51 protein-coding genes, 1 tRNA gene and 3 riboswitches (1 of these 55 cut by a window edge) are annotated in these 57,671 nt (G+C 61.9%); of the genes, 32 read left to right on the top strand and 20 right to left on the bottom strand.

Annotated features, from left to right (window positions below):
* From PQR27_RS20165 to PQR27_RS20140, 6 genes are all read right to left on the bottom strand, one after another.
* Window positions 1-1,088, bottom strand: the 5' portion of a protein-coding gene (locus PQR27_RS20165; RefSeq protein WP_408525270.1) for an alginate lyase family protein. The gene continues 46 nt to the left of window position 1, outside the view; only the first 1,088 of its 1,134 coding nucleotides appear in the window; the start codon lies at window positions 1,086-1,088; its stop codon lies beyond the left edge, outside the window.
* A 124-nt stretch (window positions 1,089-1,212) separates the two neighbouring features.
* Complete coding sequence (gcvP, locus tag PQR27_RS20160) at window positions 1,213-4,149, bottom strand: aminomethyl-transferring glycine dehydrogenase (RefSeq protein WP_408525269.1); 2,937 nt, start codon at window positions 4,147-4,149, stop codon at window positions 1,213-1,215.
* Window positions 4,150-4,236: 87 nt separating this feature from the next.
* Window positions 4,237-4,617, bottom strand: a complete 381-nt coding sequence (gene gcvH, locus PQR27_RS20155) for a glycine cleavage system protein GcvH (protein ID WP_408525268.1) — start codon at window positions 4,615-4,617, stop codon at window positions 4,237-4,239.
* Between the two features lie 64 nt (window positions 4,618-4,681).
* Window positions 4,682-5,800 carry a glycine cleavage system aminomethyltransferase GcvT gene (gene gcvT, locus PQR27_RS20150; protein ID WP_408525267.1) on the bottom strand — a complete coding sequence of 373 codons (1,119 nt, stop codon included), beginning with the start codon at window positions 5,798-5,800 and terminating at the stop codon, window positions 4,682-4,684.
* Window positions 5,801-5,880: 80 nt separating this feature from the next.
* Window positions 5,881-6,024: riboswitch (glycine riboswitch) on the bottom strand.
* Window positions 6,025-6,058: 34 nt separating this feature from the next.
* Window positions 6,059-6,160, bottom strand: a riboswitch (glycine riboswitch).
* Between the two features lie 145 nt (window positions 6,161-6,305).
* Window positions 6,306-6,656, bottom strand: a complete 351-nt coding sequence (locus PQR27_RS20145) for a hypothetical protein (RefSeq protein ID WP_408525266.1) — start codon at window positions 6,654-6,656, stop codon at window positions 6,306-6,308.
* A 788-nt stretch (window positions 6,657-7,444) separates the two neighbouring features.
* Entirely contained in the window at window positions 7,445-8,494 is a 1,050-nt protein-coding gene (locus PQR27_RS20140; RefSeq protein WP_408525265.1) for an oxidoreductase, read from the bottom strand.
* A gap of 402 nt (window positions 8,495-8,896) precedes the next feature.
* Between PQR27_RS20140 and PQR27_RS20135 the strand changes: the two genes are divergently transcribed.
* Window positions 8,897-10,987, top strand: a complete 2,091-nt coding sequence (locus tag PQR27_RS20135) for a UvrD-helicase domain-containing protein (protein WP_408525264.1) — start codon at window positions 8,897-8,899, stop codon at window positions 10,985-10,987.
* Between the two features lie 78 nt (window positions 10,988-11,065).
* Here PQR27_RS20135 and PQR27_RS20130 read toward each other — a convergent pair whose 3' ends face one another.
* Window positions 11,066-11,974, bottom strand: a complete 909-nt coding sequence (locus tag PQR27_RS20130) for a c-type cytochrome (RefSeq protein ID WP_408525263.1) — start codon at window positions 11,972-11,974, stop codon at window positions 11,066-11,068.
* Between the two features lie 285 nt (window positions 11,975-12,259).
* Here PQR27_RS20130 and PQR27_RS20125 point away from each other — a divergent pair.
* From PQR27_RS20125 to PQR27_RS20115, 3 genes are all read left to right on the top strand, one after another.
* Window positions 12,260-12,335: transfer RNA gene (locus PQR27_RS20125), tRNA-Arg, on the top strand.
* Window positions 12,306-13,469 carry a HipA domain-containing protein gene (locus PQR27_RS20120; protein ID WP_408525262.1) on the top strand — a complete coding sequence of 388 codons (1,164 nt, stop codon included), beginning with the start codon at window positions 12,306-12,308 and terminating at the stop codon, window positions 13,467-13,469. The genes PQR27_RS20125 and PQR27_RS20120 overlap by 30 nt, the downstream gene beginning before the upstream one ends.
* A gap of 107 nt (window positions 13,470-13,576) precedes the next feature.
* Window positions 13,577-14,176 (top strand): HIRAN domain-containing protein, encoded by a 600-nt coding sequence (locus tag PQR27_RS20115; protein ID WP_408525261.1) that lies wholly within the window; start codon window positions 13,577-13,579, stop codon window positions 14,174-14,176.
* Window positions 14,177-14,461: 285 nt separating this feature from the next.
* On the opposite strand, the gene PQR27_RS20110 is transcribed toward PQR27_RS20115, so the two are convergent.
* The 3 genes from PQR27_RS20110 to PQR27_RS20100 all read right to left on the bottom strand — a co-directional run bounded on the left by PQR27_RS20110 (window position 14,462) and on the right by PQR27_RS20100 (window position 16,548).
* The gene (locus tag PQR27_RS20110) at window positions 14,462-14,716 is read right to left on the bottom strand and encodes a SymE family type I addiction module toxin (RefSeq protein ID WP_408525260.1); all 255 of its coding nucleotides are present in this window, start codon (window positions 14,714-14,716) and stop codon (window positions 14,462-14,464) included.
* A gap of 102 nt (window positions 14,717-14,818) precedes the next feature.
* Window positions 14,819-15,175 carry a helix-turn-helix domain-containing protein gene (locus tag PQR27_RS20105; RefSeq protein WP_408525259.1) on the bottom strand — a complete coding sequence of 119 codons (357 nt, stop codon included), beginning with the start codon at window positions 15,173-15,175 and terminating at the stop codon, window positions 14,819-14,821.
* A 353-nt stretch (window positions 15,176-15,528) separates the two neighbouring features.
* A complete protein-coding gene (locus tag PQR27_RS20100; RefSeq protein WP_408525258.1) occupies window positions 15,529-16,548 on the bottom strand; it encodes an NADP-dependent oxidoreductase in 1,020 nt (339 codons plus the stop codon).
* Between the two features lie 146 nt (window positions 16,549-16,694).
* A riboswitch (yybP-ykoY riboswitch) is annotated at window positions 16,695-16,862 on the top strand.
* Between the two features lie 104 nt (window positions 16,863-16,966).
* Here PQR27_RS20100 and PQR27_RS20095 point away from each other — a divergent pair.
* The 9 genes from PQR27_RS20095 to PQR27_RS20055 all read left to right on the top strand — a co-directional run bounded on the left by PQR27_RS20095 (window position 16,967) and on the right by PQR27_RS20055 (window position 28,763).
* On the top strand, window positions 16,967-17,977 hold the full coding sequence (locus PQR27_RS20095) for a sodium:calcium antiporter (protein ID WP_408525257.1): 1,011 nt from the start codon (window positions 16,967-16,969) through the stop codon (window positions 17,975-17,977).
* A 740-nt stretch (window positions 17,978-18,717) separates the two neighbouring features.
* Complete coding sequence (locus tag PQR27_RS20090) at window positions 18,718-19,512, top strand: hypothetical protein (protein ID WP_408525256.1); 795 nt, start codon at window positions 18,718-18,720, stop codon at window positions 19,510-19,512.
* 22 nt (window positions 19,513-19,534) lie between these two features.
* Complete coding sequence (locus tag PQR27_RS20085) at window positions 19,535-20,950, top strand: DUF1254 domain-containing protein (RefSeq protein ID WP_408525255.1); 1,416 nt, start codon at window positions 19,535-19,537, stop codon at window positions 20,948-20,950.
* Window positions 20,951-20,978: 28 nt separating this feature from the next.
* Window positions 20,979-22,454 carry a DUF1254 domain-containing protein gene (locus PQR27_RS20080; protein ID WP_408525254.1) on the top strand — a complete coding sequence of 492 codons (1,476 nt, stop codon included), beginning with the start codon at window positions 20,979-20,981 and terminating at the stop codon, window positions 22,452-22,454.
* A 94-nt stretch (window positions 22,455-22,548) separates the two neighbouring features.
* Window positions 22,549-23,523 carry a SphA family protein gene (locus tag PQR27_RS20075; RefSeq protein WP_408525253.1) on the top strand — a complete coding sequence of 325 codons (975 nt, stop codon included), beginning with the start codon at window positions 22,549-22,551 and terminating at the stop codon, window positions 23,521-23,523.
* A gap of 15 nt (window positions 23,524-23,538) precedes the next feature.
* Window positions 23,539-23,922 (top strand): hypothetical protein, encoded by a 384-nt coding sequence (locus PQR27_RS20070; protein WP_408525252.1) that lies wholly within the window; start codon window positions 23,539-23,541, stop codon window positions 23,920-23,922.
* A complete protein-coding gene (locus PQR27_RS20065; protein ID WP_408525251.1) occupies window positions 23,922-24,164 on the top strand; it encodes a hypothetical protein in 243 nt (80 codons plus the stop codon). Before PQR27_RS20070 ends, PQR27_RS20065 begins: the two co-directional genes overlap by 1 nt.
* Window positions 24,165-24,315: 151 nt before the next feature.
* The gene (locus PQR27_RS20060; RefSeq protein ID WP_408525250.1) at window positions 24,316-26,298 is read left to right on the top strand and encodes an alkyl/aryl-sulfatase; all 1,983 of its coding nucleotides are present in this window, start codon (window positions 24,316-24,318) and stop codon (window positions 26,296-26,298) included.
* A 98-nt stretch (window positions 26,299-26,396) separates the two neighbouring features.
* The gene (locus PQR27_RS20055) at window positions 26,397-28,763 is read left to right on the top strand and encodes a carbohydrate-binding family V/XII (RefSeq protein WP_408525249.1); all 2,367 of its coding nucleotides are present in this window, start codon (window positions 26,397-26,399) and stop codon (window positions 28,761-28,763) included.
* Window positions 28,764-28,824: 61 nt separating this feature from the next.
* Here the strand turns inward: PQR27_RS20055 and PQR27_RS20050 are convergent, their stop codons facing one another.
* From PQR27_RS20050 to PQR27_RS20035, 4 genes are all read right to left on the bottom strand, one after another.
* Window positions 28,825-29,244, bottom strand: coding sequence for a tetratricopeptide repeat protein (locus PQR27_RS20050; RefSeq protein ID WP_408525248.1), 420 nt, complete (start codon window positions 29,242-29,244; stop codon window positions 28,825-28,827).
* Window positions 29,245-29,498: 254 nt separating this feature from the next.
* Window positions 29,499-29,798, bottom strand: coding sequence for a flagellar protein FliT (fliT, locus tag PQR27_RS20045; RefSeq protein ID WP_408525247.1), 300 nt, complete (start codon window positions 29,796-29,798; stop codon window positions 29,499-29,501).
* 19 nt (window positions 29,799-29,817) lie between these two features.
* Entirely contained in the window at window positions 29,818-31,635 is a 1,818-nt protein-coding gene (gene fliD / locus PQR27_RS20040; RefSeq protein ID WP_408525246.1) for a flagellar filament capping protein FliD, read from the bottom strand.
* A gap of 147 nt (window positions 31,636-31,782) precedes the next feature.
* Window positions 31,783-33,228 (bottom strand): flagellin, encoded by a 1,446-nt coding sequence (locus tag PQR27_RS20035; RefSeq protein WP_408525245.1) that lies wholly within the window; start codon window positions 33,226-33,228, stop codon window positions 31,783-31,785.
* A gap of 268 nt (window positions 33,229-33,496) precedes the next feature.
* On the opposite strand from PQR27_RS20035, the gene PQR27_RS20030 reads away from it, so the two are divergent.
* Both PQR27_RS20030 and rpsU read left to right on the top strand, forming a co-directional pair.
* Entirely contained in the window at window positions 33,497-34,438 is a 942-nt protein-coding gene (locus PQR27_RS20030; RefSeq protein WP_408525244.1) for an aldo/keto reductase, read from the top strand.
* A gap of 360 nt (window positions 34,439-34,798) precedes the next feature.
* Window positions 34,799-35,011 carry a 30S ribosomal protein S21 gene (gene rpsU / locus PQR27_RS20025; protein ID WP_006050883.1) on the top strand — a complete coding sequence of 71 codons (213 nt, stop codon included), beginning with the start codon at window positions 34,799-34,801 and terminating at the stop codon, window positions 35,009-35,011.
* 132 nt (window positions 35,012-35,143) lie between these two features.
* Here the strand turns inward: rpsU and PQR27_RS20020 are convergent, their stop codons facing one another.
* Together PQR27_RS20020 and PQR27_RS20015 are read right to left on the bottom strand one after the other, a co-directional pair.
* A complete protein-coding gene (locus tag PQR27_RS20020) occupies window positions 35,144-35,569 on the bottom strand; it encodes a hypothetical protein (protein WP_408525243.1) in 426 nt (141 codons plus the stop codon).
* 148 nt (window positions 35,570-35,717) lie between these two features.
* A complete protein-coding gene (locus PQR27_RS20015; RefSeq protein ID WP_408525242.1) occupies window positions 35,718-36,314 on the bottom strand; it encodes a DNA-3-methyladenine glycosylase I in 597 nt (198 codons plus the stop codon).
* 140 nt (window positions 36,315-36,454) lie between these two features.
* Between PQR27_RS20015 and PQR27_RS20010 the strand changes: the two genes are divergently transcribed.
* Both PQR27_RS20010 and PQR27_RS20005 read left to right on the top strand, forming a co-directional pair.
* Complete coding sequence (locus PQR27_RS20010) at window positions 36,455-37,336, top strand: glucosamine kinase nucleotide-binding domain-containing protein (protein WP_408525241.1); 882 nt, start codon at window positions 36,455-36,457, stop codon at window positions 37,334-37,336.
* Window positions 37,337-37,422: 86 nt separating this feature from the next.
* Entirely contained in the window at window positions 37,423-38,244 is an 822-nt protein-coding gene (locus PQR27_RS20005; RefSeq protein WP_408525240.1) for a Cof-type HAD-IIB family hydrolase, read from the top strand.
* A 111-nt stretch (window positions 38,245-38,355) separates the two neighbouring features.
* Here the strand turns inward: PQR27_RS20005 and PQR27_RS20000 are convergent, their stop codons facing one another.
* The 3 genes from PQR27_RS20000 to aqpZ form a co-directional block, all read right to left on the bottom strand.
* Window positions 38,356-38,652, bottom strand: coding sequence for a PXPV repeat protein (locus tag PQR27_RS20000; protein WP_408525239.1), 297 nt, complete (start codon window positions 38,650-38,652; stop codon window positions 38,356-38,358).
* A 283-nt stretch (window positions 38,653-38,935) separates the two neighbouring features.
* On the bottom strand, window positions 38,936-39,631 hold the full coding sequence (locus PQR27_RS19995; protein ID WP_408525238.1) for a histidine phosphatase family protein: 696 nt from the start codon (window positions 39,629-39,631) through the stop codon (window positions 38,936-38,938).
* Window positions 39,632-39,763: 132 nt separating this feature from the next.
* Window positions 39,764-40,504 (bottom strand): aquaporin Z, encoded by a 741-nt coding sequence (gene aqpZ / locus PQR27_RS19990; protein ID WP_408525237.1) that lies wholly within the window; start codon window positions 40,502-40,504, stop codon window positions 39,764-39,766.
* 290 nt (window positions 40,505-40,794) lie between these two features.
* Here aqpZ and PQR27_RS19985 point away from each other — a divergent pair, with 290 nt between their 5' ends.
* The gene (locus PQR27_RS19985; RefSeq protein WP_408525236.1) at window positions 40,795-41,097 is read left to right on the top strand and encodes an H-NS histone family protein; all 303 of its coding nucleotides are present in this window, start codon (window positions 40,795-40,797) and stop codon (window positions 41,095-41,097) included.
* A gap of 280 nt (window positions 41,098-41,377) precedes the next feature.
* Here the strand turns inward: PQR27_RS19985 and PQR27_RS19980 are convergent, their stop codons facing one another.
* On the bottom strand, window positions 41,378-42,442 hold the full coding sequence (locus PQR27_RS19980; RefSeq protein WP_408525235.1) for a glycosyltransferase family 4 protein: 1,065 nt from the start codon (window positions 42,440-42,442) through the stop codon (window positions 41,378-41,380).
* A 703-nt stretch (window positions 42,443-43,145) separates the two neighbouring features.
* On the opposite strand from PQR27_RS19980, the gene flhD reads away from it, so the two are divergent.
* From flhD to PQR27_RS19910, 14 genes are all read left to right on the top strand, one after another.
* A complete protein-coding gene (flhD, locus tag PQR27_RS19975; protein ID WP_408525234.1) occupies window positions 43,146-43,466 on the top strand; it encodes a flagellar transcriptional regulator FlhD in 321 nt (106 codons plus the stop codon).
* Window positions 43,467-43,791: 325 nt separating this feature from the next.
* Complete coding sequence (motA, locus tag PQR27_RS19970) at window positions 43,792-44,652, top strand: flagellar motor stator protein MotA (RefSeq protein WP_408525233.1); 861 nt, start codon at window positions 43,792-43,794, stop codon at window positions 44,650-44,652.
* Window positions 44,653-44,673: 21 nt separating this feature from the next.
* A complete protein-coding gene (motB, locus tag PQR27_RS19965) occupies window positions 44,674-45,681 on the top strand; it encodes a flagellar motor protein MotB (RefSeq protein WP_408525232.1) in 1,008 nt (335 codons plus the stop codon).
* Between the two features lie 84 nt (window positions 45,682-45,765).
* Window positions 45,766-46,143 (top strand): response regulator, encoded by a 378-nt coding sequence (locus PQR27_RS19960; protein WP_408525231.1) that lies wholly within the window; start codon window positions 45,766-45,768, stop codon window positions 46,141-46,143.
* 87 nt (window positions 46,144-46,230) lie between these two features.
* Window positions 46,231-48,531, top strand: a complete 2,301-nt coding sequence (cheA, locus tag PQR27_RS19955; RefSeq protein ID WP_408525230.1) for a chemotaxis protein CheA — start codon at window positions 46,231-46,233, stop codon at window positions 48,529-48,531.
* Window positions 48,532-48,594: 63 nt separating this feature from the next.
* Window positions 48,595-49,131, top strand: coding sequence for a chemotaxis protein CheW (locus PQR27_RS19950; RefSeq protein ID WP_408525229.1), 537 nt, complete (start codon window positions 48,595-48,597; stop codon window positions 49,129-49,131).
* Window positions 49,132-49,171: 40 nt separating this feature from the next.
* Complete coding sequence (locus tag PQR27_RS19945) at window positions 49,172-51,025, top strand: methyl-accepting chemotaxis protein (protein ID WP_408525228.1); 1,854 nt, start codon at window positions 49,172-49,174, stop codon at window positions 51,023-51,025.
* Window positions 51,026-51,229: 204 nt separating this feature from the next.
* On the top strand, window positions 51,230-52,192 hold the full coding sequence (locus PQR27_RS19940; protein ID WP_408525523.1) for a CheR family methyltransferase: 963 nt from the start codon (window positions 51,230-51,232) through the stop codon (window positions 52,190-52,192).
* Window positions 52,189-52,959: a chemoreceptor glutamine deamidase CheD gene (gene cheD, locus PQR27_RS19935; protein WP_408525227.1), complete on the top strand. Its 771-nt coding sequence runs from the start codon at window positions 52,189-52,191 to the stop codon at window positions 52,957-52,959. Before PQR27_RS19940 ends, cheD begins: the two co-directional genes overlap by 4 nt.
* Before the next feature lie 5 nt (window positions 52,960-52,964).
* A complete protein-coding gene (cheB, locus tag PQR27_RS19930) occupies window positions 52,965-54,053 on the top strand; it encodes a protein-glutamate methylesterase/protein-glutamine glutaminase (RefSeq protein WP_408525226.1) in 1,089 nt (362 codons plus the stop codon).
* A 188-nt stretch (window positions 54,054-54,241) separates the two neighbouring features.
* Window positions 54,242-54,637: a chemotaxis response regulator CheY gene (cheY, locus tag PQR27_RS19925; protein WP_408525225.1), complete on the top strand. Its 396-nt coding sequence runs from the start codon at window positions 54,242-54,244 to the stop codon at window positions 54,635-54,637.
* Window position 54,638: 1 nt separating this feature from the next.
* Window positions 54,639-55,349 carry a protein phosphatase CheZ gene (gene cheZ, locus PQR27_RS19920; protein ID WP_408525224.1) on the top strand — a complete coding sequence of 237 codons (711 nt, stop codon included), beginning with the start codon at window positions 54,639-54,641 and terminating at the stop codon, window positions 55,347-55,349.
* Window positions 55,350-55,621: 272 nt separating this feature from the next.
* Window positions 55,622-56,170, top strand: a complete 549-nt coding sequence (locus tag PQR27_RS19915; protein ID WP_408525223.1) for a DUF2844 domain-containing protein — start codon at window positions 55,622-55,624, stop codon at window positions 56,168-56,170.
* 15 nt (window positions 56,171-56,185) lie between these two features.
* Complete coding sequence (locus PQR27_RS19910; protein WP_408525222.1) at window positions 56,186-57,478, top strand: DUF3443 domain-containing protein; 1,293 nt, start codon at window positions 56,186-56,188, stop codon at window positions 57,476-57,478.
* Window positions 57,479-57,671: the final 193 nt, after the last annotated feature.

Genomic DNA, 57,671 nt, shown 5'->3' with positions numbered 1-57,671 from the left:
GTCGGTGCGAGCTGCAGCGCGATCGGCGTATAGCGTCCGTCGAGACGCGCCGCCAGGTGAAACAGTTCGGTCGCGTTCTTCGGGTCCCATTGACCCGAGTAGCCCGGCAAGCCGGCTTCGCGACGTTTGGCATCGAACGCGACGTTCGAATGCGCGAATTCTTCATGTGTCTTACTGCCGTCCGCATATGGTGTCAACCAGTTCAGCGCGGCCGCCAGCGAGGCGCCGTTCGAACCCTTCTCCGGTAACCAGTTGCGGTTGTGGCGGCGGGCGGCGAGTGCGGCGGTCACGAGCGGTTGCAGGTCGTAGGTAACGTAGTGCAGTGCATCACGTTCGCCGAAATCCACCGTCGATCCGTCCGGCGCGATGTTGTCGCCGATATGCTCGTCAAACAGACGCTGTGCCGCATTGATCATCTTGCGGTTGTCGAGCGTGAACGCTGCCATCGCAATCAGTTTGATCCGGTGGCTTTGCCAATTGTTCCGATAGGTGTCTTTCAACGGCCGCGGCTGCGCGTCGATCTGTGCGATATAACCGTTCGCAAATTTCGTCAGAAACGCCATCGACGCATTGCGCGTTTTCACCGGCAGCGCGCTCGCGGTCATGTCGTAGGCGAGGATCAGGCCTTCGAAACGGGTTTCATCGATGGGATTGAAGCTCGGCTGATAAGTGGTGACCCATGCGAACAGCAAACGGTCGACCAGCTTCAGATAACGGTCGTCGCTGGTGGCGCGCCAGGCGAGCGCGGCGTCGCGCAACAGATCGAGATCCTTTTCCGCCTCGACGCTCTGATCGTAGATGCCCTCGTGCGGAAGCGTGCCTTCAGTGTGCAATTTCGCCAGCGCATGCGGCTGCTCGTTCAGATGCGCTTGCACGTTGCTGACCAGCGCCTTGACGCCGGGGTCGGCGCTCGTGCGTTCGCTGGTTTGCAGCGCGGGCGCCGCACAAAAATTCATTGCCGCCTGCGCCTGCCGCAGCGGCAGCAGCACGGCTGCGCCAGCCAGCAACAGTGAGCAGGCCTGCTGCCACGTCTTCTGGATTCGCCTCATTCCGGTCCGGCTTTGCATCAATCGCACCTGTCGCGCCATGCGAAACTCCTCGTTAGGCTGATTCGGTGTGTGATGTTAGCCGTTTGCGGGCACGAACGACAGAACCGCGCACCACCCCACCGCCTGCTTGCAACCGGTAGGTGGTGCGCGGTAGCAGCCGCGCTTACTCGTAGTCGGCGATCGGCACGCAGGAGCAGAACAGATTGCGGTCGCCGTACACGTTGTCCGCACGGCCGACCGGCGGCCAGTACTTCTTCGCGATCAGCGTGGGCAACGGATACGCAGCGGTTTCGCGCGCATACGCGTGCTTCCAGTCGTTGGCGATCACGACCGCCGCCGTGTGCGGCGCGTGCTTCAGCGGATTATCGTCACGGTCCGAGCGGCCTTCTTCGACAGCGCGGATTTCCTCGCGGATCGCGATCATCGCTTCGATGAAGCGGTCGAGTTCTTCCTTCGATTCCGATTCGGTCGGCTCGACCATCAGCGTGCCCGGTACCGGGAAGCTCATGGTCGGTGCGTGGAAGCCGTAGTCGGCGAGGCGCTTGGCGACGTCATCTACGGTAATGCCGCTGCTGTCCTTGATCGGACGCAGATCGAGAATGCACTCGTGCGCGACCAGGCCGCCCGGGCCCGAATACAGCACCGGATAATGCGGCGCGAGCTTGTTCGCGACGTAGTTCGCATTGAGGATCGCGGTTTCGGTGGCAGCGGTGAGGTTCTTCGCACCCATCATCGCGATATACATCCACGAGATCGGCAGGATCGAAGCCGACCCGTACGGTGCGCCCGACACAGCGCCAATCCCATTCGGCGCGCGTTCATAACCCGATGAAATCTGATTCGGCAGGAACTGCGCGAGATGCGCACCCACCGCGACCGGACCGACACCCGGGCCGCCGCCGCCATGCGGAATACAGAAGGTTTTGTGCAGGTTCAGGTGCGAGACGTCGCCGCCGAACTGGCCAGGCGCGCACAGGCCGACCATCGCGTTCATGTTCGCGCCGTCCACATACACCTGACCGCCGTGCGCATGCACGATCTCGCAGATTTCGCGGACGTTCTGTTCAAACACGCCGTGCGTGGACGGATACGTGATCATGATGGCCGCCAGTTTCTCGGCGTGTTGCTCGGCTTTCTTTTGCAGGTCGGCGGTATCGACGTTGCCTTGCGCGTCGCACGCGACCACGACCACCTGCATGCCGGCCATTTGCGCCGACGCGGGGTTCGTACCATGCGCCGAAGCAGGAATCAGGCAGACGTTGCGATGCGCTTCGCCGCGCGACGCGTGGTATGCGTGGATGATCAACAGACCGGCGTACTCGCCCTGGGAGCCGGCATTCGGCTGCAGCGAGACCGCTGCGTAACCGGTGGCCGCCACCAGCATTTCTTCGAGCTGATCGATCATTTCGCGATAGCCGATGGTCTGCTCAGCCGGTGCGAACGGGTGAATCTGACCGAATTCGGGCCACGTGACCGGCAGCATTTCGGACGTCGCGTTCAGCTTCATCGTGCACGAGCCGAGCGGGATCATCGAGCGGTCGAGTGCGAGATCTTTATCCGACAGGCTGCGCAGATAGCGCAGCATTTCCGTTTCCGAATGGTGGCGATTGAACACATGGTGCGTCAGGTAGGCGCTGGTGCGCTCCAGTGCAGCCGGCACGGATGCGCGATTCGATCCGGCGATGGCTGTGTCGAGCGCGTCGACTTGCGGCACGTCTTTCGCGCCCGCTGCTTCGGCGAACACGGCGAGCAGATCGGCCAGATCGTGGCGCGTCGTGGTTTCGTCGATCGACAGGCCGACTTGCGTGTCGCTCACGCGGCGCAGGTTGATGCGCTTCGCTTTCGCGGCGTCGTGAAGCGCCTGTGTGCGCGCGCCGCTTTCGAATGTCAGCGTGTCGAAGAACGTTTCGTTGACGAGCGTGTAGCCCAGTTGCTTCGCACCTTCAGCCAGCAACGCAGCAATGCGGTTCACGCGCAGCGCAATCGTCTTCAGGCCGTGCGGGCCGTGATAAACCGCGTACATGCTGGCCATGATCGCGAGCAGCGCTTGCGCGGTACACACGTTCGAGGTGGCCTTCTCGCGGCGGATATGCTGCTCGCGCGTTTGCAGCGCGAGACGCAGTGCCGGATTGCCTTGCGCGTCGACCGTCACGCCGACCAGACGGCCCGGCATCTGACGCTTGAATTCGTCGCGCACGGCGAGATAGGCCGCATGCGGGCCGCCGAAGCCGACCGGCACGCCAAAGCGCTGCGTATTGCCGACCGCCACGTCCGCGCCCCATTCGCCCGGCGGCGTGAGCACGGTGAGCGCCAGCAGGTCGGCTGCGACCACCACGTGGCCGCCCGCTGCGTGGATCGCTTCGGTGAGCGCACGGTAATCACGCACGTCGCCGTTCACGCCCGGGTATTGCAGGAGCACGCCGAACGCGTTGGCGTTCGCGGCTTCCGCGGCCGGGCCCACCTTCACTTCGATGCCGACCGGCGTGGCGCGTGTCTTCACCACTTCGATGGTTTGCGGCAGCACGTCGTCGGCCACGAAGAACACGTTCGATTTCGGTTTGCCGATGCGTTGCAGCAGCGTCATTGCTTCGGCGGCAGCGGTGGCTTCGTCGAGCAGCGATGCGTTCGAGATCGCCAGACCCGTCAGGTCGACGATCATCTGCTGGAAGTTCAGCAGCGCTTCCAGACGGCCCTGCGAGATTTCCGGCTGGTACGGCGTGTACGCGGTGTACCACGCCGGATTTTCCAGCACGTTTCGCAGGATCACCGTCGGCGTGTGTGCGTTGTAGTAGCCCTGCCCGATGTACGAGCGGAACACCTGGTTCTTGTCCGCCAGTTCACGCAGCGCGGCGAGCGCTTCGGCCTCGCTCTTCGGTTGCGCGAAGGGGCCGAGCGGCAGCGTTTCGCCGCGGCGGATCGTCTTCGGGATGACGGCGTCGATCAGCGCGGCGCGCGACGCGAAGCCGAGGGCTTCGAGCATCGCATGCTGGTCGGCCGAATCCGGGCCGATGTGCCGTTCGGCGAAGGCGTCATGCACTTCGAGCGCGGCGAGCGAGAGAGGAGTGCGGTTCATCAGACGATCCGGGTGTTCGAGCTTCATGGGGTGTTCCTGGCGGTGCGGCAGTCCGTTCGACTATGACTGTTGAAGCGGACGCGCCGCACCTGACGGTTTAAACGAGTAGGTAGATCAGGCGCCGATCGATTTCGAGTAGGCGTCGGCGTCGATCAGGCGATCTTGCGTCGCGCCCGCGGCCGGCTTGATCTTGAAGAGCCAGCTTTCGTACGGCGTGGTGTTGACCGAGTCAGGTGTGTCGGCGACCGCCGTGTTCGCTTCGATGATTTCGCCCGAGACCGGCGCGTAGATATCGGAAGCGGCTTTCACCGATTCGATCACGGCGACGGTGTCGCCTGCCGTGACAGTCTTGCCCAGTTCCTGGACTTCGAAGAAGACGATGTCGCCGAGCGCTTCCTGCGCGTGGTCGGTGATGCCGACCGTCAGCGTGCCGTCCGCTTCGGTGCGGACCCATTCGTGCGATTCGGTATATTTCAGATCGGCCGGGATGCTCATCGGATGCTCCTATGCGGTGTGTTCGGTAGAAACTTAAAAGTGGACTGACGCACGCGCCGGCGGCTTAAACCGCGAGCACTTTGCCGTTGCGCACGAATGGCAGTTTTACCACGCTTGCAGGAAGGGCTTTGTCACGAATCTGAACGTGAACGGTGTCGCCCGGCTGCACGCCTTTCGGCACGCGCGCAAAAGCGATCGATTCCTGCATGGTGGGTGAAAAAGTGCCGCTGGTGATTTCGCCCTCGCCGTGCGGCGTGACGACTTTTTGATGGGCACGCAGCACGCCCGCTGCCTTGCCGTTTTCCTTGCGCAGGATCAGGCCGACAAATGCCGCTTGCGAGCCATCGGCTTCGAGCTTGCCCTTGCCGACGAAATCGCGCGGTGAGGTCAGATCGACCGTCCACGCGAGGCCGGCATCGAGCGGCGAGACGTTGTCGTCCATGTCCTGGCCGTAGAGGTTCATGCCGGCTTCGAGGCGCAGCGTGTCACGCGCGCCCAGACCTGCGGGGCGCACGCCTTGCGCTTGCAGCGCGGTCCAGAGCGCGACGACGTGGTCCGCCGGGACGATGATTTCGAAGCCGTCTTCGCCGGTGTAGCCGGTGCGGGCGACGGTCAATTCGCCAAACGGCGAGTCTTCGATGCGCGCGGCGTTGAAGGGCTTCAGCGCTTCGGTGGCGGCGCGCGCTACCGGCACGGTTTGCCAGACTTTTTCGCGCGCGTTCGGGCCTTGCACGGCGACGATTGCGTAATCGCGACGCGGCGTGATGGTCAGGCCGAAGCTGCCTTCGGCGTTGAGCTGGCCGAACCAGGCGATGTCTTTGTCGGCGGTGCCGGCGTTGACGACTACACGAAAATGATCTTCGCCGAAGTAGTAGACGATCAGATCGTCGATTACGCCGCCGTTCGGATTCAGCAGGCAGGAATACAGCGCGCGGCCGGGCGTTTGCAGCTTGGCGACATTATTGGCCAGCGCGTATTCGAAGAAGGCGCGCACGCGTTCGCCGGTGAAATCGACGACGCACATGTGCGAGACGTCGAACATGCCGGCGTCGGTGCGCACGGCGCGGTGTTCGTCGATTTGCGAGCCGTAGTTGACGGGCATATCCCAGCCGCCGAAATCGACCATGCGGGCGTTGAGCGCACGATGGGTGGCGTTGAGCGGGGTGTGTTTGAGTTCGGTCATGGGGCCTCGGGCGTCTCGCGAAACAAAAAAGGCCATGCGGCGCTACGCCTCGCGGCTTATGCCTGCGAGCGATTGCGTTGCATGACCCCTCTGTCCTCGATACCTGAGAGATTGCGCCGCCGTGAGAACGTTGATTCATCACGGTTAAACGCGCGCCCCTTCGGTGGGCAGCCTGCCGGGTCTGCGCATGCAGACGGCTACTGCCGCTCTCCAGAGTGCGAAAAACCTGAGCCTTGATGTTGCCTCAGCGCGGGTTCTTCGACGCGGTCGGTCCTTTTGCCTGAGAGTTTGCGGGTGTGCCCCTTCGGCGGCGCGGCCTGCTGAAAATATGCGGCCAGCGCGCTCTCCCGACGCGTGCGGCGAATGTACGCGAGGGCCGGGGGCTTGTCAAATTAAGGCCTGTGAGCGGCTTGGAGATTGGCGCGGCGGGAACGCGCGCATCAAAAAAAGCGCGGGACGTGGTGCCCGCGGGGCTCATGGTGCGCGGATGCCTGACCTGGCGCGATTATTCGCCGATGGCGTGGGCTGCGTTGTCCAGTTCCTGGTTCAGAACGCGCTGTTCGTCGGATGACAGGCCGCCGCCGTGTTGGGCGGCCATGTCGTGGGCTTCCTGACGGATCACATCCAGCCGATGGTGCAGGGAGGCGCCTTGCGGGGGCGGGTAGTAGCCTTGATTCACGCGGTTGTCGATGCGGCGGCCGAGGTTGTCGAGGCGGCCGTTGACTTGGTGCAGGCGTTGATCTGCGATCTGCTGCGGGTTGGGGCGGGGTGCCGGTGCCGGTTGAGGGGTCACCACGCAGGCGGCCAAAGTGCTAAGTAGTGCGCATGCGGTTAATGCGCGGATGGTATAGGGCATGGGCTCTCCGGAAGGCGGGTTTTGTGACGTTATCGGGTAGCAACGGATTGTTGTTGTTTTGCGCTGACCGCGGTGGGGTGGTTTTTTGTAACGGGATGTTCCAGGCGAGGTGATGGTCTTTTTTGCCTTTGGCGGCGGCATTATTGCTGGATGCCTACGGCAGTGGTTGTTTCATTTTTTATTGGTCTATTAGCGTTCCCCCTGTGCGGGGGGCACCTACTTTTCTTTGCCGGCCGCAAAGAAAAGTAGGCAAAAGAAAGCGGCTCCAACCGCCAACATTTAAGTGGGTCCCCTGGCTTGGAGGGGCTGGTGGTCCGATTAACGGATCACACCTCGGTCCATAACGGTCTGTGACACAGCCGTCATCCGCTCCCACTCCGCACTGCGTGCGTCGCGGACGGGTCTGCCAGGGAAACCGGGTGCTTCGTTTGTACGCGGTGGGGGCCATCCATCGGCTTCGCCTCAGCGTGGCGCTGAAAACATAGACGGTTTTGAGAAGTACCGCCCCGGCGCGCGCAGCGCCGCTGGAAGCATGACGGCCTGGTCACTCACGAGGGAAGGTGCGCAGGCTCAATCTCTACGGAGCCACAGTCCCCTCCAAGCCAGGGGATCCGCTTAAGAATTAGCGGTTTGAAGCCGCTTTCTTTTGCCTACTTTTCTTTGCGGCCGGCAAAGAAAAGTAGGTGCCGCCCCGCACAGGGGCGACGCTAATAAACCAATAAGCAAACAAGAAAAGGCCAACGCCGCAGGCACAACGAAATGCCGCCGCCAAAGGCAAAAAAACCCCATCATTTGATACGATCAAACCCCAACCGAGCACCTTCATCCGAGCTCCGAGCGGCAAGCTCGACAACAGTCATGACATCAACCGCATCCTGAGCACTAACAGGAAACTTCACGCCATTCTGAATGGCATCAGCCAACGCGATATAAAACCCGACGTAATCCCCATTGCGGGTAGGCACCTCCCGCTCAACAACCCGCTCACCTTCCAGCACGCGCAGCGCCCCCGCCGCATTGCCGGCGCCAAACCCCTCATCGCCAGGCCGCAGTCCAGCTTTCAACTGATCTTCCTGCGTATCGAGCCCATATTTCACATAGCTCCCACGCGTGCCGTGAATCGTAAACCGCGGCGCGACCAGCGCAGTCAACGCGCTGGCGTGCAACACCACCTCGAATTCGTCATACCCCAACTGGATATGCACATAATCCGGTGCGCTAGCCTGATCGCGATGCGCGCGCACCGTCGCCGAAACGGTCCGAGGAGCGCCAAACAACGCCAACGCCTGATCGATCAGATGCGGCCCAAGATCGAACAGCAAGCCGCCCCCGCGCGAAGCCTCCTCGCGCCAGCGCTGCTGCACCTGTGGCCGGAAGCGGTCGAAATGCGATTCGTAGTGCGTGATGCGCCCTAATTGCCCGCTGGCAAGCAAATCCCGCACGGTCAGGAAATCACCGTCCCAGCGACGGTTGTGAAAGGGTACGAACAGGCGTGAGCGAGCCAGCGCGATGTTCGCGAGCGTGTGGGCATCGGCGGCAGTCAGCGTGACGGGTTTGTCGACCACCACGTGCTTGCCCGCTTCAAGCGCGCGGCGCGCAAGATCGAAGTGCGTGTCGTTGGGCGTCGCGATCACAATGCATTCGATTTCGTCGAGCGCCAGCAGTGCGTCGAGATCGGCCACCACCTTCGCGTGCGGATAGTCGGCCAGCGCATGCGCAGACTGGCTGGTCGCGATGGCCGCGACACTCGCCCGTCCGCAGTGCTCGATCACCGGCGCGTGGAACGTCGCGCCAGCAAAACCATAACCCATCAATCCAATCTTCAGCGATGCGGACATGCGTGTCTTCCTGCAAAAACGGCGCGCCGCTTTGCCACCGCGGCGTCGGCGCGCAACACCTCAATTGTGGCATGGCCTGATGGCACACCGACAGCCTCCTGATAGACGTCTGTCCGGGAAATCCGCTAAAGCGTCCGTTGCAGTTGCAGTTGCCACTGTCGGTCAAAGTCAGTGACCAAGGCAGTCCGTAGCGGCCACCCTTCGTGAATATCCTGCGCGGTCATCCGTAGCGGCCATCCGTGTTAACATCGCTCCTCTCGCGCGGAGCGTCGGCCGCCGGAGCGCCGCGTGCCACGCCGTAGCGCCCGTTCCAGCCGGCCGCACCGCGCAGCATGCCCCCGGGTCTTCGGTCTCGCGACCGCGCAGCGAAGCGCCCTCAACCGCATTACCCATCCACAGACGATGTCCGCAGGCCTGAACCCCGCCCAAAATGAAGCGGTCCGTTATCTTGACGGTCCGTGTCTCGTGCTCGCCGGCGCAGGCAGCGGCAAGACGCGTGTGATCACGCAGAAAATCGCCCACCTGATCGAAGCCAAAGGTTTCGAGCCGCGCCACATCGCCGCCGTCACGTTCACGAACAAGGCCGCGTTGGAAATGCGCGAGCGCGTGGGCAAGCTGCTCGAGGGCAAGACGCTCACTACGCCCGGCAAGGAAGGCCGCAAGGTGCCCGTCAACCAGTTGACGGTCTGTACCTTCCACTCGCTCGGCGTGCAGATTCTGCGGCAGGAAGCGGAACACGTCGGTTTGAAGCCGCAGTTCTCGATCATGGATTCGGACGACTGCTTCGGCATGATTCAGGAGCAGGTCGGCTCGACGGACAAGGGCTTCATCCGCAAGATCCAGTCGATCATCTCGCTGTGGAAGAACGGCATGATCATGCCGGAACAGGCGATCGCGATCGCCGCGAATGAAGATGAACACCAGGCCGCGATCGTCTACCGTAATTACGTGGCGACGCTGCATGCGTATCAGGCGGTGGATTTCGACGACCTGATCCGCCTGCCCGCCGAACTCTTCGAGAAGAATGAGCAGGTGCGCGACCGCTGGCAGAACAAGCTGCGCTATCTGCTGATCGACGAATATCAGGACACCAACGCGTGCCAGTACGAACTGGTGAAACTGCTGGCCGGCAAGCGCGCGGCGTTCACGGCGGTCGGCGACGACGATCAGGCAATCTATGGCTGGCGCGGCGCGACGCTCGAAAATCTTGGGCAGCTCAGCAAAGACTTTCCCAAGCTGCATCTGATCAAGCTGGAACAGAATTACCGCTCCACGGTGCGCATTCTCACCGCCGCGAACAACGTGATCGCGAACAACCCGAAGCTGTTCGAAAAGAAGCTGTGGTCCGAACACGGCATGGGCGACACGATCACCGTCACGCCCTGCAATGACGAAGAGCACGAAGCCGAATCCGTGGTGTTCCGTCTGTCGGCGCACAAGTTCGAGCGCCGCGCGAATTTCCGCGACTACGCGATCCTTTACCGCGGCAATTTCCAGGCGCGCATCTTCGAGCAGGTGCTGCGCCGCGAGCGCATTCCGTATGTGCTGTCGGGCGGCCAGTCGTTCTTCGACAAAGCCGAGATCAAGGATATCTGCGCGTATCTGCGCCTGATCGCCAACGCAAACGACGACCCCGCGTTCATCCGCGCGATCACCACGCCGCGTCGCGGCGTAGGCAATACGACGCTCGAGGCGCTCGGCTCGTTCGCGGGTCAGGCAAAAGTGTCGCTGTTCGAGGCGGTGTACATGGGCGGCATCGAGGCGCGTTTGTCGCCGCGTCAGATTGAGCCGATGCGCGTGTTCTGCGACTTCATGCAGCGCCTGACCGATCGCGCCGAGAAAGATGCCGCGGGCACGTTGCTCGACGAACTGATGGACGCGATCCACTACGAAGCCTATCTGTACGATGCGTTCGACGAACGCCAGGCGCAGTCGAAGTGGCAAAACGTGCTCGAATTCGTCGAGTGGCTCAAGCGCAAAGGTACCAAGGCCGAGCCCGGCGGCGCCGACAAAGGCGAGGCAACCGGTTACGACACGGCCGACGGTCTCGCGGATACCGGCAAGAGTCTGCTCGGCCTGATCCAGACCGTCGCGCTGATGTCGATGCTCGAGGGCAAGGAAGAAGATCCGGACGCGGTGCGCCTCTCGACCGTGCATGCGTCGAAGGGGCTGGAGTATCCGCACGTGTTCCTGGTGGGCGTCGAAGAAGGCATCATGCCGCACCGCGGCGGCGCCGACGACGCACCGATCGACGACGCGCGTATCGAGGAAGAGCGGCGCCTGATGTACGTCGCAATCACGCGCGCGCAACGCAGCCTGCATTTGAACTGGTGCAAGAAGCGCAAGCGGGCGCGCGAAACCGTGGTGTGCGAGCCGTCACGGTTCATCCCCGAAATGCTGCTCGACGACGCCCCGCCGCCGACACCCGAAGAAGCGCCGATGTCGCCGAAAGACCGGCTCGCGAGTTTGAAGGCGCTGTTGCAGAAGCCCTGATTGAGCGCATAAAAAATCCCTGCCCGTGTTGCCACGGTGCAGGGATTTTTTCGTTCTGCGGTGAGCGCGAGAAGCGGCTTATTTCACCGCGCTGACCATGTAGTCGACGGCAGCCTTCACGTCGGCATCGGATGCAGTCGAGCCGCCCTTGGCCGGCATCGCGCCCTTGCCATGCAGCGCGTAGTTGTAGACGGTGTCCATCGGCTCTTTCAGGCGCGGCGCCCAGGCGTCCTTGTCGCCGTACTTCGGCGCGTTCAGCACGCCGGCCGCGTGACAGGCCTGGCAAACCTGCTGATATAGCGCCTTGCCGGCTTGCGACGCATCCGCGCTCTGGGTGCCGCCGGCCGCCGGTGCGGCGGCTTGCGGCACGCTCGCCATGGCCGCCATCGCGGCAGCGGCCTGCGCGGCGCCTGCGTCCGACGCGCCAGCTGGCGCAGCTGCGGCAGCTGCACCTGACGCAGCTGCTGGAGTTGCCGCACCCGCTGCCGGCTGTGCCGGTTCGGGGAAGCTCGCGCCGGAATTGTTCGCCATATAGGCCACGGCGCGGGCGATTTCGAAGTCGCTGTAGTCGTCCGGGCTGGTGCCGCCGCGCGCCGGCATGGCACCCTTGCCGGTGAGCGCCGTGTGCCACAGCGTGTCGAAGCCCTGCGCGATGCGCGGCGCCCAGTCAGCGGTATTGGTGAACTTCGGCGCGCCCGCCGTGCCCGCCGCATGACAGGCGGAGCAAACCGCCTTATAGACCTCTTCACCCGATTTATAGACGCGCGGCGCATTGGCGTCGCGAATGTCGACCTGGGCGAGCGGCTTGATGCGGGCGGTGACTTCCGCTTCGGAGAGACTGTCGGTGCCGGCGCCGGTGCGTGTCGAGTTATCGACGTAGATCACTAGCAGAACGATGATGACGATCGGTACCGCAAAACTGGCAATGATCGCGGCAATGAGCTGCCCGGGGGTTTTGATTGGGGCTCCGTGTGGTGCTTCGCTCATGCTTGTCTCGTCTCCGTGGGTATGTGAGCGGTACAGCGTGACGGCAACTTCTTGTTCTCTATTCAGCCACGGACGATTATAGACGGAACATTTCGGCGGCGGCGAGGGGCGCGGCGAGGTGTTCAGCAGGCGTTTACCCGCATCGGCGGACGTGAGCGGCGCCGCCTGGAAAGCGCCAGATTCAGCCATGCAGGCCGTCCGGTGGACGGTTGGAGCGAAACCGGGTATCCTTCCGGTCTCGCTTTGGCGTCGCTTCCGTTCAGGTTGCCGCGCTTTCGTGTTGAAGCGCCCGTAGCTCAATGGATAGAGTACTGCCCTCCGAAGGCAGGGGTTGCTGGTTCGATCCCAGCCGGGCGCACCAGAGAAATGGAAAAATTCAAGGGCTTGGCTCAACTCTGCCAAGCCCTTTTTCTTTGCGTACGGAATTTATACGGAATCGACGCGTCAACTCGATCGAGTTATTCCGTGCCGTAAGAAGGTCAGCAACGCTTTCGACAGTTCTTCGCAACTGTTCATCAGCGTGTGGATCGTGCTATTGCATGGAGCGACCGTGATACCCGTAATCCAGCCAAGCGTTATATACGTCGCCGACTGGCCTGAAGATCCGGAGCACCCACGCTATCCCGAAGGTGCACGCGAAAAATCCGCTCTGTTTCCGCCGGACCCACTGCCCTTCGATTTCATCAAGCCTGCTCGGCGATACCTGTTCAAGCTTTCTGATCCGCGCTATCCGGAGCAATTTTGGGCGGAGACAATCGCTTATGTTGTCGGTTGCTTGCTAAATGTGGAGGTGCCGCCAGCCTATATTGCGGTTCATCGCGAGCGGGAAGTATGTGGAGCACTGATCGAATGGTTTTTCGTTGATGGGGAGCAGTCATTCATTGCTGGTGGCAACCGCTTGCAACGGCTCGTCCCTGATTACGATCGAAAACGAGGAACTCAACATAGCTTCCAATTGGTGCAGCGTGCCTGCATCCGGGCCTCTCGCGATGGGCTAACTGACGACTGGCTTCTTTACTGGGGCCGGGCGTTCCTTTTCGATGCACTGATTGGCAACACCGATCGCCACCAAGATAATTGGGGCTTTCTTGCGTGGACGCTGCCAGACGGAATAACTACACGAGAGCGACTAGCGCCCCTTTTCGACAACGGAACGAGCTTGGGGATGGAGAGACACCTTCAGCATGTGGCCGACTGGGACGATAACAGGTGTGCGGCCTATCTCGGCCGGGGACGCCATCATATGAAGATCAACACTGATGATGCGGCAAGGTGTCAGCATTTGGACATGGTCAAATACATGATCGAATCACACCCGGCGCTGAAAGCGCCGCTTCAGGAGACGTTAGCGCTATTTTCCATTGAGGAACTCGAACAGCGGCTCGCCGAACTGTGTAGACTTGACTTGCCAGTGAAGCTTGGAGAAGCTCGCATTCGCTTCACGCTCAAACTAGTGAACCTTCGATACAGGCAACTATGCGCGATATTGTCATGAGGCAAATTGAGCACGTGGCAGAGCCGGCGAGGCTTTGGCTCTCGTGGCAGCCGTCGTCCGAGACTGGCCGGGAAAGCCGGCGCCGTCATGTGGTCGCGGAGATCGTCATGGAAGGCGGCGAGCCTGTCTTCAGATACCTCAATCAGACCGCCGACTACCAACTGGCAAAGCAAGAGGGGTTTCAAGGTTATCCGGCTTTCAATCGGGCTGAGGACGAGCATCGAAAGGGTATTTTAGAGGCGTTCGTTCGGCGTTTGCCGTCGCGCAAGCGGCGAGATTTCGCGGAGTATCTGGAAAAATATCGACTTCCACCGGACTTTCAAGGATCTGATCTCGCTTTGCTTGGCTACACCGGTGCGAAGCTGCCAGGCGATGGGTTTGAGCTTTGCCCCGATCTTACGACGGCGCCGTTGCCTCTTGAAACGGTAATGGAGGTTGCCGGCTTTTGGCGCCAAGGTGTGCCACAGAACGAACTCCAAGTCGGAGATGGCGTTCGATTTGTGCCAGAGCCTTTCAACGACGCTGACAAAATGGCTGTAGCAATCCATTGGTCAGGCAAGAAGATTGGATATGTCCCACGACCGATGCTTCCCTCAGTACATCGATGGCTCGACGCAGGAAGCATTGAGGCACACATCGATCGCCTCAATGGGAAGCCGGATCGCCCGCTAGTTTATCTGTTTGTAGCGGTTACGCAGCGCGGCTAATATGCCGCTAGCAAGTTAAGGGCGCTGCGCTCGGCGGGGCTCTTTAACTGAAGTCGGACTTCGTGTTCTTGGGCTAACTTGCCCACGTCTATGAGATTGATATGCGGGTAAACGTCGCGTACGGTTTGCTCTGACATCTCGGCGTTGTGCCTGTTCATTTCGTTTGCGTCGATCAATTCCGTTCAGGCGGTCGAACAGCGCGCAGCTTGCTGTGTCGGCTGGGAACATTGCTCACGCCAAGCCGATTACGTGAAGAGCCGCCAGTGCGGCCCTTCATCGCGTCTGTCATCCGAGGAATGGCCTGATGGTCAGCCGGGCGTGACGGTAATCGATACTAAAGCTGACGCGCTCACCCGGTTTGAACCCGGCGGAAGCGAGCCATCGGTCGGCAATTTCCATCCACGGAAAATACGACTGTCCGTCTGGCGCCATTGGCCCCGGATCAGGGGTGTTTCGCAGGATGCCGCTGCGATGCTCGTACTCCGGCTGACGAGGTTTACGGGCTTTTCGTGATTGTGTTTTAAGATCGGCGTTAGCCATGATCAACTCCGTATTTGAGTTGGTTGTGGTCAGCGGGCGGTGAGTGTTGGCGCACCCATTGCCCGCGCTTCTTCTACGTCGTACATCTACTTCATGATGTCGCTATCGTCGGCGGCTCATGACCTTCTGAACCTGCATCTTCCTGACGAAACTGTCTATTACCAGAATCAACGCTTGTTGTTCGGCGTCGGGCAAGCTGTCTACCTGTTGGTAGAGATTCAATAACTCGTGATTGTGAATCTTGGGCTCCGCCGGAGCGGGCGTTCGGCCTGCAAGTTCATCGAGCGTGATTTGCAAGATGTCGGCGATCCTCACGGCTGTATCGAACTGCGGCGTTGCAAGGCCACGTTCCCACCGGTTATAGACACGAGGGTTCACTTCAAGCAACTCCGCGAGCCGCACCTGAGTCATCTGTCGTGTGGAGCGCAACAGACGAAGTTGTTCAGCAAAGACGGACATATCAACGCATTCCAACGAAAAAGAAATGTAGCCATTCTAGGTCCCCTTTCGCTCGGTTTGCCATTAATCCACTATACAGTGGATTTAAGACTGCATCAATCAGAGCATAGAGGTCTTTGGCATCAGGGACGAGCATGGCCCACATCCCCGATTTCTAGATTGAGCGCATGAGAGCCGAAGTGGTGGTAGAGCGCTTCCAATCGTGCGTTGGAAGAGGCGATGCAGAAAGGGCTGCGGGGAGCGTGATCGCACTGGGAGGGCGGCGCGGTCGGTTCTCCGTTCGTTCCACGCAGTCCTGCTGCGAACGACAGCCGTCGTCACGACCGACTCCCGCCCGCTCCGTCACGCCCCCATCACACCCGCACCAGCAGCTTCCCGAGATTCTTCCCCTCGAACAGACTATTCAGCGCATTCGGCAGCGCGTCGAAACCGTCAACATAAGTTTCCTGGTAAACAATCTCGCCGTTCTTCACCCAAGGCGCGACCGTCTGGAGCATTTCGTCCATCCGGTGCGCGAAGTCGCGCGCCAGAATCCCCTGGATGGTCGCGCGCTGAAACAGCATGTGTTGCAGGAAGCGTGGCGCAAGGTCCGGCGTGTCGAGACCGCCATCGTATTGAGCGATCGCCCCGCAAATCACGATTCGCGCGCGACGCTTGATGAGCGGAATCACCGCGTCGGTGACCATGCCGCCCACGTTGTCAAAATACACATCGACGCCGCCGGTCGCCGCTTGCAGGGCCGAGCGCAAACCTTCGAGCGTGGGATGCGCCCGGTAATCGACCGCGCCGTCGAGCTTGAGCGTATCGGTGAGAAACGCGCATTTTTCCGCGCCGCCGGCGATCCCGATGACGCGGCAGCCGGCACGTTTGCCGAACTGCGCGACCAGTGAACCGACCGCACCCGCCGCGCCAGACACGACCAGCGTGTCGCCCGGGCGCGGCCTTCCCGCTTCCATCAAGCCAAACCACGCGGTGCGCCCCGGCATGCCGAGCACGCCGAGCGCGGTCGAAACCGGCGCTGCGTTGGGGTCGAGCCGGGTCAGTTCGCTGTGGTGGCATTTGGCGTATAGCTGCCAGCCGCTATATGTCGACACCCAGTCGCCTTCCTTGAAGAGCGGACTCGCCGAGGCCACCACTTCACCGACCACGCCCGCCCGCTGCACGATGCCGAGCGGATGCGGCACGTCGTAGGTATTGCGTTCGTGTTGCTGGATACGGATATACGGATCGACGCTGATAATGCGCGCCCGAATCAACACCTCGTTCGATGACAAATCGGCGTCGATTTCGCTTTCGCGCAATTCGTAATGCTCATCGCCGACACGTCCTTCGGGGCGCTTGACGTAAAACCACTGGCGATTCTGATAACTCATGTTAGGACTCACTGCTGTCGTAGACGGTGAGCAATTTTACCAGTGGCGCTCGCCGGCCTCTGATGCCGAACTTCACGTTGGCGCCGTCCGCTGCCCCTCGGCCGTCCGGCTACAAGCTTGTTGAAAGCCGGGCATACCGCTAGAATCCCCCGGTCACTGGGGAGTAGCCTTCCTTCATACGTTGAAGGAGAGCGCGTCAACATACTTGGCCTGCAGGCCATGGCGCGTTCGACCGGGTCGGTTTGGCGAGACCATTGGCGCACTGCTTCGTTCTGGTCGGACGGGTGGCGGTGCGTCATGGGTTCGTCACCTACGTCCGACCACGGAGTTGCCCTGTGAAATACCGTTGTGCCCTGCCAGTCTTCCCGCGCGGCCGTTCGCCGCATCGTTCCTGTTTTTCGTGTGCCGGGAGTCGCGCATGACGGGTCTTCTGTTCGAACTCGCGATCATGCTGGTCGTCATTCTGGTGGCGGCCGAGCTCTTCACCAACGCACTCGAGCATCTCGGCGAGCGCCTGAAAATCTCCGAAGGTGTGACGGGCTCGCTGTTCGCCGCGGTCGGCACGGCCCTGCCCGAAACCCTTGTGCCATTGCTCGCGATCGCCGGCGGCACAACCGATAACGCGGTCAACCAGGAGATCGGCGTCGGCGCGATTCTCGGCGCGCCGCTGATGCTCTCGACCCTTTCCACTTTTCTGATGACGCTCGCGATTCTCGGCTCGCGTGGCGCCAAAGGCTGGGTGGCGCCGGAGCGCACGGGCTTCACGCGCGATCTGAACTATTTCCTCTGCGCCTTCGTGCTGGCTGCTGTGGCGATGTACGTGCCGCATGAGCAGATGATCGTGCGGGCGCTCTTCAGCGCGGCGCTGGTCGGCGTGTATATCACTTACGTGGTGATGACGTTCCGCGCTTCGGACAAACTCGTCGACGCCGGCCATGGCACCGAAGCGCCGGGCAAGATGCTGCTGTCGCGTCTCGGCCTGCCAACTAACCTCGCGACGATTGCCGTGCAGCTGGCGTTGGCGGTCGCCTTGCTGGTGTGGGGCGCGGAAGGCTTCATTCACGGCGTGCGGGGCGTGTCGCAGGCGCTGGGCGTCTCGCCGCTGCTGCTGTCGCTGCTGATTATCCCGATCGCCACCGAACTGCCTGAAAAGGTCAACAGCATCCTGTGGATTCGCCGCGACAAGGACACGCTGGCGTTCGGCAACATCACCGGCGCAATGGTCTTCCAGGGGACCCTACTGCCCGCAATCGGAATTCTGCTGACGCCATGGGAGCCGCGCATCGAAGTGGTGACCGGTATCGTGATCACGCTCGCCGCCGCCGCGTGGCTGCGCATCAACGTGCGCGAGCGCGGCGTGCCGGTGTGGGCGTTGCTAGTGTGCGGCGTGCTGTACATCGCCTATCTGGCGATTACGCTGACGCGCTAGGCGTGAGGTGAGGGTAGGCCGCCAAGCGCGGCCTGTTTCTCCGTGGGCCGATAGGCCCGCCTGATTGGACGCCGCCGCGGCGGCGGTTTCGCTCCGTGACAACCCGCACATAGTGCGAATCATGAAAGCCACATGATTAATAGCGATAGGGCAAACCTGCAATGAGCGCCACTCTAATGGGCGCGGTTATTGCCGTAGCGCGTTGTTGCTTTTCTGAGCAGTGCCTTTAATGCCAATCATTGCAAACGGCATATATAGAAGGCCAGTTGGATTGCGCGAGCGATTGCCAAAGAGGCAACAAAAAAAAGCAATTTAAATTGATATAAGCTGATCACCGGCAAGAATTGCCACGCTTTCGTTCGTGTTACAAATTTATCTCTGTATTTTCGCGAAACGTTTGCTAGTATTCCGCAACGATGTACCTCGTTATGAATCTTGTGTTTCCGCATGCCTTGTTTGGTGCGGCGTTCTGTTGGGTTCAAGGAGCGTCCATGCAAGCCATGTATCCAGTTGTATTGCTTTTTCGACCTCTGCATAGAGATAGCGGCCTTTAGCCGCGGGACTTATTTGTTCTGGACTTTCTCCCGGCAACCTGTGGTGCCGGGATGGGCACTCTCGCGCCTGCGCGGTTTGAATTGATTTAATCGAAAAGAGCGTAGCGGTATTCCTTTGTTTTTATTTGCGTCAGGCAAAGGAGTGCGCTCGCTTATTAAAAAGTAACCTCCGGACGAGGCAAGAGAATGCGTCACAGGCAAGTGCTCTGTGCTGCTGCGTTATGCGCCGCGGCAGTTGTGTCGTCGCCGGCATTTGCGCAGGCGTCGGCCGACGAAGCCAATAAAAGTAATAACCCGCTCAATCTGGCAGCGTCATTCAACATCCAGAACTACTACACGCCCAGCGTGTTTGGCGCGAGCGCGCACACCAACGATCTATTGTTGCGCCCCACCGTGCCGATCGGCCCGAATAGCCTGATTGGCGTGCCGCAGATTTTCCGCGGAACCTTGCCGGTCAGCACGCGGCCCGACCCGAGCGGAGGCTACGACACGGGACTCGGCGATCTGAACCTGTTCGACATCTTCCTGCTTTCGCAAGGCGACGTGCAGATCGGTGTCGGCCCGCTTGTGACCATGCCGACCGCCACCGACCCGAGCCTCGGCACTGGCAAGTGGCAGGCCGGCCTCGCCGCCGTCGCGGTGAGCGCGACCAGAGCGCGACTGCTCGGCGCACTGGTGCAATGGCAACACTCGTTCGCCGGGCAAAGCAGCCGGCCGACCACCCAGTCGCTCACCGCGCAGCCGTTCGGCATCTTCAACCTGCCCGGCGGCTGGTACATCCGCTCCACCGGCACGTGGACCTTCGATCTTCAGCACGGCAGCTATTACATACCGGTCGGTCTCGGCGCGGGCAAGGCGTGGAAAGGCGGCTCGACCATCTACAACGCGTTCATCGAACCGCAGTACTCAGTCGCGCATTCCGGTGCCGGCGTGCCGAAGTTCACGATCTTCGCGGGCCTGAACATGACGTTCGGCAAGTAACACGGACCCTGAGAGGTTATCCATGACGTTTTTCAAATGCCTGCATATCGGCGCAATGGTGACGGCGCTGTCGCTGACGGTACTGCCCCACGCACAGGCCGCCGCCCAGGCCAGCGCTGCCACGGCAACCGTCACCGCATCGCCGGACGAAGCACGCGCGATCGCTAAAGATGCGTTCCTGTACGCGTATCCGATGCTGTTCAACTACAAGACGCTGTATCAGCAGGCCGTGGACTCCACGTCGAAGGCGTACGTCGGTGGCTTCGGCAAGTTCCGCAACTACTCACACCCGTACGGTCCGGAGAACAAGGAAATCGTCACGCCGAATAACGACACGCCGTATTCGTGGGCGTGGCTCGATCTGCGGCGCGAACCGTGGGTGCTGAGCGTGCCGGAGGTGCCGAAGGACCGTTATTACGTGTTCCAGTGGATCGACCTGTTTACGTACAACTTCGCGTACGTCGGTTCCCGCGCGACTGGCAGCGGCGCGGGGCACTATCTGTTCGCCGGCCCGAACTGGCACGGCGAGACGCCGAAGGGTATCGACAAGGTGTTCCGCTCGGAGACCGACCTGATCCTGACGCTCGGCCGCACCGCGCTGAACGGCGCGAGCGACGTCAAGAACGTTCAGGCGATCCAGAAGCAATACAAGCTCACGCCTTTGTCCGCGTTCGAGCACACCGCAGCGCCGCCGCCCGCCGCGAAGGTGACATTCCCGAAGTGGGATGAAGCGAAGGCCACTTCCGTCGACTTCATCGCGTATCTGAACTTCCTGCTGCAGTTCACGCAGCCGCCCGCTCCTTCGGAAAAAGAGCTGATGGAACGTTTCGCCAGGATCGGCATTGCCCCGGGCGCGCCGTTCGATCCGGCCGCCTTGTCGCCGGAAACGCGTGCGGCGCTTGAAGCGGGTGTCGCCGACGGTAAAACCGCGCTTGGCGACGCGGTGAAACACACCACGAGCTCGTTCAGCCTCTTCGGTACGCGCGAAGATCTGAAGGGCGACTACACGACGCGCGCGGTCGCCGCGGCGATGGGCATCTACGGCAACACCAAGGAGGAAGCGGTGTATGTCGGCACGCATGTGAACGCCCAGCACGAGCCATTGATGGGCACGCAACCGTACGTCCTGCATTTCGACAAGAAAGATCTGCCGCCCGCCCAGTTCTTCTGGTCGATGACCTTGTACGACCTGCCCGCGCGCCATCTGGTTGCCAATCCGCTGAACCGCTATTCGATCGGCGACCGCACCAAGGGGTTGAAATACGGCGCGGACGGTTCGCTCGACATTTATGTGCAACATGAGTCGCCCGGCGCGGACAAGGTGTCGAACTGGCTGCCGGCGCCCGCTGGCGCATACGACCTGATCACCCGCATTTATGGCCCCGACCAGACGGTGCTCAATGGCACCTGGAAGTTTCCCGAGCCACAAAAGCGCTAAGCCGCGCATGGACGAACCGGACAACGACATGAACAAAAAAACCGCGACATGGGTCACGGCCGCTGTGCTGGCGTCTGTGGCCGCTCCCATCCTTGCCAGAACGCAGCAGGACCAGCCTGCGCATGCGACGGTCACCATGCCGCCCGTGCCGGGTCCGGTGCCAGGCTACGCGATCTCCGAGGAATACGCGCGGCTCGTGGCGCGCCAGACCTATTTCTGGGCGTGGCCGCTGGTGAACGTCTACGGACGCCTGCTGGCGATGAAGCAGGTGCCGCAGCCGGGTCTGAACGGCGGCATCGTACCGGTCGCGCCACCCAATCATCTGTCGATGCTGCGTGACTATGTCCAGCCGCAGGAGCGCTTTGTCGCATGCCCGAATCAGGATGTGGTCTATGGATCCTCGATCCTCGATCTGAATCAGTCGCCGGTGGTCGTGCAGGTGCCTGATTTCGGCAAGCGCTTCTGGGTTTATCAGGCCGTCGATTTACGTACCGACGGCTTCGCGAGCCTCGGCAAGATGTATGGCACGCGGCCGGGTTTCTATCTGCTGGCCGGTCCCGACTGGCACGGCCAGGTGCCGAAGGGCATCCGCCAAGTATTCCGTTCGTCGACGGGCGTGGGCAGTTTCATCCCCCGTGTTTTTATGGATGACACGCCAGAAGATCGCGCGGCCGTGCAGTCGGTGATTACGAAAATCGGCCTGTATCCGCTCGCAGAGTATGACGGCAAGGTCAAGGAAACCGACTGGTCGAAGCTGCCGAGTTTCGGTACCGCGGGCGACAACGCGGAAGAGATCAAGTGGGTCGATCCGAACCGGTTCTGGGACATGCTGCCCACCGTGCTCGACCAGGCGCCGCCGCAACGCGGCGAAGAAGCGCTCTACGCCCAGGCACGCGCCGTGATCGCGGCGGCGCAGAAAGATCCGGCGCTGAAGACCGCTATCGTCGACGAAGCGACCAAGGCCGAGGTGAATCTGGTCACGCCGCTGTTCGACTTCAACACCTTCGGCAAGCGCCTGCCGGCTCACTGGAACACCATCAGTAACGGCGCCGCGTTCGGCACGGATTACTACACCCGCACGGCGGTGGCGAAGTCGAATATTTTCGTCAACAAGCCTAACGAGACGAAGTATTTCTATGCCGACGCCGACGCCTCCGGACAGCGGCTCGACGGCAATGCGCGCTACACAGTGACGTTCGCGAAAGACAATTTGCCGCCGGTCAAAGGATTCTGGTCGTTGACTCTGTACAACTCACACCACTTCTTTTCTCCGAACGCGCAGAACCGGTATTCGCTCGGCACAAAAAACAAGGCACTCAAGTTCAACGCCGACGGCTCGCTGACGATCTACGTGCAGAACACGAGCCCTGGCGACGACAAGGCAGCGAACTGGCTGCCGGCGCCGGCCAACGAAGCCTTCTCGCTATACGTGCGTGCCTACTGGCCACAACAACCCGCACTGAACGGCAGCTGGACGCCGCCGCCGGTCAAGCGTGAACCGTGAGAGTCGCGCCGTGTTGTACGCGTGCGGGTTGCCGCCGCCATTCGTTTAGCCCGTGTTTCGCCGAGTGCGCAGCACACTCTTTCCGAGGATGATGATGAGCCACCCTATCCGTTGGTTCGCAAGCCGGCCACTCGCCAACAGGTTGTGCACGGGTGCGCTTCTGAGCGCCGCGGGTTTCAGCCTTTCCCCGCAGGCGTGGGCCACCGAAGGCGGCATCGGCAGGCCGATCACCGGCATGCAGGTCACGCCATATGCCGGCGTCGTGCCGCCCACCAGCGACTGGATCGTCTCCGCCACCACGATCTACTACGAGGGCTCGCTCGGTGCGAGCAAAACGATTCCAATCGCCGGGCAGCTCACGGCGGGCGTTGACGTAACGGCCGTGTACACCATCGTCAACGCGGTCAAGACATGGGGCATCACCGCGGGCGGGTGGAACTTTGCGTCTACTTTTGGGGTGCCGTTCCAGTACACCGACATCTCGTCGTTTCACGGCCGCTTGCCGAACGACCACAACACCCAGTTCGCCGACCTTTTCTTTACCCCGATCGTGGCCGGGTATCACCTGACCAAGACCGATCACATTGCGCTGAGTGTGCAGATCTACGCGCCGACCGGCTCGTACTCCTCGAGCCGCCTCGCCAATGCAGGCCAGAACACGTGGACCTTCACGCCGACCATTGCTTATACGAAGCTGTTCCCGAAAGAAGAGATCGAGCTGTCGGTGAACTACGGCGTCGGCTTCTACACGCCCAACAACGACACCCACTATCACAACGCACCGGTCAGCGTGCTCGACCTGCTCGCGCTCAAACGTTTCGGCGCGGGCTGGGGAGTGGGCGTGGTGGGCGGGTATATCCAGCAGCTCGGTCATGACAGCGGCGGCCTCGCCGACGTCACCGGCGGCAATCAGGGACACTCGGTAGGTATCGGGCCGATGGTCACGTGGTCGGGCAAGGTTCAGAAGACGCCGGTGTCGGCATCGCTGCGCTGGGTCAACGAATTCAACGTCAGCAACCGGCCAAAGGGCAATGCGGTGGAGCTGTCGATAAGTGCCACATTCCAGTAACGGAGCACGTATCTGGTGATCCGTTCTTCCTTGCATGTGCCGTTCGCCATCGCAGTGCCCTTGAACACCGACGTGCCGCGCAACCACGGGCGGCGTGCCCTGTCGACGACAGTGGCCTTGCTATTCATCCTGATCCAGAGCCATGCCGAGTCGAAATTCACCGATCCCGAGGACGGCGCATTCGACCTGAGCAATCTGCTGCTCACCCATCTTGGCGTGTTGCCCGTGCCCACACTGATCACCGAACCGGCGGTCGGCTACGGCCTGGGTCTCGGCCTGCTTTACTTCACGTTGCCGAAGAAGAGTGCCGACGCGCCCGACGATCCGAAAGCGCCACCGAACATCCCCGGCCTCGGCGGCTTTGCGACCGGCACGCATAGCTGGGGCGTGGGGCGCTGATGCACTTCCACACATGGGACGACGACCACGTGACGCCACGCTGGCCGGTGCTCGGCTTTGGCGGCGTCGGCAAAGCCTATGGCCATCTGCATTCGTTTTCGGATGCGCCGACCGCCTTCGGTTTCGGGACCGGCTTTCGTTACCTGATTGCTCGCAAGCTCGGCGTGACGATGGGCATCGACGTCGCCCACGGACCAGGGCAAAACGCGTTTTATGTGCAGGTGGGCAGCGCCTGGCGCTGACCCAATCGATCGGTGTGATCGATGCAGGATTCACAAAGGAGACGGCGTATCCCCCCGGCGTTCATCCGTACGCCAGGTCGAGAGCAAGCCGCGACTTGATGTGTCTAGTTCGGCCGAGTGGGCCGAGGTTTTTTGATTCGAGGAAATGAAGATGGAAAAACAAAAACGCTATCAGCGGCTCACCGCTGTCACGATCGCTGTTGCTACGCTTTGCATTGCACACGCTGCCTTCTCGCAAACCGCCGCACCCAATAAGGACGCGACCGCCATCACAAAGCAGCAGAACGCTGAGGTATATCAGCAACTGCCGTTCAGCGATAAACAGGACTTCGACGACGCGCAGCGGGGCTTTATCGCGACGATTCCGAACGGCGTTATCAAGACCGATGGTGGCGGCATCAGCTGGGATCTGAACAAGTACAAATTCCTGCAGGGTCAGGCGCCCGACACGGTGAATCCGAGCTTGTGGCGCAACGCTCAGCTCAATATGTTCAACGGCCTGTTCAAGGTCACCGATCACGTTTATCAGGTACGTGGCCTCGATCTCGCGAACATGACGATTGTTGAGGGCGATGACGGCATCATCATCATCGACGTACTCGTGACGGAAGAAGCTGCGCGCGCCGCGCTCGATCTGTACTACCAGCATCGTCCGAAGAAGCCTGTGCTGGCGGTGATCTACACCCACAGCCATGCGGACCACTACGGCGGTGTGAAGGGCGTGGTCGACGAAGCAGACGTGAAGAGCGGCAAGGTGAAGATCATCGCGCCGGAAGGTTTCCTTGCCGAAGCCGTCAGCGAAAACGTGCTCGCCGGCAATGCGATGGGCCGCCGCACGCTCTATCAGTACGGCGCGTTTTTGCCGGCGAGCCCGCGCGGCCAGGTCGATGCGGGTCTCGGCAAGACCACCTCGTTCGGCTCGCTCGGCCTGATTGCGCCGACCGACACCATCAGCAAGACAGGCGAGACACGCACCATCGGCGGCGTGCAGTTCGAGTTCCAGATGGCGCCGGGCACGGAAGCGCCGTCGGAAATGCTGATTTATATGCCGCAGTTCAAGCTGCTCGATACCGCCGAAGATACGACCCACACGCTGCACAACCTGTACACACTGCGCGGCGCGCAGGTACGCGACGCGGCGAACTGGTGGAAGGTGTTGAACGAGGCCATCGTGCGTTACGGCGACAAGACCGACGTGGTGATCTCGCAGCACCAATGGCCGACGTGGGGGCAGGAGCGGGCGGTCAGCTACATTGCCGGCACGCGCGACATGTTCAAGTACATCCACGATCAGTCGCTGCGTCTCGCGAACGAGGGCTACACGATGACGGAGATCGGCGAGCAGATCCAGGTGCCGGATACGACCGGCAAGAAATGGTACAACCGCGGCTACTACGGGTCGGTGAATCACGATTCGAAAGCGGTGTATCAGCGTTATCTCGGCTGGTACGACTCGAATCCGGCGAACCTGCATCCGCTGCCGCCGGAAGAGGAGTCGAAGGAATTCGTGCGCTACATGGGCGGCGCGGACGCGGTGATGGCCAAGGCGAAACAGGACTTCGACAAGGGTAACTATCGCTGGGTCGCCACGGCGATGAACAAGGTCGTATTCGCCGATCCGCAGAACAAGGCGGCGCGCAATCTCGAAGCGGATGCACTGGAACAGCTCGGGTATCAGACCGAGAACCCGACGTGGCGCAACGAGTATCTGATGGGCGCCTACGAATTGCGCAATGGCGTGCCGAAGGTGCCGGGCGTGAATACGGTGACGCCGGACGCGGTTGCCGCGATGAGTCCGTCGCTGCTGCTCGACTATATGGGGATTCGCCTGAATGGCCCGAAAGCGGATGGCAAGCATACAACGATCAACTGGGATCTCGGCAATGGCGAGAAGTACGCGATCGAGCTGCGCAATTCGGTGCTGATCTATACGCCGAACGCGACGCTGCCGAACGCGGATGCTACGCTGAATATGAGCAAGGATGAATTCGCCGCGCTGCTGATGGGCGGCCAGACACTCGACAAGGAACCGCAGTCCGGCAGGGCTAGCGTGACCGGCGATGCGAAGAAGGTGACGGAACTGTTCGGCATGCTGGACAGCTTTAATCCGATGTTCAACATCGTGACGCCGTAACAGTCTGTAGACAGGGCGCGCGGGTGGCCGGCTTGCGTTTGGCCGCTCGCGCTGATGTTCGTAATGGACGGGTGTCCAAGCTGAAGAGGTCGTACGCCATGAAAACTTCGCTGAAGCGTTCCTTGTTGCTGCTTGCTGGCGTTTGCACGTCGCTTGCGGTGACGCTCGCTACGCCCGCGCAGGCGCTCGCCGCCGCCGCGGTGCAGCCGTTGCCGACCGTCTGGCCACGCGACTTCGACAGCGCGCAGCAGCGTATCGAGCTCTATCAGCCGCAAGTGGAAGTATGGCAAGGCAACCGGATCGAAGGTCGCGCGGCTTTCGCGGTCGGTGCGTCGAATGCCTCGCCGAACTACGGTGTCGCGCATTTCACGGCGCGCGCCGAAATCGACAAACCCAGTTCGACGGTACAACTGCTCGACATCGTTTTCGATCAGGTCGACATGCCGGCGACGCCCGCTGCCGCCGCAGGCGTGAAAACGGCCTTGCAGGCGCGCATTCCGAAAGACGGCCTGACCACGTCGCTCGAACAGCTTCAGGCCAGCTATGCCAGTACGCATCAGGGCGGCGAACCTGGCCTCGCGGTGCGGAACAATGTTCCCAACATCATTTTCGCCGAGCGCCCAACGCTGCTCGTTCTGATCGACGGCGACGCCAACTGGCGCGCGCTCGGCGACACGCACTACCAGCGCCTGATCAACACGCGTGCAATGCTGCTCAAGGATGCGCGCGGCACGTTGTATCTGAACGTCGCGGGCTACTGGTACGAAGCGCCGGCGCTCGATGGCCCGTGGCATCTGAATACGGCGGCGCCGCACGAACTGGTCACGGTGGCCAAAAACGCCCAGGCGAATCTCAAGTCAGACCCGATGCTGCCCTCCGACGGCAAGAAGCCCACGCGGGCGCCAGACGTGGTGGTCGCCGCCCAGCCGGCCGAACTGGTCGTGACGAACGGCAAGCCGTCATTGCAGCCGGTGAAGGGTGTGGATCTGCTCGCCGTAACCAACGCCGATCACGCGCTGTTTATCGAACCGCGCGACAACCACTACTACCTGCTGCTGTCCGGCCGCTGGTTCAGCGCGGCCGGTTTGAGCGGGCCGTGGAGTTTTGTCGACGGTAAGAGCCTGCCGGCCGATTTCGCGAAAATTGCCACCGACGACCCGCATGCGAATGCGCTGGTCTCCGTGCCCGGCACGCCGCAGGCAAAAGAAGCGGCAATCGCCGCGACCATTCCGCAGACGGCAAGCGTGTCGCGTAAGACCACCACGTTGAAGGTCGCCTATGACGGCGCCCCGAAATTTGTCGGCATCGCCGGTACGTCGCTCTCGTATGCGGTGAATACGGCGACGCCGGTGATCCAGACCGGACCGTCGCAGTACTTTGCGGTGGCCAACGGGATCTGGTTTGCGGCCAGCGCCGCAAGCGGTCCGTGGCAGGTTGCCGCGACCGTACCCGCCGCGATCTATACGATTCCGGCGGCCTCCCCCGTGCATTACGTGACGTACGTCCACATCTATTCAGCGACGCCGGACACGGTGGTGGTCGGCTATACGCCGGGCTATATGGGTGTCGTGGTCAACGCGGACGGCACCGTGGTGTACGGTACCGGTTACGTGTACGCACCGTACGTCGGCGACGTGTACTACGGTTATCCGGCGACCTACGGCTACGGCGCCGGCTTCGCGCTCGGCACCACGGTCGGCTTTGCCTTCGGCTTCGCGATCGGCGCCACGTGGGGCGCGCCTTCGCCTTACTGGGGACCGTATTGGGGCGGCGGCCCGTGGAGCTGGCAATACGCGAACGTCAATCAGGCGAATATCTACGGACGCTGGGGGCAGGGCACCGTGACCCACGCGAGCGGCTGGAACGGCTGGACCGGAAATAGCTGGGCAGGCACGGCCGCATCGGGTTTCAATCCGTACACCGGCGGCCACTTCCAGGCGAGCCGTGGCGCCGTCGAGAACGCGTACAACGGCAACTTCGCAGCCGGACGACAGGGCTCGTTCAGCAATCCGTCGACGGGACGCAGCGGCGCCGCGCGTGGCGGCGTGGTGGGCAACGAGGCCACCGGCGATTACGCGGCGGGCAGACAGCGCGCGGGCTATAACGCGCAGACGGGCCGCTACGGCGCGGCTGAAGCGGGTGTGAGCGGTAACGCGTATTCAGGCGAGCATGAGGCCGGCACGAAAGGCATCGTGGGCAATAAGGACACCGGCCGGGCGGTCGCGTGGAATAACGGCAACGTGTATGCGGGCAGCGACGGGAATGTGTACCGGCACGATCAGGGCGGCGGCTGGGAGCAGCATGGTGCTGACGGCTGGCAACCGGTGCAGGCGGATGCGAATCAGACTCAGAGGCTCGACTCGCTGAGGCAGGGGCACGATCTGGGGAATGCGCGGGCGAGTGGGCAGTTTCAGCAGTTTCAACCGCGGCGGTTCGGGGGAGGCGGGGGGCGGTTTAGAAGGTGAGGCACGCCCAGCGTGCCCTGTCCGGAACGCCGAGCTGTGTGACCGCTTGTGCCCGTGCCCGTTATACAGTCAGTGTGGCGAGATGCGCCGCGACGGCATCGAGGGGCGCTGCGGTTAGCCCACGTTGTAGCGTGGCTTTCAGCATCATGTGTGCGGCACCCGTTTCACCGGTTTGGATCAGCGCATTGATATAGCTTGCCCAATAACGCGGCTCGTCGGGGTTCGCCGCCACGGCGCGCTCAAAGTGCGCAACGGCAACGGCCGACTTTCCTCGCTCGAGTAACAGTGCGCCCATGTTGAAGTTGGCGTCCGCATGGTTCGGGCTCACCTCGAGGACGATGTGATAGAGGCGCTCGGCGTCTTCGAGATTGGCTTGTTGATGCTCGGCAATCGCGCTCGTCAAGACAGTCTGAACGTCTTGCTCGAACTGTGCCTCGGGCGTGAGCGTCGAGTTATCCAAAGGGGGCGTCGCAAGCGTCATGATGTCAGGAGGGAATGTGGATGGTGGGGAAAGTATCGGATTCTTCCGGGCTATATGAACGCAGAAACAGAACCGGAAAACGCTTCCTGTTCAATGAATCGCTGCTTGTCGGCGAGCGAGCGGCGGGGGCGGCGGCGGGAAAATGCGCCAGAGGCCGTCAGCAATAAAAACGCCCGCGCGGGGCGGGCGTGAGATGAACGAGTACACCAGAAACGGGTGTTGTTATAGTTATTCTTTGCGTCGCCGTGCCGCGCTTAGAGCATCGCGACGCGGTGATATTCCTTCATGGCGCTTGCGGAGCGCATCGCCTCGTTATAACTGGCCTCCAGCTTTTCCTTGTTGTTCGCAGCCATCGCGAACACGGCAGCGTCGATCGCCTGAATATTGCGCACGATTTTCAGCGTCTCGTCGTCGATGTCGCTCGTAAGCGATATGAGCAACGGGGCGCGCTGCTCGGTCAGCCGTGCGGCCTCTGGCCAGTCGGCCTGCTGCGCAGCGTGACCGATCGCCGTTGTCAATGCAAGGAGGCCTTCGGCCTGTGCACGCGATGTCATATCGGATTACCTCCTGGGCTTAGCTCTTGCCGTTTGCCAACGCGCCGGCACTATTCGAGCCGCCGAACAGCTGAGTCAGATACTGCGAGTTGTTGTTCATCGTCGCCATCAAGGTGTTGAGGGCGGTGAACTGTGCCTGATACTGGTTGGTGAGCTGGGTGGTGTAGTCGCTCAGCGTGGTCTGTTGAGCCGCAATGCTCTTCAGATCGGCGTTGATCGAGGTTGTTTCGGTATCCATGATACCGCCCGGCTCGGTGAAATTCGTGACGCTGGTGTTCAGCTTGGCGGCAATACCGGTCGTCGAGTTGAACAGGGCTGCAACTGTCGAGGGCGAGTTGGTCAGTGCGGCGGTCACGGCGGTATTGTCTGCCGTCAACGTGCCGTCCGCGTTCAACGTGATGCCGATCGAGCTGAGCGAGAGCGACGTGTTGCCGCTATTCACGCCGCCGCTGACAATACTCGCGAGCGAATTCTGGATCGTGTTGGCCATCGAGTCGCCAAGCAGCGGGCCAGCCTGCTGGCCTTGAGCCTGCGTACCGTCGAACGACGTGAGCGTGCCCATTGTCGTGACTAGCGTGTTGTACAGGCTGACGAAGTTAGTGATCGCCGTGGTTTGCGAGGTTGTGTCGGACGCAATGGTCAGCGTCTGCGAGTTGCCCGTCGTGACACCGGACGACGATGTGGTGCCGAGCGCGGCGGCGGTCAGGTTCAGCGTGACGCCGGCGATCGCCGTCTTCGAAGAATTGCTCGAACTGCTGACCGAGGTGCCGTCGACGGTAAAAAGCGCGTCCTGCGCGGACTGCGTCTGGGTCCAACTGCCGCCACTGGCCGAGGTGACCGACGAACTTGCGGTCAAGTTGGCAAGGCTCGAGAGTCCGCTATCGCCCGTCACGGAGCCTACGCTGACGGTGATGGCGCTCGTGCTGCCATTGGTCGGGCTCAATACGAGTTGCGAGCCGCTCGACGTGGTGACAACCTTTGCCGTGATGCCCGGGTTGGTCGAATCGCCATTAATCGCGGCGGCGATGTCGCCCAACGTGTCATGCGGCGAAGTGACGTTGACGGTCATCGAGGTGGCGCCGAGCGACAGCGTCACGGCACCGCTACCGAGCTCCTGCGACGAATTGAACGTGCCCGATGCGACCGCCGGCGACGAGGTCACGCCGAGGCTCGAGAGACCCGCGCTGGTCGAGGAGACGCTGATGGTGTTCGCCGCGCCTGTGGACGTCGAACGCAACACTAGGTGCGCGCCATCCGTGCCGGTGACGATGGTGGCCGAGACGCCCGGATTGTTGGTGGCGGAATTGATCGCTGCGGCAATACCGCTCAACGTGTTGTTCGTCGAGTCGATGTTGACGGCCATCGACTGGCCGCCGAGCGAGACGTTCAACGTTCCGGTACCAATCTGCGTGGTCGCGTTGAAAGCGCCCGAGGAAATAGTCTGCGCCTGCGCGATTTGCTGGACCGAAATGGCATAGCTGCCTGCGACAGCGCCGACGCCAGCAGTCGCGCTCAGGCCCGAGCCGCTCGCGGTCGCCGTGTAAGACGCTAGCGTCGTGCCGTTCGAGAGGTTGGTCAGGCTGGTTTGCAAGGCCGACAGCGCCGCCTTGAGAGTGCCGATGGCGGAGATCTTGAGGTTGTCCGCGTTGGTCTGGGCCGTCAATGTCGACAGTTGGCCAGCCGTCTTCGAGCTGACAAGCGCTGAGACCAGCGACGAGACATCCAGCGACGAATTGCCCGTGGAACCGCTGATGATCGACTGTGCGGCTTGCTGAAGCGCGGCGGAATTGGCCGCGGCTGCTGCGGCGGCGGCTGATGTTGTCGAAACGGATGACATGGAGCGGCTCCGTGCGTCGGTGAGTCAATAAAACGTGAATGTTTATTCAGAATGCAGCGCGGGAGGCCATGCCTCCCGTGAACCTCGAACTATCGCATACGCGCCGCACGATGCGTACGGCGCGTATGCCTTTTACTACGCGAGCCCTTATTGCAGGAGCTTCAGAACTTGCTGCGGCAGCGAGTTAGCTTGTGCCAGCACCGAGATACCAGCTTGTTGCAGCACTTGCGCCTTGCTCAGGTTCGCCGTTTCTTGTGCGAAGTTCGCGTCGGTGATTTGCGACTGAGCTTGCGACAGGTCGGTCGACTCAGCTTGCTGCGTCGTAGCGATTGCCGTGAAGCGGTTCTGTGCGGCGCCCAGCGTTGCCTGGATGCTGTTGACCGTGGTTAGCGCATTGTCGATGGCTTCCATCGCCGCGTTCGCGCCCGAGGTTGTGCTGATATCGACATTCGAAACCGTCGGGGGCGCGTTGTTCGCGTTGATCGTGCCGAAGTTACTGGTGATCGGCGCTGCGGCGAGGGTAATTTGCCCGCCAGCGCCGGCGGCAAGGGTGCCGCCGGAGCCATCGTCGCCGGCGGCTGCGCCGAAGAGCGCTGCAGATACGGCGCTCGAGATCTGATTGCCGTTCTGATCGAACATGACAATGTTACCGCTGCCGTCCGATTTTGCCGTGAGCGACGTGATCGCACCTGCGGTCCCTGCGGCTACGTCGAGACCGGCATTCGCCCCAGTGGAGCCAATGCTGATGCCACCGATCGTGCCAAGTACTGTGCCGGCCGTGGCCGGTGCGTTTGAGTTATTAGCGTTGATCGCCGTAACTTGTGCCGCGATATCGAGCGGACCACCCGTTTTCGCAACAAGCGTACCCGGGGTAGTGGTCTGGTCGAGAGCGGCCGTTGCGATCGTGTTCGAAAGCGTTTGATTGTTCTGGTCGGTGAACGTGAATCCGCCTTTGCCGTCGGACAGCACGTTAATGGCCGTCGTTTCCTGACCCGTGCTAGTGCCGTTGACCCACGCAGCGCCAGCCGAATCAAGAGAAACAGCAATCGTACCGAGCGTTGCGCCAGCTTGTACCTTGCCACCGCCAAGTGACGAGGCCGACAGGCTCTGCGTCAGGTTCAACGAAATAGTCTGGCCAACGTTCGCACCCACCTGGAAGCTCAAGCTACCAGCCGAACCGTCCAGCACGTTCTTGCCGTTGTACGTCGTTTGCGAAGCGATACGGTTCACTTCGGCAATCTGCTGTGCCACTTCCTGTTGCAGCGAAGCCTGGTTGTCAGCCGTCAGGCCGCCGCTCGACGCTTGCACCGCGAGTTGGCGAATACGTTGCAGGCTCGACGTGATCTGCGCGAGACCGCTCGATGCCGTCTGGATCATCGACACGCCGTCATTCGCGTTCGATACACCCTGATTCAAACCATTGATCTGCGTTTGCATGCCGGTCGAGATGGCCAGACCTGCTGCATCGTCAGCCGCGCTGTTGATGCGCTTGCCCGACGACAGGCGCGTGATGGCTTGCGAGAGGGCGCTTTGCGAGCCATTGAGGTTTTGCTGTGCAACCAGCGAGTTGATGTTGCTATTGATTCCGAGCATGAAAATCTCCTAAATAAGCCTTGAGCCCAGTACGCCAAGTTGGCATCGGCGGAAGCACTCGTTCATTGCTGGCCGCCTCAGTGAAGGTTGACGGCGCGACTAAAAAAAACTTGAGGAACTTTGTGCAATAGGGACCCAATTGTTTCCCAGGCCGGCTGGGGCGATGCGCGTCTGCGAACCGCTTGCAGCCTCGTTTGGCCAATGCGCTGCAGGTATTGAAAAGACGGCGTATTCTCTTTTTCTGCCCGTGACAAACCTTGGAGAAATCATGCAAAAGCGCCGGATTGGACGTTCCGAATTACAGGTCGTACCGCTCATGTTCGGCGGTAATGTATTTGGCTGGACGGCCGATCAAGCCACTTCTTTTTCAATTCTGGATGCGTTCGTGGACGCCGGTCTCGACTTTATCGATACCGCCGATGTGTATTCTGCGTGGGTGCCGGGCAACCACGGCGGCGAGTCGGAGACCCTGATCGGCAAGTGGTTCAGGCAGAGCGGCAAGCGCGACAAGATCGTGCTCGCCACCAAGGTCTCCAAGCATCCGCAACGCAAGGGTTTGTCGGCGGCCAACATTCAGGTGGCTGTCGAAGATTCGCTACGGCGTCTGCAAACTGATTACATCGACGTCTATTTTTCCCACGACGACGACACCGACACCCCGTTGGCCGAAACGCTCGGCGCGTATCAAAAGCTGATTGAAGCGGGCAAGGTGCGGGTGATCGGTGCGTCGAACTACAGCGGTGCGCGAGTCGAGGAGGCGCTTGCGGTGTCCCGCGAGCACGGCCTGCCCGAATATCAGTTGCTACAACCGGAATACAACCTGTACGATCGCGCCGCTTATGAACGCGATATCGAGCCGGTCGCGCTCGCCAACCAGCTGGGCGTGGTCGTGTATTACAGTCTTGCCAGCGGGTTCCTGTCCGGCAAGTACCGCACGCAGGCCGATCTGGCGGGCAAGGCGCGCGGCAGCAGGGCCGAAAAATATCTGGACGAACGCGGTTTGCGGATTCTGGCCGCGCTCGACCGGGTCGCCGAGCGGCACGGCAGTACGCCGGCCACCGTCGCGCTGGCCTGGCTGATCGCGCGGCCGAGTGTTACGGCCCCCATTGCCAGCGCGACCTCGGTCGACCAGCTCAAAAGCCTTGCGGCGGCTGTTCACCTGATGCTAACGGGCGCCGATATCCGCGAACTGGATGAGGCGAGTGCCTGATTAATGCAAGTGGCCTGGCGCAGCCGCTAAACCCCTGGTAGGATGGAGAGTTTCCTGATATCATCGGGAGTGAATTGAGATCTTTGCCTGTTTCGTCAATGTTTTTCATTGATGAAAGGTTGGCGAAACGGCAGCAGACGCGGTTTTTGCATTACGTCTGTCCGCGTTGCGCGGTGAACTCCCCACCTCTCTTTTCCGGCCTCCGTGGCCGCATTGCCTCTCGTTTCATTCGTGGTTTGGCCGGGTTTTTACCCGCGTTTGCCTGTTACTGGCCATGAATTGGAACGACCGGAAGGCCGGCGCGTGAGCGGTATTCCGCCACGCAATTAACCCGTATCAAGTGATTGAGTTAGGAATTACATGACGACGATTCTTCTGAAAGAAAATGAGCCGTTCGAAGTGGCGATTCGCCGCTTTCGTCGCGCAATCGAAAAGAACGGCCTGATCGCTGAACTGCGTGAGCGCCAATCGTATGAAAAGCCGACCACGGCACGTAAGCGCAAGAAGGCTGCTGCTGTGAAGCGCCTGCACAAGCGCCTGCGCAGCCAGATGCTGCCGAAAAAGCTGCACTAAGCACGTTTTTTCGTACGCCAAACGGCGGTGTGAGCTTCGAAAGAAGCCACATCGCCGTTTTGCTTTTGGGTGCGCCGTTTGAGTCAAAGGACTGCCCGAAGTGGGCATGGGCGGGGCAGGCTTTTCGAAGTGCTACGCCGCGCTCTTCAGCCGGTCTGCGGACAGCCCGAATTGCCGGGCAATCGAGCTCAATCGCTCATGCCATTCCCACGTGCCGAACACGTCGTGCACGTTTTGCAGGCAGCTGAGCAAATCGACAGTGGCCGGGTCGTACACGTTGATGCGAACGCGCAGCAGCGCCCTCTTGAGCGCGGATACGCCGACGTCCATATAGGACGGCACTTCGATGGACGTTTTGCCGATATAGCGAACCGGTACGCCTTCCATGGCGGTCATGTAATCGCGCGGCTTGATGAAGTTGCCGACCGGGCAACCGCCGCAGTACCCGCGATAGGCACCGCCGCCGCGCGGCAGCAGGGCAGCGCGTTTCTGGCCAAACAGATGGTCCACGGCTTGGTTGAAAATTTCCTGATGCGTCAGGAAATTAAGGCTTTTCATGGTTGGTCTCCCGTGCGTTTCGCAGCGGTTATTCGTTGTTTGAGCGCATGACTAGCAGTATCGGACATGCGCCGCCTGACGAAACCTGGACTAGGACGGGGAAAAGCCTTTAATTCCCGGGTTTGGCGCAACTTCGCGCCGAGAAGCATCAGCTGGCTTTGCGGTTGCGTCCCTTCTTGCCGAGTGCCGCGCATCGTGCACGGCACATGCAGCTCCCCTCGTGATCGTTCACCATGCCGACCGCCTGCATGAACGCATAGCAGATCGTCGAGCCGACAAACTTGCAGCCGTACCGTTTCAGCCCCTTGCTGAGCGCGTCGGAGATGTCCGTTGACGCGGGTGCCTGCTTATACGACGCCCAGTCGTTCTGGATCGGCGTCTGATCGACGAACGACCACACGAAGTTGGCAAGCGAGCCATGCTCGGCCTGAATCTGCTGCACGGCGCGTGCGTTGCTGATGGCCGCTTCAATCTTGCCGCGATGGCGCACAATGCTTTCGTCCAGCACGAGCGCGTCGACATGTTTGGGCGTAAAGCGCGCGACCTTGTCGATTTCGAAGTCGGCAAATGCGCGGCGATAGCCTGCCCGTTTGTTGAGAATCGTGGACCACGACAAACCCGCCTGCGCGCCTTCCAGCACCAGCATCTCGAACAGATGTTGATCGTCGCGCGAGGGCACGCCCCACTCGGCGTCGTGGTAGTGTGCGAGCGCTTCGCTCGATACCCAGTTGCATCGCTGTGTCACTTTCGTGCTCCTGCGTTGTCATGTCGCCCGCCAGCATAGCGGAACCCACGCGCGCCGCAAGCTGGCCGTTCAGCCAATTGCCGAATTAAAACTGACCTGCCACGCTATGCGTTCTTCACCACCTGAACTCACTCGATTCGATGAATACAGACCTCTTTCTGATCGGCATTGATGGCGGCGGCAGCGGTACACGCGTCGTCCTCGGCGACGCGCAAGGCCACGAGCTGGCACAGGCGGCCAGCGGGCCATCGGGCCTGGGACTCGGCGTCGAGCGCGCGTGGCAGGCAATCGAGGCTGGCTGCAGCGACGCGTTTGCCCAGGCTGGCGCGGTGCTGGACTGGTCGCGTTGTGTACTCGGCTGCGGGTTGGCTGGCGTCAACAATCGCGACTGGTTGGCCGCGTTCCGCGCTCAGGCGCCAGCGGTCGCCGGGCTGGCCGTGGAAAGCGACGCGTACACCACCTTGCTTGGTGCGCACGGAGGCGCGCATGGCGTGATCGTCGCACTCGGAACCGGCAGCGTGGCTGCCGTGCTCGACGGCGGCGGTGAATGCCGCAGCGCCAGCGGCTATGGTTACCCGTCGGGAGACGAAGCGAGCGGTGCCTGGCTCGGCCTGCGGACCATTGTGCACGCGCAGCAGGCGCTCGACGGACGTGTGCCCATCGACGATCTGGCGCGGGCGCTGCTCGACCACGTTGGTGCGTATGATCGCGACAGCCTCGTGGTGTGGCTTTGCGAAGCGAATCAGACCGCTTATGCGAGGCTCGCGCCCATTGCCATCGCGCATCGCACACACCCATTCGCGGCGCGTTTGCTCGGCGAAGCCGGCGTGGAAATCGGCAAGATGATCGCCGCACTCGACCCGTCGGGCGCGCTGCCGGTCGCGCTGTGCGGCGGGCTTGGGACACCGTTGCGCGAGTATGTGCCGCAGATCTTTCAAGCGCGCCTGCGCGAGCCTTTGGCCGATTCGGCTCACGGTGGATTGCAGTTGGCGCAACGTGAGGCGGCCCGCATCGCGGGCTGAGCGTGGCCGGACGGATCCGTGCGATCCTGCGGGTGCGGCGTTCAACGGTAAAATACGGTCTTTGACGCTGCCCGGCTGCTTACTCCATGTACAAAATCATCGCCACGGATCTCGACGGTACTTTGCTGAATGCCGATCACCAGGTGGACCCCTTCACGGTCGCCACCGTGCGCAAACTGGAGCTCGAAGGGCTGCATTTCGTGATCGCCACGGGCCGCCATTACTGCGACGTCGCAGGTATTCGCGATGTGCTCGGCATCAACCCGTATCTGATTACGTCGAACGGCGCGCGCATCCATGCACCGGACAACACGGTGATCCACGCGGACGATCTGCCTCCCGCCATCGTGCAGCGTCTGGTGCAGCCGGAAATCGCCGGCGCGCACGGCCGCGTAATCGTCAATCTGTTCGCCGACCAGGCATGGCTGATCGACCGTGATGCGCCGGACCTGCTGAAGTTTCACCAGGATTCGGGTTTCACCTACGAGGTGACCGATCTGCCGAAGCACGATGGCGTCGACATCGCGAAGGCCCTTTATATCGGTGAGCCGGCCGATCTCGCGCACATTGCGGCCAACCTGGAACGCGAATTCGGCGACGCCCTATACGTCACCTATTCGTTGCCCGATTGTCTGGAAGTCATGACGGCGAACGTGTCGAAGGGCCGCGCATTGCAGATCGTGCTCGCGCGTCTTGGCCTCGACGCGTCGCAGTGCGTCGCGTTCGGCGACAACATGAACGATATCGATCTGCTGGAAACAGCCGGCTATCCATTCATGATGAATAACGCCAATCCCGATCTCATGACGCGCCTGCCGAACGTGCCGCGCATCGGCAATAACTTCGAGGCTGGGGTCGCGCATCATCTGCGCAAGCTCTTCTCGCTCGACGACGAACTCATGTCCTGAACGAAACGGCCCGCGTCCACTTTCGCGGACGCGGGCCGGGTTTTCAGACGATCCAGCGGACCCAGCGCCTAACGCTGCTCAGGCAAGGCCGGTCAGTCACGCGCATTGCGCTTAGCCGTGCCATCCGCCACGGTAATCGCGGTGGTCGCCCCGGTTATCGTGGCCCCAGCGGCGGTCGTTGTGATCCCAACCGCGGTCGTGCCGGTAGTCGCCACGGTAGTAGCGATGGTCCCAGCCGCCATTGCCGTAGTACACCGGTTGGGGCGCCGCGTAGACGGGCGCGGGCCGGGCGTAGACCGGTGCGCCGAGCGACAGGCCGATATTCAGATCCGTATGCGCTTGCGCGACACCGCATGCGCCCGCCGCGAGTCCTGCAGCAACCAGCAAATGAGTGACGATGCGTTTCATATTGTTCTCCTGTGAGGCGACGTGTGTTGTCGCACAGGTTCAATCTACGCATTCCGGCCGCCGGCTACTGCGACGAGATGTTACGGACTGCAAGCATCGTCGCAAGGTTAGTAGCACGGTAGGGCGCCCTTCGAGCGCGCTCCTGACAGTTCCATTGACCACGAAAGCCCCGCCAAATAAGGCTATGCGGCCTGTCTCCACGTATCGACGCTTAACGGCAGCAGGGCAATTCAGTAATCTACCGCTCGCTCCCGTAATCGGGCCTTACATCTGTATTACTCGATTAATCTGCCTTGCTCGCTGAAGCGCCCGACACTGCGGCGGCCGGAGCGCCTGGCAGCGCCGCGCACGGACAATCGGCGGCGCGGCCATCCAGTCCCTGGTGCTCATGCCTGAAACTGGCGCGGGCCGTGCCGTTTTGCCAGTCGAGGCGAACGATGTAAATACTGTCGAAGTCGTCGCTCTTCCAATTAGGAACCTCGGCCGCATTGCCGCCGTGCGCGCTCATCATCTGGCGCAGTAGCTTCACGATCAGCTTGTGTTCCCACGCAACGACAATCAGCTTGTTGCGATTGGCGGGATTGACGAGCGTACTGCCGAGCTGGTCGATCTGGGCGAAGCCATACGGCGTTTGCACCGGCATCTGGAACTGGATGGCGGTCGGCTCGATAGTGGCGAGCGGGCGGACATAGTAATAAGGATGGCCGCTGTCGTCCTTCTGCTGGCTTGGATCGGGCGCATAGATGGCGTCCGGTTTGCCGAACTTGGCCGCGATCACCGCCGGCAACGCAAGCGCGCGGTTGAGCCCTTGGCAATTGAGCTGGCCGTAGCCCTGCGCGGGCTTCTCGCCGTGGCGCACGAACACGAGCGTTTCAACATTGCCGTCGGCCGCATGCGCGGCAGGTAGCGTCAGCATGCCAACGCACAAGCTGCCGATCGACAGTGCAACGCCATGCAGGAATCCGCGGAAACGGTTCATCGGTGGTACCTGTGCGAGCCTGGGAAGTCGCACGATTCTAGCAGTGGGGCTTGGACGGTTCGCGTGACACACCCAAAAGAAAGCGGGCGCCGTAGCGCCCGCCTTGACTGCCGGAGTTACCGCACGCGCTTATCAGTCGAGCGCCAGTTCCTTGGATGCGCCGCGGCGGTTTTCGGCGATAGCCGGATACAGGACGCCAGCGATTACCGCACCGATAATCGGCGCGACCCAGAACATCCACAGTTGATCCATGGCTGCACCGCCAACGAACAGCGCCGGGCCGGTAGAACGAGCCGGGTTGACCGACGTGTTCGTGACCGGGATCGAGATCAGGTGAATCAGCGTGAGACACAGGCCGATGGCGATCGGCGCAAACCCGGCCGGCGCGCGTTTGTCGGTCGCGCCGAGGATGACGAACAGGAAGAAGCCGGTCATCACCACTTCGCAAATAAAGGCGGCCGCAAGCGAGTAATGGCCGGGCGAGCGCTCGCCGTAGCCGTTGCTGGCGAAACCGCTGGCGACGAGATCGAAGCCCGGTTTGCCCGATGCGATGAGCGACAGCACCAGCGCGCCCAGCACGGCGCCGATGACCTGCGCGACGATGTAGGGCATCAATTCGCGTGCCGGAAAGCGGCCGGCGACAGTCAGGCCGACGCTCACGGCCGGATTCAGGTGGCAGCCGGAGATGTGGCCGATCGCGTAAGCCATTGTCAGGACGGTCAGGCCGAACGCGAGCGAAACGCCCACGAAGCCGATGCCGAGCCCATGAACGGGACCTGCGAAGTTAGCGGCGAGGACGGCGCTGCCGCAGCCCCCGAGCACAAGCCAGAAGGTGCCGAACAGCTCGGCAGCGAGGCGCTTTGACAACTGCATGATTGGTAATCCTAAAAAGGTTGGCGCTCAGAGTAGCCTGCATGGGTAAGTACGGATGCATGCCTTTGAGCGCGCAATTCTAGGGAAATACGGGCAAATCGGGTGTCAAGAATTGTCAATGTGGCATCGGCTTCAGCGATTATTCAGAGATAAAGGCGCCGCTTTTACGATTCATGGATGGTTAATAATTATCAGAGGAAATCTTCCTAAATCGGTATTATTGGCCATTGCGAATTTTTATAATTACCGTTAGTCTCCGAGCCAATGAGTTCTAGAACGGGGAGAGCCAAATGTCTCAATATGCAGATCTCAAGGCGCAGATCGCCAGATTGCAGGCACAAGCAGATGAAGCCAGGCGCACTGAAATTGACAATGTGGTCGCCGACATCCGCCAAAAGATCGCTGAATACGGTCTGACTGCTCAGGACCTTGGCTTCGCGGTCGCCGCCAAGCGCGGACGCCCGCCCAAGAAGGCGCCGCTGCCGGCGAAATACCAGGACCCTAAATCAGGCAATACATGGAGCGGGCGCGGCAAACCGCCGAAGTGGATTGCCGGCAAGAATCGCGAACGCTTTCTGATTGGCGCAGCTTGAATGGATTGCCGCTCGGTGCGAAAGCCAATTGAAGGTTTTTGCTATTCGGCTGTTTAAGGCGTTCGCGCTATTCGGGGATGGAAGCGCATCCACGCCGCCATTAAAAAGCCGCCTTTCAAAAAGGCGGCTTTTCTGTAGAAGAAGCGGGATAACTCCGACATACCGCTCGCGCAAACGATTCACATGGAAATTTTACTGACGATTGCCACGCAAATCGGAAAACGGTGAAGGCGATCTCAAGCGGCTGACCGGATAAGCGCCAGCCGCGCAAACGCGTGAATCAACCCACTGCAACCTGGCGCAACATCGGCCGGCGGGTCGCCTCGATCAAGGTCGAATAGCCGTCCACATAATTCTGCGCCATCGTCCTCGCGCTAAAGCGGCGCTCGAACTGGGTGCGAATCTCAGTGCGCGACAATTCGTCCAGGCGCTGCAGCGCGGCCACCGCGCCTTGCACGTCCTCGACGATATAGCCGGTCACGCCGTGGTCGATCACCTCCGGCACCGAGCCGCGATTGAACGCAATCACCGGCGTGCCGCACGCCATGGCTTCGATCATCACCAGACCGAACGGCTCCGACCAGTCGATCGGAAACAGCAAGGCCTTGGCGCCGGACAGGAACTCAGGCTTCTGCGCCTCGTTGATCTCGCCGACGAACTCCACGTGCGCCATCGAAAGCAGCGGCTCGATTTCCCGCTTGAAGTATTCCTGGTCGGCTTTGTCCACCTTGGCGGCGATCTTCAGCGGCAGACCGCTCTGGGCAGCGATCTTGATAGCTGTATCGACGCGCTTCTCAGGACAGATACGGCCGAGGAACGCCAGATATTCCGGCTTCTTGTGCGTTTGCGGCGTTAGCAACTGCTCCGGCAGGCCGTGATAAATCGTGTTTAGCCAGTTCGCCTGCGGCAGCGGCGCACGCTGCGAGTCCGAAATCGACACCACCGGCACATGGGAAAACGCGTCGAACACCGGTTGCAGTTCCGGCAAGTCCAGACGGCCGTGCAGCGTAGTCACGAAAGGCGTGTCCATCGAGGTGAAGAGCGGAAACGGCATGTAGTCGAGGTGGAAGTGCAGCACGTCGAATTCATGCGCGATCTTGCGCACCTTTTCCATCATCAGGACGTGCGGGGCCAGCGCGTCGCGAATCGTCGGGTCGAGGCGCAGCGCGCGCGGCCAGCAGGCGTCCAGCGTCGCGGAGGTGACCGAGTCGCCGCTCGCGAATAGCGTCACGTCGTGGCCGAGTTCGACCAGACCTTCGGTCAGGTAGGACACGACACGTTCGGTGCCGCCATAAAGTTTCGGCGGGACGGCTTCATATAACGGCGCAATTTGTGCGATTCGCATACGTATTCTCCTGATTCAGCGGCTTCGCACAGCAGCGCTCGGATGGAGCGGAGGCGAATACCTGACGGACGGTTGGGCGCGGTAAGCCGCCGCCCGGGGGTGTTCCGAACCTGCATCGGGTTATCCCTTATGCTCATTATCGGGGTCGACAGCGCTAAAACGAGTTATTTTTCAAACGCTTAATGTTGTTACAGCACGAAACATGCGGCGTTACAGATCGCGCAGACAGCGCTGCCGTCAGACGAAAAGCAGGATTGGCAGGTAAATGAAGCTCAAAAACAACGCCAAAGACATACCAGACGCCCGGAGCCCGGTGCCTACACCCCTGACGTTGCAGAGAAGTGAAAACGTCTTATAATTCTTCCTCACCACTCTAAAGGTGCGGGCTGGGAGCCTTCCATGGCTCACCATTTGGCTCACACCATTCTGGAAAATTATCCAGGGCGCATCGCAAGATTTCTGTAGTGCGCCGTTTTCCCTCGCTTCAAAACCCCTGCCAGCGGTATTTGTAGGAAAAATTCCTACACAAATGACGGATTAATCCGTCAAGCAGGCTGGGTGTCTGTCCGATTTTCGTTCGCTCCCCCTTTCGCCACAATGCTTGCAACACCAGAAGCGAGCCGATTCGTGCGGTTTAAGTGCGCGCGTTCGAGCAAACGTTTCCGTAACGGCCTGACCAGCCAGATATACCCCGGGGGAATCAATGAGCGCGACAAGCGAAATGCTCAATGAGATCAGAGAAGTCAACCTGTCTTATCTCCTGCTCGCGCAGCGTCTGTTGCGCGAAGACAAGCCGATGGGCATGTTTCGCATGGGGATTTCGGACCAGTTAGCCGACGTGCTCGCCAATCTGTCGTTGGCGCAGACCGTCAAGCTGGCGGCGTCCAATCAGGTGTTGTGCCGTTTCCGTTTCGATGACCATGCCGTGCTGTCCGCCCTTGCGGATAAAGGCAAATCCAGCGCCGTGGCTCGGGCGCATTCCGCGATCCTGATGGCAAGCCAGCCGGTCGAACAGCTCGGCTGATGGCAGCTTAGAACGCAAATAAAGCGATCGGGACGGGGGATTTACAGGCGGATGGCATCGCGCACGCGCATGATCCGCAGCACGTCCGTTGCACGGCGCCTGTTACACGGCGCCTGTTACACGCGTCCGTTACACGGCGCCCGTTGCACGGCGCCCCCATCCCCATCCAGTGGGCCTCGCAGCCCGTTCGCGCGGCGCGGGGCCTGATTCATCCGCCTCTGGTTTACACCGGAGCGACGAGCCGCTTTTCCGCCAAAGTTTTCTGCTCCGTTGCCGTAAACCAGATTAACGACGGTCACCGTCGCTTCTTTGTGAGGGCTCGGCAGTGCTGATTTTCGTGGGAACACTCGTGACGCTGTTGTCCGTTTTCGGCGGTTATGTGCTGGAAGGCGGACATCTTGGCGCGCTGTTGCAACCCGTCGAAGTGCTGATGATTGTCGGCGCAGGTGTCGGCGCATTCATTCTCGGCAACGGAATGAAGACGATCAAAGCGACGCTGCGCGTCATTCCAACCCTGTTCAAGGGCGCGAAGTACAACAAGGACGTCTACATGGAGCTGATGGCGCTCCTGTACGTTCTGCTGGCCAAGGCGCGCAAGGAAGGCACGCTGACGCTGGAAGCGGACATCGACGATCCGTCGAAGAGTCCGATCTTCACTCAGTACCCGAAGATCCTCGCCGACGAGCACATCGTCGAGTTCCTGACCGACTACCTGCGTCTGATGGTGGGCGGCAACATGAACGCGTTCGAAATCGAAAGCCTGATGGACGAGGAAATCGAGACGCATCACCAGGAAGGTGAAGCGCCCGCACACGCCCTGAACAAGGTCGGCGACGCGATGCCGGCTTTCGGTATCGTCGCGGCGGTGATGGGCGTGGTGCACACCATGGCTTCGGCCGACAAGCCGCCCGCGGTGCTCGGCGAGATGATCGCCCAGGCGCTGGTCGGCACCTTCCTCGGCATTCTGCTTTCGTACGGCCTGATTGGACCGCTCGCGAGCGTCGCCGAACAGCGCGTGACCGAATCGACCAAGATGTTCCAGTGCATCAAGGTGACGATTCTCGCCAGCCTGAACGGCTATGCCCCGGCGATTGCCGTCGAATTCGGCCGCAAGGTGCTCTTTTCGACCGAACGTCCGTCGTTCGCGGAGCTGGAAGAGCACGTGCGCCGCGTCAAAGCCAAGTAACGGGCGCCGGGAACCCAATCGATGAGCAAGGACAAAGACCGCGCCATTGTCGTCAAGCGCTCCGCACCGGCCAAGAAAGGCCACCACGGCGGCGCGTGGAAGCTCGCGTATGCGGACTTCATGACCGCGATGATGGCGTTCTTCCTGCTGATGTGGCTGCTGAGCTCGGCCTCCACCGTGCAGTTGCGGGGTATCGCCGACTACTTCAACCAGCCGCTGAAGATCACGCTGTGGGGCGGCGATCGCAGCGCCGAGGACACGAGCATCCTGAAGGGCGGCGGCCGCGACATCTCGACCGACGCGCAAGGCGTGACGCGTTCGACCGACGGCAGCAGCAATCGCTCGGACCACACGGCTTCGCATAGCAACGAAGACTCGATGAAGCAGCTGCAGGGCGAACTGGAGCGCCGTGAGCAGGTCCGCCTGCACGATCTGCAGGTCAAGCTGATGGCCGCGATCGAAGCGAATCCGGTGCTGCGCCAGTTCAAGCAGCAGATCCGTATCGACTCCACGCTGACCGGCTTGCGCATCGAAATTGTCGACTCGCAGAAGCGGCCGATGTTCGCCACCGCAAAAGATCAGGTCGAGCCGTATATGCGCGACATCCTGCGCGAAATCGGCCACACGCTGAACGACGTGCCGAACCGCATCATCGTGCAAGGCCACACCGACGCCGCGCAATATGCCGGCGGCGAGAAGGGCTATAGCAACTGGGAACTGTCCGCGGACCGCGCCAATGCGTCGCGCCGTGAGCTGGTCGCTGGCGGCATGGATGAAGCGAAGGTGATGCGTGTGCTCGGGCTCGCGTCGACGCAGAACCTGAACAAGGCGGACCCGATGGACCCGGAAAACCGCCGCATCAGCATCATCGTGCTGAACAGGAAGTCCGAGGAGGCGCTTGACCATGACGACTCCACCACGACCACCTTGTCGGACGATGCGGCTGGCTCCAAGCCTTTGCTGCAAAGACTTGCGCAACCGGTGACGGTTGCCCCGAAGGCGCCGGCGATAGCGCCGGCGGCCCAGTAACAGATAGCGATCGGCTGGCCGGACCCGGCGCCCACGTGGCGCGGCCAGTCCGGCGATCCATAGCGTAAGTGCAGCGAGGTTTTCATGATCAGGCACATTCTGGCAATCGACGATTCGGCATCGATGCGGCAAATTCTCGCCGCCACGCTGACGACGGCCGGCTATGAAGTGACGCTTGCGGCGGACGGCAACGAAGGGCTCGAAAACGCGCTCTCCATGTCGTTCGACCTCGTGCTGACCGACCAGCACATGCCGGGCAAGACCGGCCTCGATCTGATCGCCGCGCTGCGCGGCAACCCGGCTTACCAGGCCACGCCCATCCTCGTCCTCACGACGGAATCGGGCGAGCCGTTCAAGGAAGCGGCGCGGGCCGCGGGCGCAACCGGCTGGATCGAAAAGCCGCTCGACCCTGACATGCTGACCGAGCTGGTGGCGGCGTTAGCAGAACCGGACCACGCATAAGCGCCCCTTTTTCACAAGTTATAGAAGCTCTCGACGCGGCGGCACGGCAGCCCAAGCCTAGACAGGAACTCTCGCGGTGACCCAGGCATGACACTCGACATCACTCAGTTCTATCAGACGTTCTTCGACGAAGCGGACGAACTGCTCGCGCAAATGGAGCAGTTGCTGCTCAATCTGGACATTGCGCATCCGGACCCCGAAGACCTCGCGGCAATTTTCCGCGCGGCGCATTCGATCAAGGGCGGCGCGGCGACCTTCGGCTTTACCGCGCTGACGGAAACGACCCACATTCTCGAATCGCTGCTCGACCGCGCGCGCAATAACGAACTCGTGCTGCGTAAGGACATGATCGATACGTTCCTCGAAACCAAGGACGTGTTGTCGGGCCAGCTCGCCGACTATCGCGCGAGCGCCGAGCCGGATGGGGCCGTCGCTAAAGCGATCTGCGCGAAGCTCGAACGGTTGAATACGGAAAGCCGCGCCGGCGGCGCACCGGCAGCGGCGCCGGCCGTCGCGCCGGCGGCAGCAGCAGTAACAGCAGTAGCAGCACAAACGCAGGCAGCGCAAGGCGGCACCCCGCCCGAGCACGTCGTCGAACAGGCGGTGCAGGCAGCGGCGGGTGAATGGATTGACGGCGAACCGGCGCAGACCGGCGAAGCCACGGGCGGCGGCGCAAGCGGCCCCCATCTGAAAATTACGCTACGGGGCGTGGGTGAGAAGGACCAGGAACTGCTGGCCGAAGAGCTCGGCAACCTGGGGAATATCGTCGGGCAGGTCAAGAGCGGCGGCGATCTGACGCTGTGGCTCCAGACCGATGTAACCGCCGACGACATCATCGCCGTGTGCTGTTTCGTGATCGACGAAAGTCAGATCACGATTGGCCGCGGCACCGCACCGGTGGACGAAGCGCAGCAAGGCGAACCTGGAACGCCAGACGCTGCGCACTCGTCGCCGACGCAAGCAGCACACGTGGCGGCACAACCAGCAGCTTCGCCGGCACCGGTTGCCGGCACCGCTGCGCCCGCCCAAACCGCTACGCACGGTCGGTTCGACGCGCCGGCGGCAGAAGCCAACGCACCGGCGCCCGCCGCGGCTGCACTCGCAGCCGCGAGCGGCGCGCCGGCTGCCGGCGCCGCTCTACCGGCGGCAGCGGCCGAACAGGACCGCAAGGCGCGTCCGGCCGCGGCAGCAGGCGGCGCGGAAGGCAGCTCGATTCGCGTCGGCGTGGAGAAGGTCGATCAGTTGATCAACCTGGTCGGCGAACTGGTGATCACGCAGGCGATGTTGGCCGAAACCACCAGCACGTTCGACCCGGCGCTGCACGACCGGCTCTTTAACGGCATGGCGCAGCTCGAGCGCAACGCGCGCGATCTGCAGGAAGCGGTGATGTCGATCCGCATGATGCCGATGGATTACGTGTTCAGCCGCTTCCCGCGTCTGGTGCGCGATCTCGCGGCAAAACTCGGCAAGGAAGTGGAACTCGTCACCTTCGGTCAGGCGACCGAACTCGACAAGAGCCTCATCGAACGGATCATCGATCCGTTGACTCACCTGGTGCGCAACAGTCTCGACCACGGCATTGAAACCGTGGAAGCGCGGCGCGCGGCGGGCAAGGATTCAACTGGCCAGCTGGTGCTGTCGGCCGCGCATCACGGCGGCAATATCGTCATCGAAGTGAGCGACGACGGCGCCGGTTTGCGTCGCGACAAGATTCTCGCGAAGGCGGCCAAGCAGGGCATGCAGGTCAGCGAAACGATGTCCGACGAAGAAGTCTGGAACCTGATTTTCCTGCCGGGCTTCTCCACGGCGGAACAGGTCACGGACGTGTCGGGCCGTGGCGTCGGCATGGACGTGGTGAAGCGGAACATCCAGTCGATGGGTGGTCACGTGGAAATCACCTCGCATGCGGGCAAGGGCAGCACGACGCGGATTGTCCTGCCGCTGACGCTGGCGATTCTCGACGGCATGTCGGTGAAGGTCGGCAGGGAGATCTTCATCTTGCCGCTGAACTTCGTGATGGAATCGCTGCAGCCGCGAGCCGAAGACATCTACACGGTGGCCAACGGCGAGCGTGTGGTGCGGGTGCGCGGTGAATATCTGCCGCTCGTCGCGTTGCACGAAGTGTTCAACGTCGATGACGCGAAGCAGGAGCCGACCCAGGGCATCGTCACCATCATGCAGACCGAAGGGCGCCGCTTTGCGATGCTGATCGACGAGCTGGTGGGCCAGCAGCAGGTGGTCGTGAAGAATCTGGAAACGAATTACCGCAAGGTGCACGGCATTTCCGCCGCAACCATTCTCGGCGACGGCAGTGTCGCGCTGATCGTGGACGTGGCGGCGCTGAACCGCGAGACTCGCCACGCGCATGGCGCGATGAGCCTCGCATGATGTCCGTCAAACTCGTCGCAACACTCACTCAATTCATTTCATCCCAACCGTTTGGGGGCTAACGTGGCAGAAGTCCAATCCATCAATTCGAGCGTCGCGAACGCGAGCGGTACGAGTGGTCGCCGCGACTCGCAGCAGGCAGACGCCGGCGGTCAGGAATTCCTCGTCTTCACGCTCGGCGCCGAAGAGTACGGCATCGACATTCTCAAGGTGCAGGAAATCCGCGGCTACGACAACGTGACGCGGATTGCCAATGCGCCCGAGTTCATCAAAGGCGTGATCAATCTGCGCGGCATCATCGTGCCGATCGTGGATATGCGCATCAAGTTTCATCTGGGCCGGGTCGAGTACGACCATCAGACGGTGGTGATCATCCTGAACGTCGCGCATCGCGTGGTCGGGATGGTGGTGGACGGCGTGTCGGACGTGCTGACGCTCGCCACCGACCAGATCATGCCGGCGCCGGAATTCGGCGCCACGCTGACGACCGAGTACCTCACGGGTCTGGGCACCGTCGACGGCCGCATGCTGATCCTGATGGACATCGAGAAGCTGATGACCAGCCGCGAAATGGCGCTGATCGAAACACTCGCCGTTTGACGGCTTACACGAAAGACAGATCGCAACAGGGAGCGCCAGGATGCTGAGCAGGTGGTCGATTCGCACATCGTTGACTATGGTGGGGATCATTCTGGTCGCGCTGACCGTGGTGGTCGGCGCGCTTGGACTTACCGCGCTGAACGGCGCGAGTCAGTCACTCGACCGCATTGCGCGTGGCGACCTGATCGCCATTCACGCGCTCGACGATGCCTCGGCGTACCTGTTGCGTTCGCGTCTCGCAGTGGACCGCTTCAACACGCTGTCGGCCGCAGGCAACGCGGACGAAGCGAAGAAGGCGATCGACCGCGCCCAGGAACTGCTGACCAAAGGCAATCAGAGCTGGCAGCTGTATCTCGATGCGCCGAAGCAAGGCATCGATCAGGCGCTGCTCGACGACGTTCTCGCCAAACGCACGAGCTTGCTGCACGACGGCGTCGATCCGGAGTTCGCGGCACTGACTGCGAACGACATGGCCGCCTATCACGCGATCGCCGATACGAAGATCAGCCCGATGTTCATCGCCTACGACGGCGCCGCATCGGCGGTTATCAAGGCGTTGCAGCAAAGCGCCGCGGATCAGCAGGCAGCCGCGCAATCGAACATCTCGCTGATGACGACGCTGATTATCGCGGTCACCGTGCTCGCATTGCTGATGGTGATCGGCATCCGCTTTGCGTTGCGTGGCCTGATCGTGCAGCCGCTGCAGGACGCCACCACCTGCTTCGAGCGGATCGCTTCGGGTGATCTGTCCGAGACGATCGAAGTGTTCAGCCACAACGAAATCGGCCGGCTCTTTGCGGGCATCAAGCGGATGCAGGAAAGCATGGCGACGATGGTGCGGGCCGTTCACGGCAGCGCCGAATCGATTGATACCGGTGCGCGCGAAATCGCGATGGGCAACACCGATCTGTCGCAACGCACCGAGCAGCAAGCGGCTTCATTGCAGGAAACCGCATCGAGCATGGAGCAGTTGACCGGCACCGTGCGGCAGAACGCCGAGAACGCGCGTCAGGCAAGCCAGCTGGCCGTCAATGCTTCGGATATCGCGACCCGCGGCGGCGATGTGGTGAGCCAGGTCGTCACGACGATGCAGGGCATCGCAACCAGTTCGAACAAGGTCGTCGACATCATCGGCGTGATTGAAGGCATCGCATTCCAGACCAATATTCTCGCGCTGAACGCGGCGGTCGAAGCCGCGCGGGCAGGCGAGCAGGGCCGCGGCTTCGCGGTGGTCGCCGGCGAAGTGCGCAGCCTCGCGCAGCGCAGCGCCAGCGCCGCGAAGGAAATCAAGGAATTGATCGGCGACTCGGTCGACAAGGTGCAAAGCGGCTCGGTGCTGGTCGGCCGCGCCGGCACGACGATGGACGAGATCGTGCAGGCGGTGCGCCGCGTGACCGACATCATGGGTGAAATCAGCGCGGCGTCCGAAGAGCAGTCGGGCGGCATCGAACAGGTGAATCGCGCGGTCGTGCAGATGGACGAAGTCACGCAGCAGAACGCCGCGCTGGTCGAGCAGGCAGCGGCTGCGGCGGCGTCGCTCGAAGAGCAGACGCGCCAGTTGCAAACGGTGGTGAGCGGCTGGAAGGTGGCCGGCGGGCAGGTGCGCAGCAGCGCGGCAGCGGCACGTCCGCAGAGTTCACTCCCGGTGAGCGGCGGCAAATCCGTGCAAGCCGCTAAAACGGCACCGCGCGCCGCGGCGCATACCGACGCGCAGCCGGCAGCGAACGCGGCAGCCCGTGCAACACCCGCTTCGGCCGTTCGTGATGCAGTCACGGCACGCGTCGAACCGGCGCTCAAGCCGAAAGCAGCTCGCGCGGCATCCGACTCCGTAGTGCGCCCGGCCGCCGCAAGCGCGGCCACGGCGGGCTCGGATGCGGACTGGGAAACGTTCTAGGAAGTGGCACAAAGACATGCAGTCATTCGGCATCTCGTCCCATGAGGGGCGAATCATCGAAGCACGCTTGCAAGGCGTGTCGCGGGCCGATTGCGTGTTGGCAGAACTCGCGGGCGGGCGCGACCCCGCGAACACAATCCCTTTCGTCGACGGCAACCCCTTTGACGGGAAGTGGGATGGCTCGTATCGCAGGCAGGAACTTTCATAATGGCAACGCGCGCACAGCAACTTCCGCTACCGGCACGTCCTGACCGGGCGGAGCCGGCCAGATCCGGCGAACCGGGACGGGATTTCGAATTCACCTCGGCGGATTTCGCCCGTATCCGCGAACTGATTCATCGCAGCGCGGGCATTTCGCTGTCGGATCACAAGCGCGATATGGCGTATAGCCGCCTGGCGCGTCGCTTGCGCGCCCGCGGTCTGGAAACCTTCAAACAGTATCTCGATCTGCTGGAAGCGGAGAACGATCCAGCCGAGTGGGAAGCGTTCACCAATGCGCTGACCACCAACCTGACCGCGTTTTTTCGTGAGGCGCATCACTTTCCGATCCTCGCCGATTTCGTGCCGCGTCGCGCGCAGCCGGTGTCGGTGTGGTGCTCGGCGGCTTCGACCGGCGAGGAGCCGTACTCGATCGCGATGACGTTGATCGAAGCACTCGGCGACAGCGGCGTGCGCCAGGCCACGGTGCTCGCCACCGACATCGACACGCAGGTGCTGGCGAAAGCCGAAGCCGGCATGTACCAGTTCGACCAGGTCAAACATCTGTCGCCGGAGCGGCTCAAGCGCTTCTTCCTGAAGGGCACTGGCGCGCATGCGGGCATGGTCAAGGTGCGCCCGCAAGTGCGCGCGATGGTGCGCTTCGAACAACTGAACCTGACTGAGCGCGACTACCAGTTGCGCTCGCCATTCGACGCGATCTTCTGCCGCAACGTGATGATCTATTTCGACAAGCCGACGCAGGCGCAGGTCCTTGCGCGCTTCGAGCCGCTAATGAAGTCGGGCGGTTTGCTGTTCGCGGGCCACTCCGAAAACTTCACCTACGTGACGCAGGCATTCAAGCTACGCGGCCAGACGGTTTATGAACTGACGCGCGACGTGGCCGGCACGCGCACGCCGTCGCGCGCGAGCGACCAGGCGCATCGCGCCGCAAGTGGGGTGACGGTATGAGCAGCGCCCTGCCGATCGCCACCAATCTGTACTTCGACAACCACTTCCAGCGCCCCGGCGTGAAGTTGCTGCCGAACGAGTTTTACACGACGCATGAGGATATGGTGCTCGTCACCGTGCTCGGCTCGTGCGTCGCGGCCTGCATCCAGGATCGCACCGCGGGCATCGGCGGCATGAATCACTTCATGCTGCCCGACGACGGCGCGGATGTCGGTCAGCCCGCGTCGGATTCGATGCGCTACGGCGCGTACGCCATGGAAGTGCTGATCAACGAACTCATCAAGGCCGGCGGCCGGCGCGAGCGCTTCGAAGCCAAGGTGTTCGGCGGCGGCGCGGTGCTGGCCGGCATGACGACGATGAACATCGGCGACCGCAATTCGGAATTCGTGCGCCGCTATCTGGCGGTCGAAAAGATCCGTATCGTCGCCGAAGACTTGCAGGGTTCCCATCCGCGCAAGGTTGCCTTCATGCCGCGCACCGGCCAGGTGATGGTAAAGAAATTGCGCCTGCAGCAGGAAGCGGGCGTGGCCGAGCGCGAGCAGGCGCTCATGCGGCAGAGTGCTGAAGCACGCGCCGAGCGGCTCGCGGCGGCCCGCAAGCGGGTCGAGTTGTTCTCGACGCCGGGAGGCAGCAAGCCGAAGGTCGAACTATTTGGCCCGAACGCGGGTGGCGCCGCAACCGCGGCAGCAAAGCCGCGCATCGAACTGTTTGGCGCAGGCTCGCGCCCGATTCATTCAAACAACGCCAGAACTACAGAGGAGGCGTGAGCGCTGTGCAAAAGATCAAAGTACTGTGCGTCGACGATTCGGCGCTGATCCGCAGCCTGATGACGGAAATCATCAACGGCCAGCCGGACATGACCGTCGTAGCGACCGCACCCGACCCGCTGGTCGCGCGCGATCTCATCAAGCAGCACAATCCGGACGTGCTGACGCTCGACGTCGAAATGCCCCGCATGGACGGCCTCGACTTCCTCGAGAAGCTGATGCGCCTGCGGCCGATGCCAGTGGTGATGGTGTCGTCCCTGACCGAGCGCGGCAACGAAATCACGCTGCGCGCGCTGGAACTGGGCGCGGTCGACTTCGTCACCAAGCCGAAGGTCGGCATTCGTGACGGCATGCTGGATTACGCTGAAAAGCTCGCCGACAAGGTTCGCGCCGCAGCTCGCGCGCGCGTGCGTCAGGCCGCGCCGGTGCAGCACGCGGCCGCTCACGCCGCGCAGGCACCGGCCGCCGCCGCGCCGCTTTTCAACAACCCGCTGCTCAGTACCGAGAAGCTGATCATTGTCGGCGCGTCGACGGGCGGCACCGAGGCGATCCGCGAAGTACTGGTGCCGCTGCCGCCGGATGCGCCCGCTGTGCTGATCGCCCAGCACATGCCGCCGGGTTTCACAAAATCTTTTGCGCAACGCCTCAATGGTTTGTGCCGGATTACCGTTAAAGAGGCAGAGCACGGCGAACGCGTGCTGCCGGGGCATGCGTATATCGCGCCCGGCCACGCTCACCTGTTGCTTGCCCGCAGCGGCGCGAACTATATTGCCCATCTGTCGGACGAGCCGCCGGTGAACCGGCACCGTCCGTCCGTGGACGTGCTGTTCCGTTCGGCCGCGCAGCACGCGGGCAAGAACGCGGTCGGGGTGATCCTGACCGGGATGGGGCGCGACGGCGCCGCCGGACTGCTGGACATGAAAAAAGCGGGGGCGTACACCCTCGCGCAGGACGAAGCGAGCTGTATCGTGTTCGGCATGCCGCGCGAAGCGATTGCGCTCGGCGCCGCGGACGAAATTGCCTCGCTGCCGGAAATGAGCCGGCGCGTGATGGCGCGTCTGTCGTCGATGGGCGAGCGCGTTCAGCGGGTATGATGCGGGCCTGACGGCGAGCGCCCGGCATGGGACCGGAGTAAGTGCCGTGCATGGGACCAGAGTAACGCGCTAAAGCACGAACTCTGGTCGACAACTCCGGTCGACACCGGGTAGATTGAGGCGCGAGTTTGAGGCGCGAGTTTGAGACGAATTAAGCGCCGCACCATGGATCAAGCAAAGGGAATGAAATGGATAAGGGAATGAAGATTCTGGTTGTTGACGACTTTCCGACGATGCGCCGGATCGTTCGCAACCTTCTCAAGGAACTGGGCTACTCGAACGTCGACGAGGCGGAAGACGGCCAGGCCGGCCTCGCGCGTTTGCGCGGCGGCACCTACGACTTCGTGATCTCCGACTGGAACATGCCGAACCTCGACGGTCTGGCCATGCTCAAGGAAATCCGCGCGGACGCCAGCCTCACACACCTGCCGGTGCTAATGGTGACGGCCGAATCGAAGAAGGAAAACATCATCGCGGCGGCCCAGGCCGGCGCGAGCGGTTATGTCGTCAAGCCGTTCACGGCCGCGACGCTCGACGAGAAGGTCAACAAGATTCTCGAGAAGATGGCGAAAGCCGGGAGCTGATGTGAATCTGCCGACCAACGCGCAAGACGCCGACGCGGTCAACGAGAGCGGTGACTTCGCGTCCGACCGCATCCTCGCCCGCATTGGACAATTGACGCGCACGCTGCGCGACTCGATGCGTGAGCTGGGGCTCGACAAGCATGTCGAGCGTGCGGCGGAAGCCGTGCCCGATGCCCGCGACCGTCTGAAGTACATCGCGAACATGACCGAGCAGGCCGCCGAGCGCGTGCTGTCCGCGATCGATATCGCCAAGCCGGTCCAGACGCAGTTGCAGCAGGATGCTGGCGAGCTCGATGCGCGCTGGGAGCAGTGGTATGCGGCGCCGATCGAGCGCGAAGAAGTGCGCGCGCTGATGAACGACACGCGCACCTTCCTGCGCGGTGTGCCCGAGGCCACAACGGCAACCAACGCACAGCTGATGGAAATCATGCTGGCGCAGGACTTCCAGGATCTGACCGGCCAGGTCATCAAGAAGATCACGGATGTCGTGTATCTGATCGAGCAGCAGTTGCTCGGCGTGCTGGTGGAGAACATCGCGCTCGAACGGCGCGAGCAGTTCGCAGCGAATGCGGCGGCGCTGGCGGCGGAAACCTCGCCGACCGGCAGCCCTGAACATCTGCTGAATGGCCCGCAGATCAATCCGGAAGGCAAAGCGGACGTGGTGCAGGACCAGTCGCAGGTCGACGACCTGCTGTCGAGCCTGGGCTTCTGATCCACACAGCGCGTCCCGAATCAGCAGACAAAACCGGCACGTGCAGCAAGCCATGCGCCCGCATATGCTTGCTTCCTTCCTACACGCAACCGCAGGCATACTACGAGAGCAAGCAGTCATACGGCGTTCCGGTGAGCATTCACCACCGGCCGGCGGCACCGGTAGGAACTCTTCCTGCGTGTGACCGCAATGGTGCCGTATCATCTGCCTACATGCCGCCAGATCGCATGAAGATGCGGACCGCGCGGCAGTTGCCCGGGAGGAGCCTCGCCATGTCGAGTTGTGTACGCCGCGCCGTGTATCTATCGCTGTTTGCCTTACCGTGTTCCCTGTGCGCCGTGCAGTCCGCTTATGCGGTGCTGGGCGGCGCCCCCATGACCCCGCCTGCGAATGCCTCGGTGTCCTCGCGTGTCATTCAGCCTGTCGCCACTGCGGTCGCAGCCGCCCAGGGCGTGATGCGTTCCACGTCGAACCCTGCTTCTTCACCGTCTGCCCAATCCCCGTCTTACACCGTGCGAGCCACCACGCTTGTTAACGGCACGGTGGTGCGCGAATATCTGGCCACGGACGGCGTGGTGTTCGGCATCGCGTGGCATGGTCCACAAATGCCCGACCTGACGAGTCTGCTCGGCAGCTATTTCCCGCAGTATGTCTCCGGCCTGAAGGCCGCGCGGGCGGCGCGCGGCGGCGGTCGCGGTCCCGTCGCGGTCGACCAGAGCACGCTCGTGGTGCGCTCCGGCGGTCACATGGGCGGGTTCAGCGGGCAGGCCTGGTTGCCGCACGCACTGCCCGCGGGCGTCAGCGGTTCCGACATCCAGTAATGGCGAGGACGAACCATGCGAACCAAGCAAATTGCGATGAAGTTCAAGGGCTGGATGCGGGCCGTCCTGGCTGTCGCGGTGGTGTCGGTTGTAGCCGCGTGCGGCGGCAGTGACGGCAGCGGCGGTGGCAGCCCGACCAACACCAACCCGCTGAACGGCGGGGCGCTGCCACCTAGCCCGACCCAGCAGGCAATCGCCGCGAATGCGGTGAATACCGTGCCGATCACGGTCGGGCCGGGCGTGAGCGGCGTGATCAATATTCCGACGGTTAGCGTGACCGTGTGCCCACCCGGCACGACCACCAATTGTCAGACCATCAGTAACGTCCAGGTGGATACGGGTTCGTTCGGTTTGCGCCTCGTCAGCTCGGCGCTGAATACGTCGGTGCTCAATTCGCTGCCGGTCAGCGCGCTGGCCGGCAACGGTTCGCCGCTCGCCGAGTGCGCAGCCTTCGCTGACGGCATCACCTGGGGCACGGTGCGCACGGCAACCGTGAAAATCGGCGGCGAGACCACAAAGACGGGCATCCCCGTGCAGATCATCGGTGATCTCCCTAGCAGCGCAGTGTCCCCGGGCGATTGCGCCACCAGTGCAGCGCAGGAGACCGCCAGCGATCTGGGCGCGAACGGCATTCTCGGCATCGGCACCGCGCCCAATGATTGCGGGTCGAACTGTCTGGACCCGGCGAGCAGCAACTACTTCGTCTGTCCTGGCGGCACCTCCTGCACGCGCACCGCGGTGACGGCTCCGCAGCAGGTCGCCAATCCCGTCGCCTCCTTCCCGCTCGACAACAACGGCGTGATCGTGCAGATGACGCCGTCCGTGTCGAACACCGGTTCGCCATCGGCGTCCGGTACCCTGGTGTTCGGTATCGGCACCCAGTCCAATAACGCGCTGGTCAACGCGCAGGTATTCACCACCGATACCTTCGGTAACATGAACAACAGCGTGTTCAATGGCTCGACGGTCCAGGCTTTCCTCGACTCCGGCTCGAACGCCTACTTTTTCGCCGACAGTACGCTTCCGCTGTGTACCAGCTTCCCGGACTTCTACTGTCCGACGTCGGCGCAAAGCCGCTCGATCACGCTGGTCGGGCTAAACGGCGCGACAGCGGCCGCGCCCGTCGGCATTCTGAGCGCGGCAACCCTGTTCAGCAACGGCAGCAACTTCGCATTCAACGATCTGGGCGGGCAGATCGCCGGCAGTGGCACCTTCGATCTCGGTTTGCCGTTCTTCTACGGCCGTCACGTGTACTACGGCATCGATCAGACGCTGAACGGGGGGGCGGCGCCTTTCGTCGCGTATTGAAGAAGCGCCCGGTGCCGCACGGCTGTAAGTTGGCAATGGGTTAGCAATGGCACGGAGGCTCGCGCGAAGCTGCGCGGGCGTCCGTTTGCCGGCCGCCCGTTGCAGACCGCCCGCATCCCACATCCCACATCCTGCAGCCGCCCGCCGGGCTGCCTGCGCGCTGTTCCATCCCTCGAAATACCCCCCTTTCTCC

The sequence above is a fragment of the Paraburkholderia fungorum genome, from assembly GCF_046027215.1.
Classification (GTDB): Bacteria; Pseudomonadota; Gammaproteobacteria; order Burkholderiales; family Burkholderiaceae; genus Paraburkholderia; species Paraburkholderia fungorum_D.
This window is presented reverse-complemented; position numbering and strand designations above follow the sequence as displayed.

Excerpts from the sequence above, each read along its gene's own strand:
- PQR27_RS20060 (WP_408525250.1), top strand. The coding sequence starts at position 24,316 with ATGGAAAAACAAAAACGCTATCAGCGGCTCACCGCTGTCACGATCGCT.
- flhD (WP_408525234.1), top strand. The coding sequence starts at position 43,146 with ATGAGCGCGACAAGCGAAATGCTCAATGAGATCAGAGAAGTCAACCTG.
- PQR27_RS20005 (WP_408525240.1), top strand. The coding sequence starts at position 37,423 with ATGTACAAAATCATCGCCACGGATCTCGACGGTACTTTGCTGAATGCC.
- PQR27_RS20085 (WP_408525255.1), top strand. The coding sequence starts at position 19,535 with ATGACGTTTTTCAAATGCCTGCATATCGGCGCAATGGTGACGGCGCTG.
- PQR27_RS19995 (WP_408525238.1), bottom strand. The coding sequence starts at position 39,631 with ATGAACCGTTTCCGCGGATTCCTGCATGGCGTTGCACTGTCGATCGGC.
- PQR27_RS19980 (WP_408525235.1), bottom strand. The coding sequence starts at position 42,442 with ATGCGAATCGCACAAATTGCGCCGTTATATGAAGCCGTCCCGCCGAAA.
- PQR27_RS20105 (WP_408525259.1), bottom strand. The coding sequence starts at position 15,175 with ATGTCCGTCTTTGCTGAACAACTTCGTCTGTTGCGCTCCACACGACAG.
- PQR27_RS19985 (WP_408525236.1), top strand. The coding sequence starts at position 40,795 with ATGTCTCAATATGCAGATCTCAAGGCGCAGATCGCCAGATTGCAGGCA.
- fliT (WP_408525247.1), bottom strand. The coding sequence starts at position 29,798 with ATGACATCGCGTGCACAGGCCGAAGGCCTCCTTGCATTGACAACGGCG.
- PQR27_RS20050 (WP_408525248.1), bottom strand. The coding sequence starts at position 29,244 with ATGACGCTTGCGACGCCCCCTTTGGATAACTCGACGCTCACGCCCGAG.
- PQR27_RS20010 (WP_408525241.1), top strand. The coding sequence starts at position 36,455 with ATGAATACAGACCTCTTTCTGATCGGCATTGATGGCGGCGGCAGCGGT.
- fliD (WP_408525246.1), bottom strand. The coding sequence starts at position 31,635 with ATGTCATCCGTTTCGACAACATCAGCCGCCGCCGCAGCAGCCGCGGCC.
- PQR27_RS20080 (WP_408525254.1), top strand. The coding sequence starts at position 20,979 with ATGAACAAAAAAACCGCGACATGGGTCACGGCCGCTGTGCTGGCGTCT.
- PQR27_RS19910 (WP_408525222.1), top strand. The coding sequence starts at position 56,186 with ATGCGAACCAAGCAAATTGCGATGAAGTTCAAGGGCTGGATGCGGGCC.
- PQR27_RS20090 (WP_408525256.1), top strand. The coding sequence starts at position 18,718 with ATGCGTCACAGGCAAGTGCTCTGTGCTGCTGCGTTATGCGCCGCGGCA.
- PQR27_RS20055 (WP_408525249.1), top strand. The coding sequence starts at position 26,397 with ATGAAAACTTCGCTGAAGCGTTCCTTGTTGCTGCTTGCTGGCGTTTGC.
- cheY (WP_408525225.1), top strand. The coding sequence starts at position 54,242 with ATGGATAAGGGAATGAAGATTCTGGTTGTTGACGACTTTCCGACGATG.
- PQR27_RS19915 (WP_408525223.1), top strand. The coding sequence starts at position 55,622 with ATGTCGAGTTGTGTACGCCGCGCCGTGTATCTATCGCTGTTTGCCTTA.
- PQR27_RS20100 (WP_408525258.1), bottom strand. The coding sequence starts at position 16,548 with ATGAGTTATCAGAATCGCCAGTGGTTTTACGTCAAGCGCCCCGAAGGA.
- PQR27_RS20145 (WP_408525266.1), bottom strand. The coding sequence starts at position 6,656 with ATGCCCTATACCATCCGCGCATTAACCGCATGCGCACTACTTAGCACT.
- gcvT (WP_408525267.1), bottom strand. The coding sequence starts at position 5,800 with ATGACCGAACTCAAACACACCCCGCTCAACGCCACCCATCGTGCGCTC.
- PQR27_RS20075 (WP_408525253.1), top strand. The coding sequence starts at position 22,549 with ATGAGCCACCCTATCCGTTGGTTCGCAAGCCGGCCACTCGCCAACAGG.
- PQR27_RS20020 (WP_408525243.1), bottom strand. The coding sequence starts at position 35,569 with ATGAAAAGCCTTAATTTCCTGACGCATCAGGAAATTTTCAACCAAGCC.
- motB (WP_408525232.1), top strand. The coding sequence starts at position 44,674 with ATGAGCAAGGACAAAGACCGCGCCATTGTCGTCAAGCGCTCCGCACCG.
- rpsU (WP_006050883.1), top strand. The coding sequence starts at position 34,799 with ATGACGACGATTCTTCTGAAAGAAAATGAGCCGTTCGAAGTGGCGATT.
- PQR27_RS20000 (WP_408525239.1), bottom strand. The coding sequence starts at position 38,652 with ATGAAACGCATCGTCACTCATTTGCTGGTTGCTGCAGGACTCGCGGCG.
- PQR27_RS20095 (WP_408525257.1), top strand. The coding sequence starts at position 16,967 with ATGACGGGTCTTCTGTTCGAACTCGCGATCATGCTGGTCGTCATTCTG.
- PQR27_RS20140 (WP_408525265.1), bottom strand. The coding sequence starts at position 8,494 with ATGTCCGCATCGCTGAAGATTGGATTGATGGGTTATGGTTTTGCTGGC.
- PQR27_RS20110 (WP_408525260.1), bottom strand. The coding sequence starts at position 14,716 with ATGGCTAACGCCGATCTTAAAACACAATCACGAAAAGCCCGTAAACCT.
- PQR27_RS20035 (WP_408525245.1), bottom strand. The coding sequence starts at position 33,228 with ATGCTCGGAATCAATAGCAACATCAACTCGCTGGTTGCACAGCAAAAC.
- cheD (WP_408525227.1), top strand. The coding sequence starts at position 52,189 with ATGAGCAGCGCCCTGCCGATCGCCACCAATCTGTACTTCGACAACCAC.
- PQR27_RS20115 (WP_408525261.1), top strand. The coding sequence starts at position 13,577 with ATGGAAGGCGGCGAGCCTGTCTTCAGATACCTCAATCAGACCGCCGAC.
- PQR27_RS20065 (WP_408525251.1), top strand. The coding sequence starts at position 23,922 with ATGCACTTCCACACATGGGACGACGACCACGTGACGCCACGCTGGCCG.
- PQR27_RS19945 (WP_408525228.1), top strand. The coding sequence starts at position 49,172 with ATGCTGAGCAGGTGGTCGATTCGCACATCGTTGACTATGGTGGGGATC.
- PQR27_RS20135 (WP_408525264.1), top strand. The coding sequence starts at position 8,897 with ATGTCCGCAGGCCTGAACCCCGCCCAAAATGAAGCGGTCCGTTATCTT.
- gcvP (WP_408525269.1), bottom strand. The coding sequence starts at position 4,149 with ATGAAGCTCGAACACCCGGATCGTCTGATGAACCGCACTCCTCTCTCG.
- aqpZ (WP_408525237.1), bottom strand. The coding sequence starts at position 40,504 with ATGCAGTTGTCAAAGCGCCTCGCTGCCGAGCTGTTCGGCACCTTCTGG.
- gcvH (WP_408525268.1), bottom strand. The coding sequence starts at position 4,617 with ATGAGCATCCCGGCCGATCTGAAATATACCGAATCGCACGAATGGGTC.
- PQR27_RS20030 (WP_408525244.1), top strand. The coding sequence starts at position 33,497 with ATGCAAAAGCGCCGGATTGGACGTTCCGAATTACAGGTCGTACCGCTC.
- PQR27_RS20130 (WP_408525263.1), bottom strand. The coding sequence starts at position 11,974 with ATGAGCGAAGCACCACACGGAGCCCCAATCAAAACCCCCGGGCAGCTC.
- cheA (WP_408525230.1), top strand. The coding sequence starts at position 46,231 with ATGACACTCGACATCACTCAGTTCTATCAGACGTTCTTCGACGAAGCG.
- PQR27_RS19960 (WP_408525231.1), top strand. The coding sequence starts at position 45,766 with ATGATCAGGCACATTCTGGCAATCGACGATTCGGCATCGATGCGGCAA.